Origin of the sequence: Clostridium phoceensis, assembly GCF_001244495.1 — a bacterium.
Lineage (GTDB): Bacteria > Bacillota > Clostridia > Oscillospirales > Oscillospiraceae > Lawsonibacter > Lawsonibacter asaccharolyticus.
The window spans coordinates 486,883-544,553 of sequence record NZ_LN866274.1 but is presented as its reverse complement, the minus strand read 5'-3'; the positions used below and the strand labels follow the sequence as shown (position 1 = coordinate 544,553).

General features: G+C 64.3%; 46 protein-coding genes (1 of these 46 running past the window's edge). 24 read left to right on the top strand and 22 right to left on the bottom strand.

Going from position 1 to position 57,671, the window contains the following annotated elements:
* Window positions 1–102 precede the first annotated feature (102 nt).
* The 4 genes from tadA to BN1969_RS03375 all read left to right on the top strand — a co-directional run bounded on the left by tadA (window position 103) and on the right by BN1969_RS03375 (window position 4,624).
* Complete coding sequence (gene tadA / locus BN1969_RS03390) at window positions 103–573, top strand: tRNA adenosine(34) deaminase TadA (protein WP_050623007.1); 471 nt, start codon at window positions 103–105, stop codon at window positions 571–573.
* Between the two features lie 378 nt (window positions 574–951).
* Window positions 952–2,457: a spore germination protein gene (locus BN1969_RS03385; protein WP_050623006.1), complete on the top strand. Its 1,506-nt coding sequence runs from the start codon at window positions 952–954 to the stop codon at window positions 2,455–2,457.
* Window positions 2,454–3,542: a Ger(x)C family spore germination protein gene (locus BN1969_RS03380; protein ID WP_050623005.1), complete on the top strand. Its 1,089-nt coding sequence runs from the start codon at window positions 2,454–2,456 to the stop codon at window positions 3,540–3,542. Before BN1969_RS03385 ends, BN1969_RS03380 begins: the two co-directional genes overlap by 4 nt.
* Before the next feature lie 14 nt (window positions 3,543–3,556).
* The gene (locus tag BN1969_RS03375; RefSeq protein ID WP_050623004.1) at window positions 3,557–4,624 is read left to right on the top strand and encodes a GerAB/ArcD/ProY family transporter; all 1,068 of its coding nucleotides are present in this window, start codon (window positions 3,557–3,559) and stop codon (window positions 4,622–4,624) included.
* 193 nt (window positions 4,625–4,817) lie between these two features.
* On the opposite strand, the gene BN1969_RS03370 is transcribed toward BN1969_RS03375, so the two are convergent.
* Window positions 4,818–5,483 (bottom strand): C45 family autoproteolytic acyltransferase/hydrolase, encoded by a 666-nt coding sequence (locus tag BN1969_RS03370; RefSeq protein ID WP_050623003.1) that lies wholly within the window; start codon window positions 5,481–5,483, stop codon window positions 4,818–4,820.
* Between the two features lie 282 nt (window positions 5,484–5,765).
* Between BN1969_RS03370 and BN1969_RS03365 the strand changes: the two genes are divergently transcribed.
* The 4 genes from BN1969_RS03365 (at window position 5,766) to BN1969_RS03350 (ending at window position 10,085) form a co-directional block, all read left to right on the top strand.
* Entirely contained in the window at window positions 5,766–6,578 is an 813-nt protein-coding gene (locus BN1969_RS03365) for an AAA family ATPase (protein WP_050623002.1), read from the top strand.
* Between the two features lie 4 nt (window positions 6,579–6,582).
* On the top strand, window positions 6,583–7,779 hold the full coding sequence (locus tag BN1969_RS03360; RefSeq protein WP_050623001.1) for a vWA domain-containing protein: 1,197 nt from the start codon (window positions 6,583–6,585) through the stop codon (window positions 7,777–7,779).
* A gap of 242 nt (window positions 7,780–8,021) precedes the next feature.
* The gene (locus BN1969_RS03355) at window positions 8,022–8,369 is read left to right on the top strand and encodes an Asp23/Gls24 family envelope stress response protein (RefSeq protein ID WP_050623000.1); all 348 of its coding nucleotides are present in this window, start codon (window positions 8,022–8,024) and stop codon (window positions 8,367–8,369) included.
* Window positions 8,370–8,396: 27 nt separating this feature from the next.
* Entirely contained in the window at window positions 8,397–10,085 is a 1,689-nt protein-coding gene (locus tag BN1969_RS03350; protein WP_050622999.1) for a fatty acid kinase ATP-binding subunit FakA, read from the top strand.
* Between the two features lie 89 nt (window positions 10,086–10,174).
* Here BN1969_RS03350 and BN1969_RS03345 read toward each other — a convergent pair whose 3' ends face one another.
* Entirely contained in the window at window positions 10,175–10,831 is a 657-nt protein-coding gene (locus tag BN1969_RS03345) for a flavodoxin family protein (RefSeq protein WP_050622998.1), read from the bottom strand.
* Between the two features lie 244 nt (window positions 10,832–11,075).
* On the opposite strand from BN1969_RS03345, the gene BN1969_RS03340 reads away from it, so the two are divergent.
* The 4 genes from BN1969_RS03340 (at window position 11,076) to BN1969_RS03325 (ending at window position 18,766) form a co-directional block, all read left to right on the top strand.
* On the top strand, window positions 11,076–15,875 hold the full coding sequence (locus tag BN1969_RS03340; protein WP_050622997.1) for a nicotinate-nicotinamide nucleotide adenylyltransferase: 4,800 nt from the start codon (window positions 11,076–11,078) through the stop codon (window positions 15,873–15,875).
* Window positions 15,876–15,929: 54 nt separating this feature from the next.
* Complete coding sequence (locus tag BN1969_RS03335; protein ID WP_050622996.1) at window positions 15,930–17,168, top strand: lactate dehydrogenase; 1,239 nt, start codon at window positions 15,930–15,932, stop codon at window positions 17,166–17,168.
* An 83-nt stretch (window positions 17,169–17,251) separates the two neighbouring features.
* Window positions 17,252–17,656 carry a hypothetical protein gene (locus BN1969_RS03330; RefSeq protein WP_050622995.1) on the top strand — a complete coding sequence of 135 codons (405 nt, stop codon included), beginning with the start codon at window positions 17,252–17,254 and terminating at the stop codon, window positions 17,654–17,656.
* Window positions 17,657–17,701: 45 nt separating this feature from the next.
* The gene (locus BN1969_RS03325; RefSeq protein WP_050622994.1) at window positions 17,702–18,766 is read left to right on the top strand and encodes an NAD(P)H-dependent oxidoreductase; all 1,065 of its coding nucleotides are present in this window, start codon (window positions 17,702–17,704) and stop codon (window positions 18,764–18,766) included.
* Between the two features lie 109 nt (window positions 18,767–18,875).
* Here BN1969_RS03325 and BN1969_RS03320 read toward each other — a convergent pair whose 3' ends face one another.
* Both BN1969_RS03320 and BN1969_RS03315 read right to left on the bottom strand, forming a co-directional pair.
* Entirely contained in the window at window positions 18,876–19,634 is a 759-nt protein-coding gene (locus BN1969_RS03320; protein WP_050622993.1) for a M23 family metallopeptidase, read from the bottom strand.
* Window positions 19,635–19,767: 133 nt separating this feature from the next.
* Window positions 19,768–20,214, bottom strand: coding sequence for a GNAT family N-acetyltransferase (locus BN1969_RS03315; RefSeq protein WP_050622992.1), 447 nt, complete (start codon window positions 20,212–20,214; stop codon window positions 19,768–19,770).
* A 245-nt stretch (window positions 20,215–20,459) separates the two neighbouring features.
* Here BN1969_RS03315 and BN1969_RS03310 point away from each other — a divergent pair, with 245 nt between their 5' ends.
* From BN1969_RS03310 to BN1969_RS18815, 5 genes are all read left to right on the top strand, one after another.
* Window positions 20,460–22,793, top strand: coding sequence for a SpoIIE family protein phosphatase (locus BN1969_RS03310; protein WP_050622991.1), 2,334 nt, complete (start codon window positions 20,460–20,462; stop codon window positions 22,791–22,793).
* A gap of 327 nt (window positions 22,794–23,120) precedes the next feature.
* The gene (locus BN1969_RS03305; protein ID WP_050622990.1) at window positions 23,121–23,396 is read left to right on the top strand and encodes a hypothetical protein; all 276 of its coding nucleotides are present in this window, start codon (window positions 23,121–23,123) and stop codon (window positions 23,394–23,396) included.
* A 97-nt stretch (window positions 23,397–23,493) separates the two neighbouring features.
* Window positions 23,494–25,341 carry an asparagine synthase (glutamine-hydrolyzing) gene (gene asnB, locus BN1969_RS03300; protein WP_050622989.1) on the top strand — a complete coding sequence of 616 codons (1,848 nt, stop codon included), beginning with the start codon at window positions 23,494–23,496 and terminating at the stop codon, window positions 25,339–25,341.
* Between the two features lie 212 nt (window positions 25,342–25,553).
* Entirely contained in the window at window positions 25,554–26,321 is a 768-nt protein-coding gene (locus BN1969_RS03295; RefSeq protein WP_050622988.1) for an ABC transporter ATP-binding protein, read from the top strand.
* On the top strand, window positions 26,311–28,170 hold the full coding sequence (locus tag BN1969_RS18815; RefSeq protein ID WP_050622987.1) for an FtsX-like permease family protein: 1,860 nt from the start codon (window positions 26,311–26,313) through the stop codon (window positions 28,168–28,170). Before BN1969_RS03295 ends, BN1969_RS18815 begins: the two co-directional genes overlap by 11 nt.
* Window positions 28,171–28,224: 54 nt before the next feature.
* Here the strand turns inward: BN1969_RS18815 and BN1969_RS03285 are convergent, their stop codons facing one another.
* The 18 genes from BN1969_RS03285 to BN1969_RS03200 all read right to left on the bottom strand — a co-directional run bounded on the left by BN1969_RS03285 (window position 28,225) and on the right by BN1969_RS03200 (window position 49,890).
* A complete protein-coding gene (locus BN1969_RS03285; RefSeq protein WP_050622986.1) occupies window positions 28,225–29,832 on the bottom strand; it encodes a peptide chain release factor 3 in 1,608 nt (535 codons plus the stop codon).
* Between the two features lie 42 nt (window positions 29,833–29,874).
* The gene (locus BN1969_RS03280) at window positions 29,875–31,476 is read right to left on the bottom strand and encodes an ABC-F family ATP-binding cassette domain-containing protein (RefSeq protein WP_050622985.1); all 1,602 of its coding nucleotides are present in this window, start codon (window positions 31,474–31,476) and stop codon (window positions 29,875–29,877) included.
* Window positions 31,477–31,757: 281 nt separating this feature from the next.
* Window positions 31,758–33,059: a DUF4129 domain-containing protein gene (locus BN1969_RS17795; RefSeq protein ID WP_050622984.1), complete on the bottom strand. Its 1,302-nt coding sequence runs from the start codon at window positions 33,057–33,059 to the stop codon at window positions 31,758–31,760.
* Window positions 33,056–34,276: a DUF58 domain-containing protein gene (locus BN1969_RS03270; RefSeq protein ID WP_050622983.1), complete on the bottom strand. Its 1,221-nt coding sequence runs from the start codon at window positions 34,274–34,276 to the stop codon at window positions 33,056–33,058. The genes BN1969_RS17795 and BN1969_RS03270 overlap by 4 nt, the downstream gene beginning before the upstream one ends.
* 146 nt (window positions 34,277–34,422) lie before the next feature.
* Window positions 34,423–35,382 carry an AAA family ATPase gene (locus tag BN1969_RS03265; protein WP_050622982.1) on the bottom strand — a complete coding sequence of 320 codons (960 nt, stop codon included), beginning with the start codon at window positions 35,380–35,382 and terminating at the stop codon, window positions 34,423–34,425.
* Window positions 35,383–35,711: 329 nt separating this feature from the next.
* Window positions 35,712–36,035: a hypothetical protein gene (locus BN1969_RS03260; RefSeq protein ID WP_050622981.1), complete on the bottom strand. Its 324-nt coding sequence runs from the start codon at window positions 36,033–36,035 to the stop codon at window positions 35,712–35,714.
* Window positions 36,036–36,051: 16 nt separating this feature from the next.
* Window positions 36,052–36,327 carry a beta/alpha barrel domain-containing protein gene (locus BN1969_RS18960; protein WP_336454701.1) on the bottom strand — a complete coding sequence of 92 codons (276 nt, stop codon included), beginning with the start codon at window positions 36,325–36,327 and terminating at the stop codon, window positions 36,052–36,054.
* 676 nt (window positions 36,328–37,003) lie between these two features.
* Entirely contained in the window at window positions 37,004–38,002 is a 999-nt protein-coding gene (locus tag BN1969_RS03250) for a dihydroxyacetone kinase subunit DhaK (RefSeq protein WP_050622980.1), read from the bottom strand.
* A 39-nt stretch (window positions 38,003–38,041) separates the two neighbouring features.
* The gene (locus BN1969_RS03245; RefSeq protein WP_050622979.1) at window positions 38,042–38,650 is read right to left on the bottom strand and encodes a DAK2 domain-containing protein; all 609 of its coding nucleotides are present in this window, start codon (window positions 38,648–38,650) and stop codon (window positions 38,042–38,044) included.
* A 216-nt stretch (window positions 38,651–38,866) separates the two neighbouring features.
* Window positions 38,867–39,799, bottom strand: a complete 933-nt coding sequence (locus tag BN1969_RS03240) for a sugar-binding transcriptional regulator (RefSeq protein ID WP_050622978.1) — start codon at window positions 39,797–39,799, stop codon at window positions 38,867–38,869.
* A gap of 129 nt (window positions 39,800–39,928) precedes the next feature.
* The gene (locus BN1969_RS03235) at window positions 39,929–41,293 is read right to left on the bottom strand and encodes a penicillin-binding transpeptidase domain-containing protein (protein ID WP_050622977.1); all 1,365 of its coding nucleotides are present in this window, start codon (window positions 41,291–41,293) and stop codon (window positions 39,929–39,931) included.
* Window positions 41,290–43,041, bottom strand: a complete 1,752-nt coding sequence (locus BN1969_RS03230; RefSeq protein ID WP_242850273.1) for an FtsW/RodA/SpoVE family cell cycle protein — start codon at window positions 43,039–43,041, stop codon at window positions 41,290–41,292. The genes BN1969_RS03235 and BN1969_RS03230 overlap by 4 nt, the downstream gene beginning before the upstream one ends.
* 161 nt (window positions 43,042–43,202) lie before the next feature.
* A complete protein-coding gene (locus BN1969_RS03225; RefSeq protein ID WP_082203483.1) occupies window positions 43,203–44,537 on the bottom strand; it encodes a cation:proton antiporter in 1,335 nt (444 codons plus the stop codon).
* Window positions 44,538–44,897: 360 nt separating this feature from the next.
* On the bottom strand, window positions 44,898–46,037 hold the full coding sequence (locus BN1969_RS03220) for a M20 metallopeptidase family protein (RefSeq protein ID WP_050622976.1): 1,140 nt from the start codon (window positions 46,035–46,037) through the stop codon (window positions 44,898–44,900).
* 51 nt (window positions 46,038–46,088) lie between these two features.
* Entirely contained in the window at window positions 46,089–46,913 is an 825-nt protein-coding gene (locus BN1969_RS03215) for a carbon-nitrogen family hydrolase (RefSeq protein WP_050622975.1), read from the bottom strand.
* 30 nt (window positions 46,914–46,943) lie between these two features.
* Window positions 46,944–48,245, bottom strand: coding sequence for a Na+/H+ antiporter NhaC family protein (locus tag BN1969_RS03210; RefSeq protein ID WP_050622974.1), 1,302 nt, complete (start codon window positions 48,243–48,245; stop codon window positions 46,944–46,946).
* 130 nt (window positions 48,246–48,375) lie between these two features.
* A complete protein-coding gene (locus tag BN1969_RS03205) occupies window positions 48,376–49,233 on the bottom strand; it encodes a MurR/RpiR family transcriptional regulator (protein WP_050622973.1) in 858 nt (285 codons plus the stop codon).
* 135 nt (window positions 49,234–49,368) lie between these two features.
* Entirely contained in the window at window positions 49,369–49,890 is a 522-nt protein-coding gene (locus tag BN1969_RS03200; RefSeq protein WP_050622972.1) for a hypothetical protein, read from the bottom strand.
* Window positions 49,891–50,214: 324 nt separating this feature from the next.
* On the opposite strand from BN1969_RS03200, the gene BN1969_RS03195 reads away from it, so the two are divergent.
* The 7 genes from BN1969_RS03195 to BN1969_RS03165 form a co-directional block, all read left to right on the top strand.
* Window positions 50,215–52,875, top strand: coding sequence for a translation factor GTPase family protein (locus tag BN1969_RS03195; protein ID WP_050622971.1), 2,661 nt, complete (start codon window positions 50,215–50,217; stop codon window positions 52,873–52,875).
* Between the two features lie 301 nt (window positions 52,876–53,176).
* Window positions 53,177–53,401, top strand: coding sequence for an acyl carrier protein (locus BN1969_RS03190; RefSeq protein ID WP_305147889.1), 225 nt, complete (start codon window positions 53,177–53,179; stop codon window positions 53,399–53,401).
* A gap of 3 nt (window positions 53,402–53,404) precedes the next feature.
* The gene (gene accB / locus BN1969_RS03185) at window positions 53,405–53,836 is read left to right on the top strand and encodes an acetyl-CoA carboxylase biotin carboxyl carrier protein (RefSeq protein WP_050622969.1); all 432 of its coding nucleotides are present in this window, start codon (window positions 53,405–53,407) and stop codon (window positions 53,834–53,836) included.
* A 1-nt stretch (window position 53,837) separates the two neighbouring features.
* Window positions 53,838–55,208 (top strand): acetyl-CoA carboxylase biotin carboxylase subunit, encoded by a 1,371-nt coding sequence (accC, locus tag BN1969_RS03180; RefSeq protein WP_050622968.1) that lies wholly within the window; start codon window positions 53,838–53,840, stop codon window positions 55,206–55,208.
* A gap of 116 nt (window positions 55,209–55,324) precedes the next feature.
* Window positions 55,325–56,206, top strand: coding sequence for an acetyl-CoA carboxylase, carboxyltransferase subunit beta (accD, locus tag BN1969_RS03175; protein ID WP_050622967.1), 882 nt, complete (start codon window positions 55,325–55,327; stop codon window positions 56,204–56,206).
* Window positions 56,199–57,014 (top strand): acetyl-CoA carboxylase carboxyltransferase subunit alpha, encoded by an 816-nt coding sequence (locus BN1969_RS03170; protein WP_050622966.1) that lies wholly within the window; start codon window positions 56,199–56,201, stop codon window positions 57,012–57,014. Before accD ends, BN1969_RS03170 begins: the two co-directional genes overlap by 8 nt.
* Window positions 57,011–57,671 carry the 5' portion of a beta-ketoacyl-ACP synthase III gene (locus BN1969_RS03165; protein WP_050622965.1) on the top strand. The gene runs 278 nt beyond the window's last position, so the window shows 661 of its 939 coding nt (coding positions 1–661); the start codon lies at window positions 57,011–57,013; its stop codon lies off the right edge, out of view. Before BN1969_RS03170 ends, BN1969_RS03165 begins: the two co-directional genes overlap by 4 nt.

Below are 57,671 nucleotides of genomic sequence, written 5' to 3'. Positions count from 1 at the left end.
GCCCTGCCGTTTTGCGCCGCCCCCTTGCATTGGGTGCCCAAATCCGCTACACTTATTTATCATCCTTATCATCATCCGGGAAGGGCAGAGGGGGTAGAGGGCATGGACCATGAGGCATATATGCGGCGGGCGCTGGAGCTGGCCGCTCAGGCGGCGGAGCAGGGGGATGTGCCGGTGGGGTGTGTCATCGTCCGGGACGGGGAGATCGTGGGAGAGGGACGCAACCGCCGGGAGGAGAATGGGGACGCCACCGCCCACGCGGAACTGGAGGCCATCCGGGACGCCTGCCGCCGGCTGGGGAGCTGGAGGCTGCACCGGTGCACTATGTATGTCACCCTGGAGCCCTGCCCCATGTGTGCCGGGGGGATCATCAACGCCCGGATCGGCACCGTGCGCTATGGGGCCAAGGATGACAAGGCGGGGGCCTGCGGATCGGTGCTTAACCTGTTCGAGGAGCGGTTCAACCACCGTCCCAGGCTCTATCGGGGCCCCATGGAGGCGGAGTGCGGCCGTGCCCTGCGGGCCTTTTTCGAGGACCTGCGGGAAAAAGACGGATTTTCGGAGGAGATTTAATCCTTTTGTAACATCTGCGGGTGACTTATTTAATAAAAACTGGATATTATAATACTCGCAAGGCAAGAGCATCTTTTCATTCTATCCTCCAATTCTTTTGGAAGGCCGACAGGGGACTGTCGGCCTTTCCTCTTTTTCCACGGCTGCGGGAGGGAAGGGAGAAAAAACCAGTGCGATTTAATGGTTATGTAACATTTGCCCCTTCATTTCTTAATAACTCCAGGGTATCTTGATACTTGCAAGAGACAGTTTGTTTCATTTTAATCCTCTTTTTCAGCAGAAAGTCCCGAGCGCTTTGGAGCAGGCGTTCGGGACTTTCTGTTTTTCTGCATAGATTTCCAGATCCAAGGGAGAATACAGGGGGAAAGGAGGGCGCATATGGCTGAACAGAAGCAGGACGGACCTCACCCCCGCCGGGAGCCCAGATTTCCCGGCCCCCTGACCCTGGAGGGAGTGGAGCAGATCTTTGAGGGCTGCTCCGACTTTGCAGAACGCACCGCGCTGCTGCATAACGACCCACAGAGGCAGGTGACCCTCTGCTATATCAACGGCATGGTGCGGGGGGAGCGGATCAACGACTATCTGCTGCGGCCGCTGGCCCAGGACCCGCGCCTGTCTGCGGTATCTGAGGCGGAGGCATTCCAGCTGCTGGGACAGGGGGCGCTCTATAATTTATATGTAGAGCGCCGCACCACGCTGGACCAGGCGGCGGTGGATCTGACTATGGGCTGGTGTGTCCTGTTCTTTCCCGGGCGGATGGATGCACTCTCTTTCTTCGTAGGGACAGAGGAAAAGCGGGCGGTGGGGCAGTCGGAGAACGAGCCCGCCCTGAAGGGGGCCCGGGACTCCTTTGTGGAGTCCATCCTCACCAACACCTCCCTGGTCCGCCGCCGCCTGCGGGCGCCGGAGCTGAAGGTCCGGCAGCATGTGGTCGGACGGCAGTCCCTCACCCCGGCCATGGTGGTCTATCTGGACGGGATCGCCGACCCGGACACGGTGAAGCGGGTAGAGGAGAAGCTGGACGCCATCGACATCGACGGGGTGGAGTCGGCAGGGAACCTGGAGGAGTACCTCACCGATGCGTCCCGGACCCCCTTTCCCCTGATGCCGTTCACCCAGCGGCCGGACCGGTTCTGCGCCGGGCTGCTGGAGGGGCGGGTGGGGCTGCTGTGTGACGGCCTCCCCTTCGGCTATCTGCTGCCGGGCACCATGGACCAGTTCTTCCGGACCAGCCAGGACCGGGCCTTCAACTGGATGACTGCCTCTATGCTGCTCCTGCTGCGCTATTTCTGCATGGCGGCCACCCTGCTTATCCCCGGGCTCTATATCGCTCTGGTGACCTTCCACCCGGAGGCCATCCCGGTGAAGCTGGCCCTGTCCATCGTGGCGGCCAAGCAGGAGGTCCCCTTCTCTACTGTCTTTGAGGTACTGATTATGCTGGTAGCCTTCGAGGTGCTCCAGGAGGCGGGGCTGAGGCTGCCCTCTCCTATCGGAGCTACTGTGTCCATCCTGGGCGGCCTGGTGGTGGGCAATGCCGCGGTGGAGGCCCACATCGTCTCTCCGGCGGTGCTCATCGCGGTGGCCATTGCAGGGGTGGCGGGATACACCATGCCCAGCCAGGACATGGCGGCCGCCCTGCGGCTGTGGCGCTTCCTGCTGGCCATCCTGGCCAGCCTGGGGGGACTGTTCGGCCTGGCGATGGGCTGTGCGGCCCTGATCTGCCATCTGGCCGGGCTGGAGAGCTTCGGCGTGCCCTATTTGGCGCCGTTTACGTCCGCAGCAGGACAGGAGCGGGGGAGCTCTGATCTGATCCGGCTGCCCCTGCCCTGGATGAAGTGGCGGAACGGTGCGGCGCGGTCGGCCAACCGGAGGAATCAGCGATGAAAAAAGTTTTAGCAGCGGCCCTGTGCGGCGCGGTGATGTTCCTGCTCCCAGGATGCGGCGGGGAGCGGCTTCCCTATGCCCGGGAGATGGGGGACATGGCCCTGATGCGCACCATGGGAGTGGACACGGGGGAGGGCGGAGCGGAGCAGCTCCATGTTACGGTGTCCAGCGGCCGCCGGGCCAGAGGCTTGCAGGGGGAGGCGGAGCCGCCCCTGGTCCTCTCTGCGGAGCGGGAGTCCATCAGCGGCGCCTGCCTGGCCATGCAGGGGCTGAGTGACAGCTATGTGTTTTACGGACATGTGGACCAACTGCTGCTGGGGGAGGAGCTGTCCCGCCGGGGCATCCTGGAGACCCTCCAGTACTTCAGCCAGGACCAGGAGCTGGGGATGGGGACCCAGGTCTGGATCGTCCGGGGAGGTACGGCGGCGGAGGCCATCTCCGCCGAGCAGGAGCGGGGGGTGGAGAGCCGCCTGTCCACCATCCAAACGGACAGTGAAATGGGGATGGCGGGGATGACCAGGACCGTGGGGGAGACCCTGACGTCCCTGATGGAGGACGGTTCCGCCTATCTGCCCGGGCTGGTCCCTGGGGGGGACGGCGCACTGCTGGAGGCGGGATACGGAGTGGTGAAGGACGGCATGCTGGCGGGCTGGCTCACCGGAGAGCAGGCCCGGGGCCTGGAGCTGGCGGCCGGGCAGGTCGGGGCGGACATCCTGGAGCTGGAAACCAGGGGAGGAGGCGCCGCAGTCCGGGTGACAGCGGTATCGGTGAGCTGTGTGCCGGAGTTTTCCGGCGAGAGGCTGACTGGGCTGGAGCTGGCCTGCCGACTCTCTCTGCGGGCGGAAGAGAGCTGGGGAGAACCGGAGCCGGCAGAGCTGTGTGCGGCGGCGGAGGAGCGGGAAGCGGCCCGGATCTCAGCGGCGCTGGAGCAGCTGAAGGGCTGGAACGCGGACTGCCTGGGCCTGGCCAGGCGGGCGGGCCAGACGGAGAGCGCCCGCTGGAACGCCCTCCGGGCCCAGTGGCCGGAGGTGTTTCCGGAACTGGAGATCCAGGTGACAGTACAGGCTTCGCTGCTGGCGGCCTGAGGAGGGAAAAGGGATTGAAACAGGAGAAGGTCTCGTTCCGGCAGCTGATGGCGCTGCTCTGGGCCGGGCTGCTGGGGCCGGCGGCGGAGTGGCTGCCTTCCATGGTCACAGAGCGGGCAGGGCCGGCCGGGTGGCTGGTACCCCTGCTGGCCCTGCCGGTGCTGCTGGCCGCCGGGTGGCTGGCGGGCTCCCTGAGCAGGGGAGCAGGGGGGCTGAGCCAGGGACTGATGGACAGCTTCGGACCTGGGGCAGGGAGAGCGGTGCTCACGATCTATATCATATGGATGGAACTGTTGCTGGCCCTGCGGCTGCGTCTGTCTGCCCAGAGAATGATGGCGGCGGGGGAGAGGGACGGCGCACTCTGGTTTTTCCTGCCGGTGCTGGTCCTGATGGCCCTCTGGATCAGCTGGGGGAAGGCGGGGCGGCTGGCCCGGACCGGGGAGCTGTTTTTCCTCCTGCTGGCCGCTGCCGCCGCCGCAGTGGTGGGGCTGGCCCTGTTCCAGGTAAAGGGAGAAAACCTCCTGCCCCTGTGGACAGAGCCCGCCGCGCAGACCTTGTATGCCGCCCTCCCGGTGTCAGGGGTGCTGGGATACGGACTGTATGCCGCCTTCCTATATACGCCTGAGGAGGGGGGGAGAGAGGGCGGGCGCTGGGTCCGGTGGTGTGCGGGGGGCTGTCTGGCCCTGTGCGGGACCCAGCTGGTCATCCTGGGGGTATTCGGCCCCGCACTCACGGCGGAGCTGGAAAGCCCGTTTTTTCAAATGGCCAAGAGCGTAGGGGTGGAGGGGGCGTTCCAGCGGGTGGAGAGCCTGGTGGCCGCCGTGTGGAGCTTCAGCGACTTGATCCTGCTGGCGGGGCTGCTCCAGGGCATGAAGCGGATCGTGGGGGTCCTCCTCCCCAAGGCGAGCCCCCACGCAGCCGCCGTGATGCTGCTGGCCTCCGCCGGGGTAGTGGGGCTGGCGGCTTTCCCTAACAGTGCGATTCCAGAAGCGCTGGGGAGAGGAGCTGTGCTGTGGGGGAACCTTCTGCTGGCCCTTGCTCTCCCTCTCCTGGCAGTCGTGGTGAAATGGTTTCGGCACTGAGTCAGGATGCACCTACATCTTGTAGGTTAAATGAAGGAAAAATCCGAAGATATAGTACCGTAAAAGAAAGAGGAAAAAATAAGGAAGAAAATCGAAAAAAGGTGTTGACATTTGGCGCTGGGTTTGCTATAGTAAGCAAGCGCTTTGCGAGACAGCTTTTTTGTAGAGAGGCTGGACGGCGGAAGTGCGGTTATCACAAGGGAAGCGAAGCTGAGGACTTTGAGNCGATACGCCCCGCCCGGCCGGCCAGCACCAGCGTGTGGCAGGAGGAGACGGGGAGCTGCCGGAGCAGCAACAGGGCCTGGGGAACATCCCGGCAGGATTCCAGCAGGAGCCGCAGGGTCAGACCAGCATTCAGCCCGGGGCGGGGTGGGTTGGGGGGCACCGAGGTGAGTCCCGCCGCCAGTCCGAACTGATTGACGCCGTCCTCCATCTGGAGGAAGGAGGTGGTGTTGCCCACAAAAGAATAGCCGCCGTCGGAAAAACGGTATAGGCAGTTGGCGTTGTGCTCTTCCAGCTCCGTGAGAAAGTCGCTGTTCCGGCCGAACAGGGCCCCTCTCCCCCTGCGCAGGGCAAAGCAGGAGCAGCAGGGGCCGGGCGGCATGGCGTACATGGAGAAGAGGACCCCGGCCAGTTCGTCCGGGGCACACCCCTGCCCCTGGGCCAGCCCCCGCAGCTCCTCCAGGGCGGCGGGGAACCACCGGCGGCAGAGGGGCAGGCAGGCCCGGGCAAACTCCAGCCGCGCCGGGGTGATGGGAAAGGGAACAGCGTCCAGGATAAAATGGCCGTCCCGGGCCAGACCGCCCCCCAGCTGGAAGCCGATCTGCCAGTGTGTGCCGTGCAGTTGTGTGTGAAGCATAAAAACGCTCCTTTTCTGTTCAGATCTCAGAGTAAAGAGCGCGGCGCCGCCTCTCAAAAGAACGGTAGCACAATTAAAATATTGGAGCAAGGCCGATTTATTTTTTAAATTTTTTTATTCCAGGCCGTTTTTGGAGGGCTGGCCCGGCCCCGCTCCTGCAAAAGACTTTGAAATTTTGGATTTTGGGCGGGAAGGGCTTGCATTTGCGGGGAAAAAACGATAAAATTCCAAATATCTATGTCAAATGATGAAATGGCCCCCGGGCCGGGAAAGGATACTGCTATGAGTGAGACATTTCAGGGAAGCCAGGACTATGTCGCTTCCGAGGAACTGATGCGGGCGGTGAATATCGCTATGGTGCTCCAGAAGCCCCTGCTGATCAAAGGGGAGCCGGGCACGGGAAAGACGGTGCTGGCTGAGGCCATCGCCAAATCCCTGGGCAAAGAGCTGATCATCTGGAATATCAAGTCCACCACCAAGGCCCAGGACGGTCTGTATGTCTACGACGTGGTCCAGCGGCTGTATGACAGCCAATTCGGCGGCGAGGGCGTGGACGACATCGAGAAGTATGTCAAGCTGGGCAAGCTGGGGGAGGCATTCACCGCCGACGACCAGGTGATCCTGCTCATCGACGAGATCGACAAGGCCGATCTGGAGTTCCCCAACGACCTGCTGTGGGAGCTGGACCGGATGGAGTTCCACATCCCGGAGACGGGACGCACCGTCACCGCCAAGCACCGCCCCATCGTCATTATCACCTCCAATGCGGAGAAGGAGCTGCCCGACGCCTTCCTGCGCCGCTGCGTATTCCACTACATCGAGTTCCCAGACCGGGAGCTGATGGCAGAGATCGTCAACGTGCACTTCCAAGATCTGGACCAGCATCTGCTGGACCAGGTGCTGGAGGCATTCTACCGCATCCGCAGCCTGCCCCAGATCAAGAAAAAGCCCTCCACCAGCGAGATCATCGACTGGATACAGGCCCTGATCCACGGGGGCTATGACCCCGACCGCGTCGTGGCCGAGGTGCCCTATCTGGGCGTGCTGCTGAAGAAGAACGAGGACATCGACGCCCTGCGCAAGAGCTGGCGGTGATGGTATGTTCGGTGATTTTCTCTATCTGCTGCGCCGCAGCGGCCTGAAGATCTCCCTCACCGAGTGGATGGCTCTGATGGAAGCCCTGGACAAGGGGCTGGAGGGGGCCAGCCTCACTGGCTTTTACTACCTGTGCCGGGCACTGCTGGTGAAGACGGAGGCCGACTTCGACCGCTTTGACCGGGCTTTCCTGGAGTACTTCAAGGACGTGCCCTTCGAGCAGGAGGTGTCCCAGGAGCTGCTGGACTGGCTGGACCGCCCCGATGCTCTGATGGGCCGGTATGACGAGCAGCAGGCCGAGCTCAATGAGCTGCTGTCCAACACGGAGATCGAAGAGATGTTCCGAGAGCGGATGAACGAGCAGCGGGAGCAGCACAACTGCGGCAACTACTGGGTAGGCACCCACGGCATGTCCGTCTTCGGCAACTCGGGCATGAGCCCCAACGGCATCCGGGTGGGGGGCGAGGGCCAGGGCAAGCGGGCCTTCCGGGTGGCGGGCGAGCGCCGCTTCCGGGATTTCCGGGGGGACAACACCCTGGACACCCGCCAGTTCCAGGTGGCCCTGCGCCATCTGCGGCAGTTCTCCGGCCTGGTGGACCTGCCTGCCACTGAGTTCGATGTGGACAACACCATCAAGGACACCGCCAACAACGCCGGCTCCCTGAAGGTGCGCTATAAAAAGCCCCGGCAGAACACAGTGAAGGTGCTGCTGCTCATGGACTCCGGCGGGTCCATGGAGTATTACAGCCGCCTGTGCTCCGCTCTGTTCCAGGCGGTGAGCAAGTCGGGCCATTTCAAGGACCTGAAGGTGTACTATTTCCACAACTGCGTCTACTCCCGCCTGTACACCGAGCCCACCCTCCGTCCCAGCAACACGGTGCCCACCGACTGGGTGCTGAGCAACCTGTCCAGCGAGTACAAGGTCATCCTGGTGGGGGACGCCCAGATGGCTCCCCACGAGCTGGTGACCCAGTTCCGCTACCGAACTCCGGATGGGGAGGAGCACAAGCGCTGCGGCTTGGAGTGGCTCCAGATGCTCAAGGGGAAATATCCCCATATCGTGTGGCTCAATCCCGGCGACCGGCCCACTTGGGGGGAGTACTGGACCCGGACCTATGATACCATCGGCCGGGAGTTCCCCATGTTCCCCCTGACAGTGGAGGGGCTGGAGGAGGCTATGAAGAAGCTTCTGGTGCGGTGAGCACCGGTTTTCCTGGAGCGGGCCAAGGCCGGACGCGGGGACCCCGTGCTCCGGCCTCCGTTTTTCTCTGTGCCCGGGGCGGAAGAGACCCATCTTGTACTTGTATTTTTACGGGAAATAGAATAAAATATGACCAGTATCAGTATGAAAGCCCATCCAGAGGGCGCGCCGCGGGAGAGCCCGCCTCAGGGCCCGCCGTCCGCCGCGGCCCCGGCCGCCCTGGTGAAAGGAAGGATGCAACCATGAAACTGGAAAACGATCTGGGCGAGATCCGCATCAGCAGCGATGTGTTTACTGCCATTACCGGCAGCGCCGCCACCAACTGCTATGGCGTGAAGGGCATGGCGGTCCGCTCCAAGACCGACGGCCTGGTCCATCTGCTCAAGCGGGAATCCATGGCCAAGGGAGTCAAAGTATATTACAACGAGGACGGGACCGTCTCCATCGAGCTGCACATCATCGTGGAAAACGGCGTCAATCTGGTCGCCGTCTGCCGCTCCATCATGAGCGAGGTGCGCTATGTGGTGAGCAAGACCACCGGCGTGGAAGTGAGATCCGTGGACGTCTTTGTGGACTCCATGCGGTTTTAACCATTTGTAGAAAGGAACATCGCCGATATGACACAGACCATTGACGCAGCGGCCTTTCAGCAGATGGTCATCCATGCCGCCGCCGCCATCAGTGCCCAGAAGCAGCACATCAACGACCTGAACGTATTCCCAGTCCCCGACGGGGATACCGGGACCAATATGAGCCTGACCATCAGCGCTGCCGCCGCGGAGCTGAAGAAAAAGCAGTGTGCCACCGTGGGAGAAGCGGCCCAGACAGCGGCCAGCGCCCTGCTTCGGGGGGCCCGGGGAAACTCCGGCGTCATCCTCTCCCTGCTGTTCCGCGGCATTGCAAAGTCCCTCAAGGACAGGGAGACCATCGACGGCCGGGATCTGGCCATCGCCCTGGACTTCGGCGTGGCCGCCGCCTATAAAGCGGTGATGAAGCCCGCGGAGGGCACCATCCTCACCGTGTCCCGCCTGGCTGCCGCTCAGGCCGCCGCCGCCGCCCGGGAGGAGAACGCGGCGGAGTCCGTGCTGGAGGCCGCCATTCGGGAGGGGCAGGAAGCCCTGGCCGACACCATCAACCAGAACCCGGTGCTGAAGAAGGCCGGCGTGGTGGACGCGGGGGGCAAGGGCTTCCTGGTGATCCTCCAGGGGATGCTGGACAGCCTGCGGGGAGAGCCCATGCCTCAGGTGGAGGAGGAGTACGCCCCGGCGGACAAGGCCGACTTCGTGGCCATGGCCGCTGAGGACATCACCTTCGCCTTTGACACCGTATTCATCGTGCGCAAGCACACTGAGGAGGTGGATCTGGAGCCCTTCCGCACCTATCTGAACAGCATCGGGGACAGCCTGGTCATCGGAGAGGACGACACGGCCTTCAAGGTCCACGTCCATACCAACACCCCCGGCGCCGCCCTTACCGAGTCCCAGAAGTACGGCACCCTGGAGCTGGCCAAGATCGAGAACATGCGCACCCAGGCCGATGACCTGGCGGCGGGCAAGCACGTGCAGAGCACCGACGACCTGGAGGCGGTGGAGGCCGAACTGGAGGCCGGCGCCGACGGCGGGGCGCCGGTGAAGGCCGCCCCGGAGAAGAAGTATGGCTTTGTAGCCGTCTGTGCCGGACAGGGGCTGGAGGCTGTGTTCCGTGACCTGGGGGTGGACGGAGTCATCTCCGGCGGACAGACCATGAATCCCTCCACCGAGGACATCCTGCGGGAGGTGGATAAGACTCCTGCAGAGATCGTCTATGTGCTGCCCAATAACAAGAACATCATCATGGCCGCGGAGCAGTGCGTGCGGCTGTGCGAGGACAAGAGGGTGGTGGTCCTGCCCAGCAAAACGGTGCCCCAGGGCATCTCCGCCATGCTGGCGGTGGACTTGGATGCCCAGGAGGAGGACAACACCCAGGCCATGACTGAGGCGCTTCAGAATGTCCACACCGCGGAGGTCACCTATGCCGCCCGGGACTCCGACTTTGGCGGCTTCACCATCAAACAGGGGGACTATCTGGCCCTGGAGGAGCACCAGCTGTTCGGTACGGATCAGGACCTGGACACCCTGCTCACCCGGCTGGCCCAGGCCCCGGAGCACCAGGATGCCGGCTTCATCACCATCTTCTATGGCGAGGATGTGACGGAGGAGCAGGCCCAAAAGGCCGCGGATATCTTCACGGAGGCGTGTCCCTCCGCCGAGATCAACCTGCTGCCCGGCGGACAGCCTGTGTATTATTACATGATCTCCGCCGAATAAGTGCAAAAACATCGGGAGCAGCCTTAGGCTGCTCCCGATGTTTTTTTGGATATTCCATGCAGGATGTAAAAGAAGAGGGGATGAGGAGCTCAGCCCTCCCCCTGGACATTGGGGGCGGCCTCCGGCTTGTAGAAGTTGGTCTTCACACGGACCTCCCGCTCATAGGGGACCACGCCGGCCTCGCGGGCGGCGGTCATGGAGCGGAGCAGCCAGGCCATATTGTCCCCCACCAGGCGCAGGGTCTGCATCCCCTCCAGATCTGCCCGGACCTCCTCCGGCCGGTCCCCGTGGACGCCGTTCCAATACTGGGAGGACACCACCGGCATGGAGGAGATGGTGAAGTACTTGTTGAGCTGGTCAAAGGTGTTGCCGGCCCCTCCACGGCGGCAGGTGACCACGGCGGCGGCAGGTTTGTAGAAGAACAGCCGCTTGGCGTCGTAGAACACCCGGTCCAGCAGGCACTTCAGCCCCCCCGCGATGCCGCCGAAATAGACTGGGGAGCCCACCACCAGGCCGTCGGCCTGGATGATCTTCTGGATGCACTGATTGACGCTGTCATCGTCGAAAACACAGCGGCCCTTGCCCCAGCAGGATCTGCAGTCGATACACCCTCGGATGGGCTGATTGCCGATCCAGAAGATCTCGGTCTCGATCTCATGCTTCTGGAGCTGAGCCGCCACCTCGGACAGGGCGGTGTAGGTGCAGCCCTCTTTGTGGGGGCTGCCGTTGATGAGCAGGACTTTCACACGTATCTCCTCCTTTGGGCATCTTGAGCCCTTTCCCATATGCTCCCATTGTACCGCGCCGGGCCAGGATTTGCAATGAGAATCGAAAACACGGGAGAGATCGGGCAAAAGCGGGAAAAAATGGGAGTCTCCCAGGCGAAAGATTCTTTACCGGGCGTGCTCCGCGTGATACAATAAAAAAATAACCCGGAGGCGGCCCTGAGCGCGGACAGGCCGGCCTCGGAGGAGAAGAGAGGCGGAGCCTATGCATGAGAAGCTGATCCGAGAGATCAACGGGGAGATCGCCGACGCGCTGCTGGCGCGGAAGATGCCCTTTGCCCCCAGCCGGAAGGCGGCGCTGGCCCTGCTGAAGGTGCCGGGATGGACGGAGGGGCTGGAGCAGATGCTGCCCATCCGGGGGCGGCTGGAGTGCGCCCATGTGCTGGAGCTGTGCTCCTGTGTACTGCCCCGGCTTGCCCCCCGGCCGGAGGAGGGGTGGCTGGCCTTCTGCACCCAGTACGCCCGGGAGCGGATGTACCCCGGTCAAGGCTTCGCCCCTGATCGGGAGGAGTATGAGGCGGGGGCCCTGTTTTTCCTCACCGTCCTCCAGGTGATGCTGGACCGGGAGCGGAGGGCGGTGCCCTTCGACCCCCTGAAGGACTTCCAGTTCCTCTCCTCAGAGGAAATGGGGGAATATGAGTGCGGGGAGGAGTACCGCCGCTTCCTGGCCGCCTTCCGGGAGGAGTACGTCTATGAGATGATGCGGCTGAGCGAGGAGACCACCCCCTTCCGCACCCTGGGGCACATCGCGGGGGTGCATTACATCGCCATGACCGTGGCCCGGGGCATCCGGGAGGCGGGGGAGAACGTAGACCTGGCGCTGGTGTCCGCTGCCGCCGCCGCCCACGACCTGGGCAAGTTCGGCTGCCGGCCCGGGGAGCGTGTCCCGCTCCTCCACTACTACTACACCGACCAGTGGCTGCTGGGGCGGGGGATGCCCGCCGTCAGCCACATCGCTGCCAACCACTCCACCTGGGACCTGGAGCTGGACACCCTCTCCATGGAGTCCCTGTGTCTGATCTACGCCGACTTCCGCAGCAAGCAGGGACGGGATGAGCAGGGGCGGGAGACCACCATCCTCTATCCCCTGGAGGAGTCCTTCCACATCATCCTGAGGAAGCTGGAGAATGTGGACCAGGCAAAGCGCCGCCGGTATGAGTTCGTCTACGGCAAGCTCCACGACTTCGAGGACTACATGCGCTCTCTGGGGGTGGACGTAGACCTGACCGGGCAGCCGGGGGCGCGGAAGCCCCCTAAGGACCCGGCCCTGATGCCCCCGGACGAGACGGTGGACAGTCTGATCCTGCTGTCGGTAGAGCACAACCTGAAGCTGATGCACCAGCTGAGCAGCGAGCGGAAGTTCGGCAACATCATCGAGGCCGCCCGCTCGGCCAAGAGCTGGCAGCAGCTGCGGGCCTATCTGGATGTGTTCGACGAGTACTGCACCTATCTGTCCGTGCGGCAGAAGACCCAGGCCCTGGCCTTCCTCTATGAGCTGCTGATCCACCGGGAGGGGGATATCCGGCGCCAGGCAGCCAGCCTCATCGGAAAGATCATCGCCAAATTCCACCTGGTCTACCGCAAGGAGGTGCCTGCCGACGCCCGCACTGACCCGGCGGGGGAGGTGCCCTTCACCCTGTGGGAGGAGTATCTGGACAAGCTCATCTACCCCGACCACAAGACCACCCCCCAGCAGCGGGGCCAGATCGGCTATACCCTGAAGCTGGTGGTGGACGCCCTGCTGGAGTACGGCCGGAGCGAGACCATGCCCCGCTTCATCGGGGCGCTGCTGCGCTACTATGACCGGCCGGAGGAGAAGGACGAGGATACCGCCTTCACCCTGCTGGACGCCATCCGCTATCTGCCCGCCCAGCAATATGACCAGGAGACCCGGGGCCGCCTCATCCGCTTTGCGGCCTGGTTCGCCGCCTCCGGCAACCTGCGCCTCCAGGCGGCGGCCCTCCGGTTCCTGCGGGAGGCCCAGCGCTCCCTGCCCCAGGATCACCCCCAGATGGCTCAGATCGCGGCGGCCGCCCGGTCTGCCGCCGGCGGGAGCCTGCCGCTGCTCTTCCTGCGGTATAAGGTCCTCCAGCGGGCGGGGGAGGACGTGTCCGACTATCAGGCGGCCCTGTATGAGCAGGACGTGACCAGTGAGATCTTCCTGGACAACCTGAAGAGCGCCACACACTGGATCATCAAGGTGGTGGGCATCGAGCTGCTCCAGGACCAGGTGGAGCACGGCCTGCGGGAGCACATGCTCCACATCGCCACCCACTTCTCCAACCTGGTGAAGGTGTCCGAGCGGGTGGGCGTCCGCCACGCCGCCGGCGAGGCCCTGGTCCGCCTGATCCCCCTGCTGCGCCGGGAGCAGCGCAACGAGGTGGTGGTGGAGCTGGGCAAGGGCCTGGAGATGGGCCAGTACCAGATCTCCAAGTATATCCCGGAGTATCTGGGCCGGGCTGCCCTGTTCCTCCACCCCAGCGAGCTGGACGAGCAGGTGCTGTGGCTGAAGAACCTGCTGGGCTCCCCCACCAACATCGCCGTGTCCGGGGCGCTGAATACCGTGGGGGTGCTGCTCCAGCACTACCCCGCCTACCGGGGGCGCTTCCCTGAGCCGGAGCGGGCCTATGAGGCCCGCCGCCAGGAGCTGCTGGGCCTGCTGCTCCAGGGGCTGGCCCACTACCGGGAGGAGGTGCGGCAGGAGGCCCTTCTGGTCACCGGGACCATGCTCTTCGACAGCCCGGTGCTCTCCATGGAGGAGAAGTCCCGCCTGTTCTCCCTGTGCTACCGCAAGCTCCTCTTCCTCATCCAGGCGGGCCCCCGTCAGGACCCGCTGACCTTCTTCTACCGGGCTTCCGCCCTGGCCCACATCAACCGCTTCATCGCCCTGCGGCGGTTGGACAAGGGGCCCTTCGCCTTCTCCCAGCCCCGGAAGATCGCCTTTTTCCCCGGCACCTTTGACCCCTTCACCCTGTCCCACAAGGGCATCGCCCACGCCATTCGGGAGATGGGCTTCGAGGTGTATCTGGCGGTGGACGAGTTCTCCTGGTCCAAAAAGCCCCAGCCCCACATGATCCGCCGGCAGATCGTCAACCTGTCCATCGCCGGGGACTTCCACATCCACCTGTTTCCCAACGATATCCCGGTGAACCTGTCCAACCCCAGGGACCTGCGCCGCCTGCGGGAGCTCTTCCCCGGCCAGGAGGTCTATCTGGTGGTGGGCAGCGATGTGGTGGGCCACGCCAGCGCCTATCAGGCCGCCCCTGTGGACTGGTCGGTCCACTCCATGGACCACATCATCTTCCGCAGGGCGGGCCAGCCCCCCCTGCCGGAGGGAAAGGAGCTGGGCATCACCGGAAAAGTGATCCAGCTCCAGCTGCCCCCCCACCTGGAGGACATCAGCTCTACCCGTATCCGGGAGAACGTGGACATGAACCGGGACATCTCCACCTTCATCGACCCGGTGATCCAGGACTTCATCTATCAGAACGGCCTGTACCTCCGCGACACCCAGGACAAGCCCCTGCTCAACGCCCGGGACCTGTCCTTCCAGTGGGTGGAGCGGCCGGACCCCCTGCTGGTGGCCGATGTCACTGCTGGGCACCGGGAGCGGGAGAGCCTGCGGACCGCTATCCTTCGGGACGGGGACCAGCTGCTGGTGCTGCGCCACCGTCGGGAGGGCGGGGAGCCCATGCTGGGTTGGCTCAGCTTCCGCTATCTGTCTACAGCCGACCTCTACTCCGCGTTTCAAAACGCCGATCTGGCGGACCAGGTGCGCCTGCGGGCGGGAGGTAAGACTTTGTTCATCACCGGCCTGGCCGCCGAAGAGGAGCAGGAGAAGGACTATGCCCAGCTGCTGGTCAGCGAGGTGCTCTCCCACGCCCTGGAGGCGGAGTGCGTCTACGCTGTCTTCCACCCCCACGAGGGGCTGTGCCCCCCGGAGACAGAGGAGCTCTTCCGGCGGCAGGGCTTCATCCGCCGGGATGGGGGGCCGCTGGAGGCCGATCTGCGGGCCCCGGTGGTGCTGCTCCAGAATTTGGAGACCACCATTCAGGAGCCCCTGAGCCGCAACCCCAGGGTGCTCGCCGCCATCCGGCGGGGACACCAGCGGCTCCAGACCGCCCTCACCGGCCTGTATCCAGGCAACTTGGTCCTCACCCTGTCTGCCGACGTGATCCACCACCGGCTGCTGCGGATGATCACCCAGTTCAACCAGGTGCCCCAAGAGCCCACCACCCCCCGGAAGCTGGGGAAATATATGTGCGTCCCCTTCGGTAAGCTGCTCCGGGGCAAGACTGTGCCCAACACGGTCACCAAGACCATCCACACCGACCGGGTGTACTCCCCTGACCTCAGCGAGAGCACCATCGAGGCATTTCCCAACTACGCCTCCATCCCCTGCCAGGTGCGCACCATCAAATCCTTTGACCGGCCCGTCATCCTGGTGGACGACCTGATGCACCCCGGGGTGCGCATCAAGGCCCTGGACCCCGTCCTGCGCCAGGAGGGGGTGGACATCCAGCTTGTCCTGGTGGGCATCCTCTCCGGCTACGGCCGGGACCTGATGAGTCAGCAGAAGCGGCCGGTAGACAGCGTGTACTTCCTGCCCTCTCTGCGGCAGTGGTTCGTGGAGGCCACCCTGTATCCCTTCATCGGGGGCAACACAGTGCGCCGCTCCCGGCCCCCAGTTCCCGGCCTGCTGCCGGGAATCAACCACATCCTGCCCTATGCCGTCCCTCCCTTCGCCAAAGAGTGCGGGGAGGAGGCCGTCTTCCAACTCTCCCGCTGCTGCCTGGAGTCCGCCCGGGATGTGATCGGCACCCTGGAGCGGGAGTACCGGGCACTCTACGGCCGGAATCTGACTCTGGGCCGGCTGGCTGAGGCGGTCATCCTGCCCCTGTGTCCCGACAAGGGCACCTGCCTGGGTTATGACCCCAACTTGGCCGCGTCGGTCTATCTGGAGAACGACCTGGAGCAGCTGCTGAGGACCCACCCCCGGGGCTGACCTCCGCCGACTGCTGGAAATAATCTGCGGGAAGCCATTGCGAGGTGTAATATTATGTTCTATTATTATGAAAAGGGTGGAAAGCTCCTGGCCTCTGAGCGGAGGGATCTCCCCTATCTCAAGGCGGAGCCCGCCCCGGGGACTCCGATCTGCTATCTGGTGGAGGGGGACCCGGTGCTGGGCCGGGGCTCCTTCAAGGTGAACTGTCCGGGCCAGCTGAGGGCCCCCCACGGCCTGGAGGTGCTGGACGCCTCCCGCCTGCCGGACTTTCCCCTGGACGCGCCCCTGTCCGCCGCCCTGGAGGAGGGGATGCTCACCGCCGTCAATACCGGCCGGGCGGGGTGGGAGCAGGTGTTGTCCCAGAGGGCCGGGACGGAGAAAAAGCGGGTCAATATCCTGGCCATCGGGGACGTGGGTTCCACTCTGCTCACCGGGCTGAAGCTGCTGGGCGGGGATGTGATCTCATCCATCGGCATCTGCGACCTCTCCGACCAGATCACTGCCCGGTGGGAGTTCGAGATGGGGCAGATCAGCCTGCCCTGGGACTACGGGGCATTTCCGGAAGTGGAGGTCATTTCCCTGGAAAAGCTGTTTGACTGCGATGTGTTCGTCTTTGTGGCCTCCCGGGGCATCCCGCCGGTGGGCTCCCAGGTGAAGGACGTGCGCATGGCCCAGTTCGAAAACAACGCCGCCATTGTGAAGCAGTACGCCCGCATGGCACGGGCGGCCAACTTCCAGGGGCTGTGGTGCGCGGTGTCCGACCCGGTGGACCCCCTGGCCAAGACCGCCTATCTAGAGAGCAACCGGGACGAGAACGGCGTATGGGATGGAAAGGGCCTGCGGCCAGAGCAGATCCAGGGCTTCGGCCTGGGGGTGATGAACGCCCGGGCGGCTTACTTTGCAAAGCGGGACCCCAGGCTGGCCTCCTTCCTGACGGAGGGGCGCTCCTTCGGCCCCCACGGCACGGGACTGTTCATCGCCAACTCCATCGACCACTACGACGAGGAGGTCTCCCGGGAGCTGACCCACAGGACGGTCACCGCCAATCTGGTCATGCGGGAGATCGGCTTTAAGCCCTATGTAGCCCCTGCACTGTCCTCCGGAGCCCTGTCCATCCTGCTTACCCTGCGGGGGGCGTGGCACTGCGGCTCCGTCTTCCTGGACGGGGTCTTTATGGGGGTCAAGAACCGCTATACCCCTGCCGGGGTGGAGACCGAGCTGCTGCCCCGTATCCCGGACCCCCTGTTCGGCCATATCCGAGAGGCGGCGGAGCATTTGAAGTCGGTATTATAGAGGGAAAACCGGTAAGGACGCGATTTGTTGTGCCCCTGCATCCGAATGGAATAACTTGCCCTGCATGACAAAGGAGGTGTCCCATGAGAGAAAAAATTTTGGCCCACCGCATCCGCTGGCTTATCGGTCTCTGTACATTTCTGGTGCTTTTCGGCTGTTCTGGCTTCCCCATCTATAATTTCACCACAGGGCGGCAGCTTGGCAGCTGGTATTTTGTGCTAATGCTCTGCTTTGGTTACTTTGAGATCGGACAGCTCCTGGGTGTGCTGTATAGCCGGAACAAGGTGTGGAGATCAGCTGCCCTCGCCCTCGGTATGACGCTTTTGGGGCTGGCCTGCCGGTTTTTGATGGAGTTTGGTGAGGTGTCCAATACCTACAACTTTACGCCCCCCAATGTGGCGCTCCACCTCTCTGTCGCTGCGGTGATCACCGCCCTGGGGTCCCTGTCCTTTGTGGACGGTCGGCGGCCACCCCTGGGAAAAGACTGAACTTTCCGGTCTCTCCGCACATCAACTTTTGAAGAAGGCGATCTCATGTCCATCATTTTGATCCATCCATACCCGGGCCGGCCGGAGGCGGACGTCCGCCTGTCCGGTATCCTCTCCCACGCCCTGGCGGACCGGGAGGGGAGGACCATCCGCACCGCGGAGGAGCTGGACCTGAGGCCGGGAGACCGGGTCCTGTTTGCCCTGGCCCTGGACGGGGCGGGGCAGAATTTGGAGTATTACCGCATGCTCTCCCGGCTGCGGCGGGAGCCGGACCTGCTGGAGGGATGCACCGCCGCGCTGATCGTGGATGGCCCCGGAGAGCTGTACACCAAATCCACCGCCGGAGAGCTGGCCCTAGCCGCAGATATGGCGGGATGCACCCTCATCGGGCGGCCGCTGGTGGAGGGGACGGGCTCCCTGGCCAACTTCCGCGTCCAGGCCAAAAACCTGGGCACCGACCTGATGGGGGCCTATCTGGCGGCGGCACAGGAGCTGGTCCAGCGTCTGGACACCTTCACTTTCCCCAAAAAGGAGCGGCCTGAGCTGCTGGTCCTCCACGCCTCCAGCCACCACACATCCAACACCATGGCTCTGTGGGCAGGGGTGCGGGAGCGGCTGGGGGAGGTGTGCAGTGTCCAGGAGATCGGCCTGCGCAACGGGACACTGGACGACTGCTCCGGCTGTCCCTACACCATGTGTATCCACTTCGGGGAGAAGGGGGAGTGCTTCTATGGCGGAGTCATGTCCCGGGAGGTCTATCCCGCGGTGCGCCGGGCCGACGGGGTGGTCATGCTGTGCCCCAACTACAACGACGCACTCTCCGCTAATCTCACTGCCTTCATCAACCGCCTCACCGCCCTGTTCCGCCAGACCCGCTTCTATGACAAGGCCCTGTTCGCCCTGGTGGTCTCTGGCTATTCGGGCAGCGACTTGGTGGCCCGGCAGCTGATCTCGGCCATGAACATGAACAAGTCCTTCTATCTGCCAGGACGCTTTGCCCTGCTGGAGACAGCCAATGACCCAGGGGAGGCCATGGGGCTGCCCGGGGTCCGGGATCGGTTGGACCGGTTCGCGGACCATATGCTGGAAGTCCTGGCCCGGCGGGCTTGAAGAGGGCCCTTCTCCCTCGGTGAAAGGCATGGCGGGGCGGGGGATAAGATTATTCCGCAGACAGCAAAGGGCTCCACACCCATCAAGGGCGTGGAGCTCTTTTGATCCTTCAGCGCTGGGGCAGGTAGCTCACAGGGTCCACCGCCTTGCCGTCCTGGGCCATCTCCAGATGGAGATGGGAGGGGCGGCTGCTCTCGGCGATGGCGGTCTCACCCACCACGCCCAGCACGGTGCCGGTGCTGACGGTGTCACCCTCCGAAACAGTTGGCTTGGCGCTGAGGTTGCAGTAGATGCTGGTCAGGCCGTCCCCGTGGTCCACTACCACGCAGGTGCCCATCAGGTCGTCATCGTAGACTCCCTGGACCGTGCCCGCGCTGATGGCCAGCACGTTGGTGCCCACGCTGGCGGCGATGTCCACGCCGCTGTGGGTGCGCCAGTCGCCCATGGTCTCATCATAGGCCAGCACCTCCAGGCTGAAGCCGGAGAGGATCTCCCCCTTCACCGGCCAGGTGAAGACAGCGGGAACAGGATCCTCCTCCACTGGCTGGACCGTCTCGGCCGGCTCCTCCTCCACGGTCTGGGGGAGGGAAGCCTCCTGGCTCCCGCTCTCCTCTGGCTCGGTCACAGTAGGCGTGGTGGGTGTGGTGACAGAGGGAGTGGTATGGGGGGGAGCCGCATTCTGGCTGCTGTCGGGAAGGACCACGGTGGGGCTGCCGGTGACCGGTTCCGCCTCTCCGGGGGTGCTGCTGACGGTGCGAACAAGGTAATAGCCCGAAATTCCAATGGTGGCGACACAGAGGAAAAGGACTATGTAGAAGCCCTTTCCCAGTACGAAGTCGCCCAGTTTCTGAAATACGGTTCGTTTCATGGAACCACCTCCGAAGCCTATTGTGGACAGGCCCGGGGATGGTTATACATTCCAGAGAAAAAATTTTATGGCACTTCTGCCCTCTGAGCAAAAATCGACCGCGCGATGAGCGCGGCGGGGGACTGCCCTCAGATCATGGAAGGCAGTCCAGAGAAAAGCAGACCCGGTCCTCCTGCTCTTCAAAGCCGGTTTTTTGATAAAAGTGGTAAGCGGGCGCGTTTCTTTTGGTCTGGAGCGAGATGTTCCGAAAGCCGTGCTGACAGGCATAATTTCGGATCAGCTGGATCCACAGGGACCCGAACCCTTGTCCCTGATGTTCTGAGGCAATGCACAGGTCGTCAATGCAGTATTCAATGCCATTGTACCAGTGCCGCAGACGGCCCAGAGAGATCCCAATCAGGACATCTTCCGAAAAAAGTCCCAGGGCCAAAGAATTCTGATTGCCCATCACGTCCAGAATATAGGAATGAAACACATCCTCATCCTCCCAGCGGTCACACCAGGGTTCCGCCGAAAAGGCATCCCGGATCAGTCCTTTGACGGCCTGCTCATGCGCCATCCCCAATACTTTTAACATCATTTCTGTTGACCTCCTTTTCTCTGTTTCCATAAAAAAAGCCAGACTGAAACAGCCTGACTGATGGTAGGTGCTCACCCAATAGGTCTATTGTTATAATATCATATTGCCTGGCAAAAAGCAACCGGAGGGAAAAAGGCCGCCGGAGGAAATCGTCTCCTGATTCCGACCATGTTTTTCCAAATAATGGATTATAATGTGGGGCACAACGTTCCGGACAAGCCGGAAGCTACATAGGAGGAGACGAGATGGCGGCCAGAGAGGATCTGAAAATGCGGCTGACGAGGCTGCGGGGGCAGACGGCCCGGCTGGGGCGGACAGGGCTGAGCGGCCCGGCGGTGCTGCGGACGGCAGAGGTGGGCATCCATCTAATGCTGGCGGCGGTGCTGGCAGGGGCGGAGGTGTTCGGCGGCTTCGCCCCCTTCGGCGTGGCCATGGTGGGGGCATCAGGCACCGGACTGTGCGGCGGGGCGGCCCTGCTGGGGGCGGGATTCGGCTATCTGACCCTGCTGGGCTTCTCTGATGCGCTGCGCTATCTGTCCGCTGCCATCCTGACCTTCGCGGTGGGCTTTGCATTTTACGACATGAAGCTCTTCCAGAGGCCCTGGACCATGCCCGGGGTGGCAGGCCTGATGAACGGCTGCACCGGCTTCATCTACCTGTCCCAGGGGGGCTGGCGAACAGTGGACGTGATCTACTTCCTTAGTGAGATCGCCCTGACGGTGGCCGCGGCCTGGTGCTACCGGGTGCTGCTGCTGCCTATACGGCGGGGGAGCGGGGAGGGGGTATGCTCCGCAGCCCGGCGGACCGGGGCCCTGGTCCTGGTGTGTACCACCTTGATCTCCCTCTCCAACCTGTATCTATGGAAGGATGTCTCCTTCGGCCGGACGTTGGGAGCCTGTCTGGTGCTGGCGGGGGCCTGGCAGGGCGGACTGGCGGCAGGAGCCGTACTTGGGGTGACCATCGGCTTGTCCATGGATCTGGCGGGCTCGGGCGTCCCACTCTACGCCATGGCCTGGGGGCTGGCCACTCTGGCAGCAGGGGCCTTCCGGGGCAAGAAACGGGTGTGGGCGGCGGCGGCCTTCGCGGCGGCGGACGGGGCCGCCGTCCTGTGGACCTGGGACCGGGGGCTGACCCTGGCCATCCTGTATGAGGTGTTTCTGGGTTCGGTGGCTTTTTTCATGGTGCCGGAGCGCCAGTGGAAGCGCTTGGGAGGCCTGCTGGCCCCAGCCCCGACGGCGCCCCCGGATGGCAGGGCCCAGGGCTATGTGCAGAAAAAGCTGGAGGCCACCGCCGCCGCCTTCCGTACCTTGTACGAGTCCCTGCGGGGCTCCTTCCGGGTGCCGGAGAACGACAACGATGTGGCGGCGGTCTTTGACCGGGCGGCCTGTCGGGTGTGCCGGACCTGCTCCCTCCGGTCCAGCTGCTGGGAGCGGGACTATGTGACCACCTTCAACGCCCTCAACGACGCCACGGCCCCCATGCTGGAGCGGGGGCGGGGAGTGGCCAGCGACTACCCCCGCTACTTCGCCGACCGCTGCCTCCACTTCCCCGCCTTTGTGGAGGCGGTGAACCAGGAGCTCACCGCCCTGCTCTACCGCCGGCAGTACAACAGCCGCATCCGGGAGAGCCGGGCGGCGGTGTGCCGGCAGTATGGGGAGCTGTCCGCCCTTCTGGGGACGGCGGCGGCAGAGCTGAGCCGGGAGCTGATCCCGGACCCGGCAGGCAATCAGAAGCTGAGGCGGCACCTGGCTCTGCTGGGACTGGAGATGGAGACGGCAGTGTACCGGGACGAGTACGGCCGTCTGCGGGCGGAGCTGAAGGGGGAGGGATGCCAGACTCTGGACACACCGGAGGAGTTGGCCGCCCTATCGGATCTGCTGGGTGTGCCTACCCGAGCGGAGGCGGGGGAGGAGAGCCTGACTCTGATCCAGCTGGAGCCGCTGATGGCGGTAGCGGGCGTGGCAGCCCGGAAGAAGGACGGGGAGACGGTGAGCGGGGACGCCGGGACCTACTTCAAGCGGGAGGACGGCACCCTCTATGTGCTGCTGTGCGACGGCATGGGGAGCGGGCCCGGGGCGGGCCGGGAGAGCTCCCTGGCTGTCCGCCTGCTGGAGCAGTTCCTGATGGCGGGGGTGGAGACGGGCCACGCCCTGGCCACACTGAATTCTGCCCTGGCCCTTCGGGGAGAGGAGGAGGGGGGGTTCACCACAGTGGACCTGCTTCAGGTGGACCTGTTCACAGGGGAGGGGGCGGTGTACAAGCTGGGAGCTGCCCCCACCTATGTGCGGAGAGGGAGCTCGGTGCGGCGGATCGCAGGCAGCTCCCTGCCCGCTGGGCTGGCCCCTTCGGAGCACGCGGTGCCCGACCATACCCGGCTGCGGCTGGAGGCGGGGGACTGCGTCCTTATGGTCAGCGACGGCATCGCCGGAACTGGGGACGACGCCTGGGTCCGGGAGCGGCTGGCTAAATTCGATGGGGAGAGCCCCAAGGAGCTGGCCCGGAGTCTGATCACCGACAGCCCGGAGGGAGCCACCGATGACCGCACCGCCTTGGTGGTGCGGATCGCGCGGAGAACGTAGAGGTCAAGTGCGCGGACCCTTTGCCTGGCAGCAAATGCCCCTGGCGGCCGTATGGATGCGGCCGCCAGGGGCATTTTCCTACGGGATCAAAGCCGCCCCTGGAGCACCGGGATGAGAAGGATCACGGCCAGATTGACCGCACATACCAGCGCCAGGGACAGCAGCTGCTCCTTGGATTCATCGTCCATCTCCGCCCCTCCTTCAGATCTCTTGGCAAGATCCAGTGTACGGCGGGCCGGGCCGGAATATACCCGGTAAAATTGGGCAAGAATAACTGTGTACACAGGGGGCTCACGGCAGGGGCCCCGGAAACGGAGGAGGTATCTCATGGTCAAAGGCATCACACGCCAGGTCATCCTGGTGAAATCCCCGGACCCCAAGCTCTTCGAGGAGGCCATTTTCATCGTGAAAGAAGAGGCATTGGCCAGAGAGGGGGTCAGCGCGGACCAGGTCATCCGGGAGGCCAGACAGGCGGCGGACGGCTATCTCCGCCGCAGCCGGGCATGGAACGCCCGGGGCAGGCAGCTTCCCGGACCGGCCTGGGGAGCTGCGGGGGCGGTCCTGGCCTCGCTGGCCTGGGGGCTGGGTCTGTTTCTGCTGTAACAGACCTGAGGCGCATGCATACAATGGGATGTGGACCGGGCGGCGGCGGACCCGTCTGCCCGGGCTCCCGGTCCAAGGCTGATAAAGGAGCTTACTTATGTGCGGTATCTGCGGATTTTGTGATTTTACCCGGGACAACGCGGGCCCGGTCTGGCGGGAAGCGGGAGAGCGGATGGGGGAGACCCTTGCCCACCGGGGACCGGATGGAAAGGGACTCTGGCAGGGAGCGGACTGCGTCCTGGTCCACCGACGCCTGGCGGTCATCGACCCGGAGCGGGGGCAGCAGCCTATGGCCCGGGTGCGGGACGGCGTGGAATATGTGTTGATCTACAACGGCGAGCTCTATAACACCGATGAGCTGCGCCGGGAGCTTCGGAAGCTGGGCTTCTCCTTTGAGACGGAGTCGGACACCGAGGTGCTGCTCAACGCCTGCATCGCCTGGGGGGATGGGGCGGCCCAACGGCTGGAGGGCATCTTCGCCTTTGCTTTCTGGGACGGGGGGCGGAGGCGGCTGATGTGCTGCAGGGACCGGTTCGGCGTCAAGCCATTCTTCTATGCCTGGAAGGACGGGGCACTGGTGTTTGCATCCGAGCTGAAGGCACTGTTCCAATATCCGGGCCTAGAGCCACGGCTGGGCCGGCAGGGGCTGTGCGAGGTGCTGGGCATCGGCCCCGCCCGTACAGCGGGGGCAGGTGTATTCGAGGGGATCCGGGAACTGAAGGGGGGCTGTCAGCTGACGGCCGGCCCGGAGGGCCTCCAGATCCGTCGGTACTGGGCACTGGAGAGCCGCCCCCACGAGGACGGCTACGAGGAGACGGTGGAGAAGGTGCGCCATCTCCTGGAGGGAGCGATCCGGCGGCAGCTGGTCAGCGACGTGCCCCTGTGCACCTTCCTGTCTGGCGGGCTGGACTCCTCCATCATTACCGCGGTGGCCGCCCGGGCCTATCAGGAGCAGGGGCGGGAGCCCCTGGAGACCTACTCCTTTGACTATGTGGGCAACCGGAAGCATTTCAAGGCGTCCGCTTTCCAGCCGGACGCCGACGCTCCCTGGGTAAAGAAGGCGGTCCGGGCACTGGGTACCCGACACCGGGTGCTGCGGTGCGACATCCCCTCCCTGCTCCAGCTGCTCCCTGAGGCCGTGGAGGCCAAGGACCTGCCGGGGATGGCGGATGTGGACTCCTCCCTGCTGTATTTCTGCCGGAAGGTAGCGGAGCGGCACACGGTGGCCCTTTCCGGGGAGTGCGCTGACGAGGTGTTTGGCGGCTACCCCTGGTTTGAGCGGTCGGAGCTGCTGGAGGCGGACACCTTCCCCTGGTGTCCGGACCTGGAGTTCCGAAGGGCGGTGGTGAAGCCAGAGCTGTGGGAGAGCCTCCAGGTGGAGGACTATGTCCAGGCCCGCTACCAGCAGTCCCTGGCGGAGATGCCGGCCCTGCCGGGGGAGGCCCTGTGGGAACGCCGCCGCCGGGAGGTCGGCTGGCTGTCCCTGAACTGGTTCATGTCCACCCTGCTGGACCGGAAGGACCGCATGAGTATGGCCGCCGGGCTGGAGGTGCGGGTCCCCTTCTGTGACCACCATCTGGTGGAGTATGTGTGGAACATCCCCTGGGCAATGAAGGCTATGAACGGGCAGCGCAAGCAGGTGCTGAGGGACGCGGCCGAAGGCCTGCTCCCGGAGGAGCTGCTCCGCCGGCCCAAGAGCCCCTACCCCAAGACCCACGACCCCCTGTATGAGCAGCTGGTCCGGGCCAGGCTGCTCACCATCCTGGACGACCGGGACGCCCCCATCCACAGCCTGGTGGACGAGAAAGCCCTGCGCGCAGGGCTGTTGTCCGACGCAGGGGACTATGGAAAGCCCTGGTTCGGGCAGCTGATGGCCGGGCCCCAGATGCTGGCCTACCTCATTCAGATCAACGAATGGATGTCCCGATACCACTTGACTGTCTGACCTGCGGTGACAGTGCGTTTCTCCTGTTTGTTCCTCCTGCTTTCTGGCGCGCCCCATCCGGGGCGCGCTTTTTTGTCCCTGGCTTTATGATTTCTTAAGAAAACCCTAAGAGCTCCTTTAGAGCATTTGAAGCAACTGTATGGTATCATTCATACAGTTTCAATAAACCATTTTGGGGCGGCGGAGCCGCCTGCGGCAAGGAGCGCATGAATATGGAAGAAATCTTGAAGGTCACAGACCTAAAAAAGGTCTATGGAAAGCGGGGGGCCGCTACGACGGCCCTGAACGGGGTCAGCTTTTCCCTGAGAGGCGGAGAATATGTGGGCATCATGGGGGCCTCCGGCTCGGGCAAGACCACTCTGCTCAACTGTGTCTCCACCATCGACCGGCCCACCTCCGGCTCCATCTTGGTAGATGGGAAGGAATTGTCCGACCTGAGGGGAAAGGAACTGGCCCGCTTCCGCCGGGAACGGCTGGGCTTTATCTTTCAGGACTGCAACCTGCTGGACACCCTGACGGCCTTTGAGAATATCGCCCTGGCCCTGTCCATCGTCAGGACGCCGGCGGGAGAGATCCGGGAACAGGTGGAGGAGAACGCCCGGCTGCTGGGCATCCAGGACTGTCTGGACAAATACCCCTACCAGATGTCCGGCGGGCAGCAGCAGCGCTGCGCTGCGGCCCGGGCCATCGTCACCCGACCCGCCCTGGTGCTGGCCGACGAGCCCACCGGCGCGCTGGACTCCAGATCCGCCCGGATGCTGCTGGAGCGGCTGGAGGAGCTGAACCAGATCCGGCAGACCACCATTCTGATGGTGACCCACGACGCCTTCACCGCCAGCTGCTGCCACCGGGTGATCTTCCTGCGGGACGGGCAGATCTTCCTGGAACTGAGCCGGGGCGGGATGGACCGGCGGGCGTTCTTCGCCCAGATCATCCGGGTAGTGTCCCAACTGGGAGGAGAGATGGAAGATGTTCTCTAAGCTGGCCCTGCGGAACGTCCGCCGCTCCTTTCGGGACTACGGGGTGTATCTGCTCACCCTCACCGTTGGCGTGTGTCTGTTTTATACCTTTAATTCCATTGACGGGCAGGGGGTAATGGTCTATCTGGCTCAGAGCCAAAACCCCATGGCCCAGCTGATCCAGACCATTCTGGATATTTTCTCCGTCTTTGTGGCGGTGGTGCTGGCCTGTTTGATCCTGTATGCCAACACGTTCCTCATCCTCCGACGCAAGCGGGAGCTGGGGACCTATCTGCTGCTGGGCCTGAGCCAGCGGCAGGTGTCAGGACTGCTGGTGCTGGAGACGCTGGTCATCGGCCTGATCTCTCTGGCGGCGGGGCTGCTGTTGGGCCTGGCGGCCTCCCAGGGCCTGTCTGCCCTCACTCTGTCCATGTTCTCCATCCGGGTAGACGCCTTCGCCCTGGCCTTCTCCCCTCGGGCAACGGTGCGCACAGTGGGCTATTTCGGCCTGATCTTTCTGCTCGTGATGGTGTTCAGCGGCATCCAGGTGTCCCGGGCCCGGCTTATCGACCTAATGCAGGGGGAGCGGAAAAATGAGGAGCTGCGGGAGAGGCCCCTGGGGCTGGCGGTGGTCCAGTTCGTGCTGGGGGCGGTCTGCCTGGCGGCCGCCTATGCCATCCTGCTGACCTTTGGCATGGCCATCGCTGTGGCGGTCCTGCCCATCTGTGCGGCCATGCTGTTCCTGGGCACCCTGGGCACTCTGCTGATTTTTAAGTCCCTGTCCGGCTTTGTGGTGAAGCTGGTCCAGAGCCGGCCCGGGCTCTACTTCCGGGGGCTGAACCTATTCACCCTGCGCCAGTGGCTGAGCAGGGTCCACTCCACCTACCTGTCCATGACGGTCATCTGCATCCTGCTGCTGCTGGCCGTCGGCATCACCGCCAGCTCCATCGGACTCAACTCCACCTTGGAGGCGGCGGCCGATGAAGAGGCTCCCTTTGATCTGACGGTACAGAATCAGTCCGCCGACAGCGCGGGCCTTGTGGACTTCCCGGCCGTGCTGGCGGAGGGCGGCTTTGACCTGGACCGTCTGGGAGAGCAGCTGGACGTACTGTTTTACTACAATGACCCAGCGGTCACCGGGGTGGAGGAGGTGTCGGCGGCTATCCGGCTCTCCGACTATAACGCCCTGCTGGCCCACGGCGGGCGGGGGAGCTGTCATGAGGAGGTGCCCATGGTGCCTGACGACCCAGAGCGCCGGGCGGTCACCGGCGGGCTGTCCCTGAGCTACGCAGTGGTCCCAGACGAGCTGGCTGGACAGCTGGAGGTGCGGCGGCAGGTGTGGTTTGTGGACTACGCCGGAGGGGACGAGGAGCGGACGGAGGCCGAGTTGCTCCAGCTGATCCGCCCCCTGGACCTGGACTACGCCCTCCACTTCTCCAGCCGCCTGGACGCCTATCAGAGCATCATGGGCTCCAAGATCCTGGCCCTGTTTCTGGGGCTGTATCTGGGCTTCACCTTCCTGCTGGCGGCGGCCGCGGTGCTGGCCCTCCAGCAGCTGAGCCAGGCGGCGGACAACCAGAAGCGGTACGCCATGCTCCGCCGGCTGGGGGCGGACGACGGCCTCATCGCCCGCTCGGCCTCCCAGCAGGTGGCTCTGGCCTTCCTGATGCCCCTGGGGCTGGCCCTGATCCACTCCATGGTGGGGATGAAGGCGGCCAACGACATCATTGCCACGGCGGGCGAGGTGGACTCGGTGGGGAGTAGCCTGGCCACAGCCGCTGTGCTGATCCTGGTCTACGGAGGCTACTTCCTGGCCACAGCCCTGGCCTGCCGTCGGATGGCCCGGCAGAGCTGGACCAAGCTTGAATGAAAGAACAGCGGCTCCGCGGAAGAGAGCTTCCACGGAGCCGCTGATTTGATGTTTTTAAAATTTTGCGCCGCCGAACTCTGCCAGCTGAAGGCCCTTGTTCCGGTCCTGGACCCACTGGATGGACCACTGGGAGGCGAATAGCAGCAGCTGATTGCCCTTGTAGTCCTCCACCAGCTTGGCGTCGTTGGGGAGCAGCAGGTCCTCCTCCTTCAGCGGGGGGGCGTCCTCGTCCTCCTTCACGATCCAGCGCAGGTACTCGAAGGGCAGGCCCTCCTTGTACAGCTCCACGTTGTACTCGCTGCGCAGGCGGTACTCCAGCACGTCGAACTGAAGGGTGCCCACCACGCCTACGATGACCTCCTCCATGCCGGTGTAGGGGGTCTTGAAGATCTGAATGGCGCCCTCCTGGGCGATCTGCTCCACCCCCTTGAGAAACTGCTTGCGCTTCATGGTGTCCACCGAGCGGATACGCTCAAAGTGCTCCGGGGCGAAGGTGGGGATGGGGTCGAACTGGAACTTTTTCCCTGGGGCGCACAGGGTGTCCCCGATGGAGAAGATGCCCGGGTCGAACACGCCGATGATGTCCCCGGCGTAGGCCTCCTCGATGATCTCCCGTTCTGCCGCCATCAGCTGCTGGGGGCGGGAAAGACGGATCTTCTTCCCGCCCTGGAGGTGGTAGACCTCCTTATCCGCATCAAAACGGCCGGACACCACCCGCATAAAGGCGATGCGGTCCCGGTGGGCCTTGTTCATGTTGGCCTGGATCTTGAAGACAAAGGCGGAGAAATCGTCATCAAAGGAGTCGATGATATCCTCTCCCGCCTTCCGGGGCAGGGGAGGCGTGGTCATGCGGAGAAATTCCTCCAGAAAGGGCTCCACGCCGAAGTTGGTGAGGGCGGAGCCGAAGAACACCGGGGACAGCTTCCCGTGGCGCACCCGGTCCATGTCGAAGTCGCAGGAGGCCCCGTCCAGCAGCTCGATCTCGTCGGTGAGCTGGTCCTTTTTGGCCTGGCCGATGAGCCCGGCCAGAGCCGGGTCGTCCAGCTCGATCTGGGTGGCAGTGGCGGCCCTGGCGTTGGTGTTGGAGGTGAAATGGATGATCTGGCGGTTCTGGCGGTCGTAGACGCCCTGGAACTCCTTGCCGCAGCCGATGGGCCAGTTCATGGCGTAGGTGTCGATGCCCAGCTCCTTTTCCAGCTCCTCGCACAGCTCAAAGGGGTCCCGGGCCTCCCGGTCCATCTTATTGATGAAGGTGAAGATGGGGATGTCCCGCATGGCGCACACCCTGAACAGCTTCCGGGTCTGGGCCTCCACGCCCTTGGCCGCGTCGATGACCATGACGGCGGAGTCGGCGGCCATCAGGGTGCGGTAGGTGTCCTCAGAAAAGTCCTGGTGTCCCGGGGTGTCCAGGATGTTGATGCAGAAGCCTTCATACTGGAACTGCATCACCGAGGAGGTCACCGAGATGCCGCGCTGCTTCTCGATCTCCATCCAGTCGGAGGTGGCCGCCCGGGTGTTCTTCTTGCCCTTCACCTGGCCGGCCTGGGCGATGGCCCCGCCGTAGAGCAGGAACTTCTCCGTCAGTGTGGTCTTGCCCGCATCGGGATGGGAGATGATGGCAAAGGTCCTTCTGCGCTTGATTTCAGATTCATATTGAGACATGAGCTTCACTCCTGAGTCAGTGGGATGGGGGGCAGGCGGCGCTCAGCCCTGCTGCTCCTTCTGCCGCTCCAAATACTCGTCATAGGTCAGCTTCCGGTCGATGAGCCTGCCGTCCTCAGTGAAGTCGAAGACCCGGTTGCACACCGTCTGGATGAGCTGGTGATCGTGGGAGGAGACCAGCACATTGCACTTGACCGCCTCCAGGCCGTTGTTCAGGGCGGCGATGGACTCCAGATCCAGGTGGTTGGTGGGCTGGTCCAGCATGAGCACGTTGGCCCCGGACAGCATCATCCGGGAGAGCATGCACCGCACCTTCTCACCGCCGGAGAGGACCTTCACGGGCTTATACACCTCGTCGCCGGAGAAGAGCATCCGGCCCAGGAAGCCACGGAGATACTGCTCCTGGGGATCAGGGGAGAACTGGCGCAGCCACTGTACCAGATTGTCGTCGCAGTCCTTGAAATATTCGGTGTTGTCCTTGGGGAAGTAGGAGAAGGTGGCGGTCTGCCCCCACTTCACAGTGCCCTCGTCGGGCTCCATCTCGCCGGCGAGGATCTTGAACAGGGCGGTGTGAGCGTTCTCATTGTCACCCACAAAGGCGATCTTGTCCCCGTGCTCCACAATGAAGGAGACCTTGTCCAGCACCTTCACCCCGTCGATGGTCTTGGATACATCGGTGACAAAGAGGATGTCCTTGCCCACCTCCCGGTCGGGGGAAAAGCCCACCCAGGGGTAGCGGCGGGAGGAGGCAGGCATCTCCTCCACGGTGAGCTTGTCCAGCAGCTTGCGCCGGGCAGTGGCCTGCTTGCTCTTGGACTTGTTGGCGGAGAAGCGGGAGATGAAGTCCTGGAGCTCCTTGATCTTCTCCTCGTTCTTCTTGTTCTGATTCTTGATGAGCTGCTGCACCAGCTGAGAAGACTCATACCAGAAGTCGTAGTTGCCCACATACATCTTGATCTTGTTGTAGTCGATATCCACGATGTGGGTGCAGATGGTATTGAGGAAATGGCGGTCGTGGCTGACCACGATGACGGTGCCCTCAAAGTCTAGCAGGAAGTCCTCCAGCCAGTTGATGGCGTCGATGTCCAGGTTGTTGGTGGGCTCGTCCATCATCAGAATGTCCGGATTGCCGAACAGGGCCTGGGCCAGCAGCACTTTCACCTTCAGACGGGCATCCAGGGTGGCCATGTCGCTGGTGTGATACTCCGTGCCGATGCCCAGCCCCTGGAGAATGCGGCTGGCGTCACTCTCCGCCTCCCAGCCGCCCAGTTCGGCGTACTCCTCCTCCAGCTCACAGGCCCGCATTCCGTCCTCGTCGGTCATCTCCTCCTTGGCGTAGATGGCCTCTTTCTCCCTGCCCACCTCATATAGGCGCTGGTTGCCCATGATGACGGTGTCCATGACGTTGTAGGCATCATAGGCGTTCTGGTCCTGCTTCAGTACCGACATGCGCACGTTGGGCAGGATGGACACGGTGCCGCTGGTGGATTCCAGGTCCCCGGACAGGATCTTCAAAAAGGTGGACTTGCCAGCCCCGTTGGCGCCGATGATGCCGTAGCAGTTGCCCCGGGTGAATTGCAGGTCCACGTGAGAAAACAGGGGCTGTCCGCCGTACTGCAGCCCCAGATCGGTGACGGTGATCATAGTCGTCTCGCTCCTTACACTCCATGGTAAAAACAGTTTGCGTCCGCTCAGTGCACAAAGGGCGGCACGCCCGCGGTCTGCCCGCCCCGAAACGCCGTGCGGTCCTCTGCACACTGAGGTTACTATCTTATCACAAACAGGAGGAAAAGGATAGAGTATTTTCCGGAAAATTGGGGGCATTTTTTCGTTTACAGCTGTTTTTTTGACCAACAGGACAGCGGAAAGGGAGAAAAAGCGCCCCAGGACTCTCCACTGGGAGATCTCGGGGCGCGGAGGGGGAGTCAGTGCCGTGCGGGCCTCTCCGGCGGACGGGAGGCCAGGCGCAGGGCTCGGCGGAGCTCTGAGGCTCGGGCTGGGGAGAAGGCGGGGGCTCCGCCGCCGAAGTAGAGCTGGTCCAGACAGCGGGCCAGCTCCCCCAGCTCTTGGGCACAGCCGGGCAGCTCCGCCGCCGCCCGGTCCAGGAAGGCGCGGCAGGTCTCCCCCGGCCGGCGGCCCCTGCGGCGGCGCTTCAGGCGGCGGTCCAGCCACACCAGCACGCCGGCGGGGGTATTCCGCCGGGCCAGGTAGGTGAGCTGGAAGCGGACGCGGTCCGCCAGCCGGGACCACAGCATTGCCAGGGTGTCCCGTGGGCTGCGGCGGTCCACGACGCGGCCCCTGCGGACCGGAGGGTGGGACCGGGTGCGGCTTCCGCCCCGGCGGAGGGCCCAAAGGATCGCGCCGACGCCGGCCAGCAGGACCAGGCCGGCCAGCACATAGAGGACCGCATCGCTGCTCTGGACGGCCTCGCCGGCCGGGCCGCCTGCGGCGGAGATGGGATCGGGTAGGTTTAGGGAGCCGGTCTCCGGGGCAGGGAAGAGGGAGAAGAGCCAGCGGAAGAACCGGTCCAGAAGGGCCAGCGCCCCAGAGGCCAGCTCACGCAGCCAGCCGGTGAGGGCGGTGAGGGCCTGGGCGGCGGTGCCGGTGAACAGCAGCACGCACAGGGCTGCGCCCCCGCCCAGGGCGGCCAGCAGAAGGAGAAGGAGCAGACGCCCCCGGAGGGAGCCGGCGGCCTGTCCGCCGGGACGGCTGTTGGAGGCTCTCTGTCCGGCCAGGGCTGCCAGGGCCAGCAGAGTGCCGGCGGCGGGGGCCAGGGCTGTGTCCAGGGGGAGGACACCGGCGGCGGTGCACAGGGCGGCGGCCAGCAGGACCAGGGAGGCGGTCTCGAAGGAGACCATCAGCTGCTCCGCGGGCGTGGGGCGGATCAGCAGCTCATAGCAGCGGAAGTAGGAGAAGCCCCACATGGCAAGCAGGCACAGCCAGGACAGCAGGGAGGGATAGCGCACCCCCCACAGCCAGACGACGGCCCCCTGGAGGGCCAGAGCGGCCAGCGCCAGAAGCAGGACGGAGCGCTGGGTCCGGGGGCGCCGGAGAAACAGGGCCAGCCCCCCACAGGTCAGGGAGAGGCAGACGCACCAGATGAGCAGGCCGGCCGGATCAGACCGGCCGGTCTGACGGAAGGCGAAGATGGAGAACAGGGTGTGCAGGGCAGTCACATTGGACAGCAGGCCGGCCAAATCGACAAGGCGGGAACGGCTCTGGTTCACGGGCGGCTCCCCCCTTTCCGCAGGGAGTCCAAGGAGAGGGACCGGAACCCGGCCCGGGCGGGGACCTCCCAGTCCTGGGCGCACAGCACCCACAACTGCCCTGGGTCCAGCCGCTCCATCAGGGCGGCGGGGAGGCGGCTGCCGGAGCAGGTGATCAGATAGGCGGTGCCGGACTGGGGGACCGCGTCGGCGGCGAAGCGGGAGGGGAGAAAGGCCGGCCCCTGGGGGGAGCGACTCTCCTCTGGGACCCGCTGGGCCAGGCAGCGGTAGCCCGCCAGATAGAAGAGCAGGTCGTCCCCGCCGCCCTCCCCGGAGGAGACGGTCATGGGACCGAAGAGGCGGGAGTGGGGGAGGGAGAGGGAGCAGTCCACCCCTGCGCCAGACAGGCCGGAAAGGACGGAGGCCAGTACCTCCAGGGCCCCCTCCAGCTCCCTCCAGTCCTGGGAGAGACCGCAGAAGGACTCCCCATCCAGCAGAAAGCGCAGCCCTCTGGGCTGGATGGTCTGGTACAGGTTCACCGGCGTGCCCTGCTCCCGGGCGGCCATGCGCCAGTTGATATGCTTCCAGCTGTCTCCGGGCTGGTACTCCCGGCAGCCCCGGAGCACGGTGTTGTCCTCCATCCACCCCTGACGGCCGGCGGCGCAGTCCCACTGGGGGCGGAGAAAGAGGGAGAGGTCCACCTCCACCGGCCGGGGATAGACGGCGATGGCGGGGATCTGCCCGGCGGGGAGGGGCTGTTCCCCCTGGACCAGCCCGAAGCCGTCCCCGGAGCGGGCCACCAGTCGGTGGACCCGGTACAGTCCCCGCAGCTGGGCAGTCCAGGTGCTCTCAACCTGGATGGTCTGCCAGCTCCCCACAAAGGAGAAGGACTGGCGCAGGGCGGGGACCGGGGCGCCCCCTTCCTGATCCGGGGCGGGCTGCAGATAGGACTCAAAGGCATCGTCGGGGGTGAGGCACCCCTCCTCCGGGGCGTTTTGGGACAGCTCCAGCCAGATCAGCGGCAGAGACTTCCCGTTCTCCAGATGGTAGATGAGCTGGGTCTGCTGCCCGGGAAAGAGCCGGGGGCGGGGGCACTCCACCTGGATGGAGACGCCGCGTATGGCTCTGCTCCCCCACCACCGGGCGGCCAGCCCCAGCAGGAGGAAGAACAGGCATACCCCCGCCACCCCGCCGCTGCCCAGGCGCAGGGCCAGCAGGACCCCGGCCCCGAACAGCACCANCGCCCAGCCCCAGCAGGAGGAAGAACAGGCACCCCCCCGCCCCCCCGCCGCTGCCCAGGCGCAGGGCCAGCAGGACCCCGGCCCCGAACAGCACCAGGGCAGGGGAAGAGATCAGCAGGCTGGAGCCCCGGCCGAACAGGGCCTTACGCTCCATGGAACTCATCTCCCGCCGCCGGGGGGACGGGAAGCTGGGCGGCGATCTGGTCCAGCACCCCGTCAGCGGTGACACCGGAGAGCCGGGCCTCGTTGGTGAGCAGCAGCCGGTGGGCCAGCACGGGGTGGATCAGGGCCTGGATGTCGTCCGGGGTAACGAAGGAGCGGCCCGCCATGGCGGCCCAGGCCCGGGCGGCCCGGAACAGGGCCCGGGAGGCCCGGGGGCTGGCCCCCATCCGGACCATGGGGTGGCTGCGGGTGGCCCCCACCAAGGAAACCAAGTAGCCGGCCACCTCCGGGGACACCCGGATCTGGGAGAGGGAGTCCTGGGCGGCCACCAGCTCCTCCGGGGAGGTGACAGTCTCCAGACCGTCCAGCGGGATGCTGTCTCCCAGGGAGAAGAGCATCCGCCGCTCCTCCTCAGGGGCGGGGTAGCCCATGGAGAGGCGGATGAGAAAGCGGTCCATTTGGGCGGCGGGGAGGCGGAAGGTGCTCTCCGACTCCACCGGGTTCTGGGTGGCCATCACCACAAAGGGGGTGGGGAGGGGAAGGGTCTCGCCGTCGATGGTGACCTGCCGCTCTTCCATGGCCTCCAGCAGGGCGGACTGAGTGCGGGGGACCGCCCGGTTGATCTCGTCGGCCAGCAGCAGATTGGTGAACACGGGGCCGGGCAGGCGGCGGAACTCCCCCCGGTTCCGGTCATAGATGTTCATGCCCAGGATGTCGGCGGGCAGCAGGTCGGGGACGAACTGGATGCGCTTGGATCGGCAGCCGGACACGGCGGCCAGGGTCTTGATCAGGGTGGTCTTGCCTACGCCGGGCAGGTCCTCCAGAAGCACGTGGCCCTGGGAGAGCAGTGCCATGACGATCAGGCGGATCTGCGTCTCCTTGCCGTAGATGATCTTGGCGGTCTCCGCAGTCAGGCGGTCTGCCAGCTGAGCGATGTCCATAGGGAGCTCCTCCTTGTGCCGGCTCTCGCCGGTTTTACAGATAAGCTCCATTTTACCACGATTTTTTGGGAATTCTATCCCCAATTTGTAAAGAAGTGCCCGACCCCGCCCCGAAGGGCTGGGCGGACAGTGCCCGGGCCTTCCGGAGCCGGAAGAGCGCCCGCATGGTGGTGCGCCGCTTTCTGAAATATCTGCCCTGTCAGGGGGCGGGAGCCATCCTCAGCAAGCCGGACGGGGACGGCTGGCGAAGTTCCCCGGAGGGGCAGACAGCAGAGCGGGGCGCTCCCGAAGGAGCGCCCCGCTCTTGGCGTGTGGGTGAGAGTATGGTTCTACTTGGGCTGATACAGCTCCAGGATGGCCCCGTCCTTCCACACGAAGGCCAGCTGGTCGCCCTGGTCGTTGGCCTGCATGGGGCCGCAGATGACGCTGTCCGCGTCGGCAATGTACTTCTCCAGGCTGTCCACCTTGTAGGCCACGTGGGGGCAGCGGTGAAGCACCTCGGGGAAGGGGGTGCCCTCCTCAAATTTCAGATACTCGATCTTGTAGTCGTAGTCGTCCACGTTGCTCACCCAGAACTTGGCCCCCTCGTTGTAGGTCATGCCGGGCTTTTTGTTGGTGATGGGGATACCAATGTGCATATACTCAGCGGACATGAAAGTTCCCTCCTGATCAAGCGTTTTTGATTTCCTGGTAGACCTCAAAGGCATGCTGGGCGGTGTAGCCCCCGTGGACCACCTTGCCGATGGCCTGGGCCATGCCGGCGGGGCAGTCGGACTGGAAGATGTTCCGGCCCATGTCCACCCCGCGGGCCCCCTCCGCAATGGCCCGGTAGGCCATCTCCAGGGCCTCCAGCTCAGGCAGCTTCTTGCCGCCGGCGATGACGATGGGCACCGGGCAGGCGGCGGCCACCCGCTCGAAGCCGTCGCAGTAATAGCTCTTGACCACGTTGGCCCCGTTCTCCGCCAGCACACGGGTGGCCAGCTGGAAGAACTTTTCGGTGCGCTCCATCTGTTTGCCCACCGCCACTACACCCAGAGTGGGGATACCGTACCGGGCGCCGNCGGGGGCCCCCCTTCGTTTGCCCCACCGCCACTACACCCAGAGTGGGGATACCGTACCGGGCGCCGGCATCGGCGGTGCGGCACAGCAGCTCCAGGGAGCGGGACTCGCCGGGGGCGCCGATGAAGGTCTGGACGGCCATACAGTCCGCGTTCATCCGGACCGCGTTCTCGATGTCGCAGGCGATGCCGCCGCCATTGGACATCTCATCGAAGAGGACGGTGGTGTCATAGGTCACCCGGACGCACTTGGCCACCGGGGCGGCGGGGGAAATGCAGGAGCGGAGGATGCCCTTGGTGCCCATGAGCACGTTCACATAGGGGATCAGGGGAGGGATCACCACGTCGATGCGCTCCAGCCCGGCAGTGGGGCCCATGATGTAGCCGTGGTCAAAGGCCAGCATCACCGTGTTGCCCGACTTGGGATCAAAGAGGCGGGACAGACGGTTTTTCATGCCCCAGTCGCAGTGGGCGGCCCCCTTCACATAGAAGCCCTCCTGGACCGGGGCGATGTCCAGGTGATAGTCGTGGGCGGCCTTGTTTCCGATGTTGTCAGCCATGTCTTACTCCTTGCTGTACGCAGGGGTGTGGCAGGGGGTGTTCCACAGGCGGATGAACTCGTCGTCCCACTTGGCGATGTTCATCTGGAAGCCGGCGGCCTCCTGTACGGTGAGGATCTCTCCCACCATGCTGGCCACCACTTCCACGCCCTTGGCTTTCAGGAACTCCACGGTGTCCTTGAACAGCACCAGCATCTCCATCATGGTGGTGGCGCCGCAGCCGTTGATCATCACGAAGGCCTTGTCGCCCGCCTTCAGCTCCAGCTTCTTGGACAGGGCCTCGGCCACAGTGGCCACGGTATCCTTGGAGGACATCATGGGCACCCGGACGCCGCCGCCCTCGCCATGCTGGCCGGCACCGATCTCCATCAGGTCGGTCTCACCCAGGTCGCCGAAAGACATGCCGTTCTGGGGGTGGGTGGCGTCGGTGGACTTGACGGTGACAGAGGCCATGCTGTCGGCGTACCGCTGGGCGATCTCGGCCACCTCGTCCAGGCTCTTGCCCTCCCGGGCGGCGGCGGCCGCAATGTGATACAGGGCCACCGCACCGGCCAGGCCCCGCTTGTTGTCCTCCCCGCTGGGGTCGTACTGGATCTCCTCGCCGGTGACCACCTGGCGGAAGTTCAGCCCAGCCTTCTGGGCCAGCTTGATGGCCTGCTTGCCCGCCAGCTGGTCGCCGGCGTAGTTCAGAGTGAGCAGCAGAACGCCGTGGCCCTTGTCGGCCAGCTTCATGGCGTCAAAGACCAGCTTGCCGTTGGGGGCGGCGAAGATATCGCCCACCGCCTGCACGTCCAGCATTCCCTTGCCCACAAAACCCGCCTGGGCGGGCTCGTGGCCGGAGCCGCCGTAGGTGACGATGGTCACCCGGTCTGCGTCGGCCAGGTCCTTGCTGATGACTAGATGGCCGTCCACCTCCAGAATGTCGGGGTAGGCCAGGCCAAGACCCACCAGTTCCTCGTCGGTGATGGTCTCGGGGGAGTTGATAAACTTCTTCATTTTCATATATGGAGTACCTCCCGTTCAAAATCAATGGAGATGCGCTCAGGGCCGTGCCAGCCCCTGGAAGAAATAGGCCATGGAGGCGGCCCCGGCATCCGGGGTCCCGATGGTCTGCTCGCCGTAGCTCTTGGCACGGCCGAACTTGGAGACGAACTGCTTGCTGGCCTCGGCCCCCTGGAGCGCGGCCTGGGCGGCGGCGTCGAACAGCCCGGCCTCATCGCTGCCGGAGTAGGCAGCGATGGCCTGACTGGCGGGGATCAGGGCGTCCATCATGGTCTTGTCCCCCACCTTGGCGCCGGACATGTCGCTGAGGGCCTTCAGCGCTTTGGCGAAGATGGCCTGGATGCCCGCCGTATCGATCTCATTCCCCTCGGGGGCCTCCTCCTGGAGACCATCCAGCCAGGTGTTCCACAGGGGGACGGCACTGCCGCCGTTCAGGACCATGACAGCCATGGCCGCATCGTCCAGCATGGCTTGGATGCCGCCCTCTGACTCCCCTGCTGCGGCGGAGATGGCTTTGGCGATCTTGCTCATGGTCAGGCCGTGGTCGGCGTCGCCGAACCGGGAGTCGATCTCCGTCAGCTCCTGCTCTGCGGCGGTCACTGCCGCACAGGCGTTCTGAAGCCGGGATGCAAATTCCTGCTTGGTCATATGGTGTCACCTCCCTCCTGGACAAAACTTAGGAAAGCTCCTGCTGGGCTGTGTTACTTCTGTGCGTAGATACTACTATAAAAGGTAACAAAAATCAATAGATAGATCTTTTTTTCTCTGTCATTTACGTAATGATATATTGAAATTTATGCAAAACAGACAAAAATAGAACTCCCTGTGGAGGGACGATCCTCCGCAGGGAGTTACATATGTTACTTATTGGCCCAGCAGGGACTTGACCAGCTCCGCCCGGGCTGCGATGTGGGTGAAGATCCCGGACCGCAGGGCGCCCCGCAGGGCTTTCTCACTGGTGTTGGCGGAGCAGACGCCCACGATATGAGGGCACTGCTTCAGCAGCTCCAGAGGGATCTGGATGGCGAAGTCCTGATCCGACTGGATCACCGTGCCTGCCTCGTTGAAGTAGTAGACCAGCAGCCGTCCACAGGTGTGCTGCTGCTGGAGCAGGCTGCCGTACCGGACCAGGGAGGCAAAGTCGGGGCTGGAGGGGTAGTTTCCGATGTTGACCAGGGCGGTGTCCATCTGAACCCACTGGTCCTGGATCTGGCGGTAGACCTCGGTGGAGCACAGCAGCTGCTTCTCCTCCAGGCTCTCCGGCAGGGCGGGGAGATAGAGGAAGTGGGGGGCGGCGCCCAGCTGCTGGGCCATGAGGCGGACGTTTTCGTTGGACTGGTAGTTGCGGGCAGGGATGCTGGCATTTCCCACCAGGGGGAAGATATCAGTGACGGTGCTGCTGGGCTGGGGATTTTCCTCCAGCCAGGTCACCAGCTGGCCGATCAGGTGGCCCCAGCCTACCCCCAGGCGGCGGGCGCCGATCTGCCGCAGCAGGTCCACGGCCCCCTGGGAGAGCAGCTGATTGGTGGCGTCGTCGTCCCGGCCGTCCTCCACCAGCACGCCCCCCTGGAGGGAGGTGGACAGCCGCAGCCGGTCCAGCAGGACAGCGCTCTCTTCCCCCGGTTCGTAGACGGTGATCTGCACCACGCCCAGCTCCCGGGCCTCCCCCAGCATCCGGCTCACCAGGGGACGGGACACCCCCAGTTCCCGGGCAATGTCGATCTGCTTCCAGTCCTCCAGATAGTAGCGCCGGGCCACATGGGCCAGACGGAGGAGCTTTTCCTTGCTGGGCGCCAAGCCGCTCACCTGCCTTTCTACACCGCGGCTGTTACATAAGTCAACTGTACCATATCGGCATAACAAATGCAACGGGAAGGGGGAAGAAAATCCGCCCGGCAGGGAAGGGCCTCTGCCGGACGGGGGAAATCAGGGGGACACCAGAGCGTTGAGCACCCGGGAGGCCACATCTCCGGCTGCGGAGGAGCCGCTCCCGCCGTTCTCCACCAGCACGAGAAAGGCGTAGGGGTGGTCCTCATCCCGGAGGAAGCCGGTGAACCAGGCGTGGGGGGCCTGGCCGCCCCCCACCTCCGCTGTCCCCGACTTGGCGCACAGGTCCATATTGGGAAAGCGGCTGGTCCCGTAGGCGGCGGTGACGTTGTAGGCCATCATGTCGGCCAGGGTCTCGGCGGTGTCCCGGGCGATGAGGCGGCCGGTGCGGCGGGTGAACTGGGGCAGATCGGGCAGGCCCGGCGTGTCCACCTGAAGGAGCAGGCAGGGGACGGCGGCCCTTCCACCATTGGCGATGGCCCCCATGTAGACCAGCATGGAGCAGGGGTTCACCGCGTCGTGGTACTGGCCCACGCCTGCCCAGGCCAGGTCGTTGTCCGAAATTCCGGTGAGGGAAAAGCTGCCGGCGGCAGTGGGGATGCCGTTGACAGAGTAGCGGCTGGTCAGGCCCGCCTTCCCGGCATAGCGCTCCAGGGTGGAGCCGCCCAGCTCCACCGCCAGCTGGCCGAACACCACATTGCAGGAGTTGGCCAGGGCCTCTCGGATGTCCTGCTCCCCGTGGGCGGCGGTGCAGGTGACCGTCCCGTCCCCGATCTGGGCCGAGCCCTCACAGACCCATGTGCGCTCCTCCAGGCCGGGCAGCTCCTCCAGCGCTGCCGCCAGGGTCACCGTCTTGAAGATGGAGCCGGGCGGGAAGGTGGAGGAGAGAAAGCGGTTGAGATAGACACCATCATAGCTGGGATCGGTCTCCAAGCCGGAGGGGATGTTCCGGGGATCGAAGGAGGGGGAGGACACCAGGCACAGGATCTCCCCCGTCTGGTAGTTGTAGACGGCCACCGTGCCCTTCCGGCCGTTGAGGGCCCGGTAGGCGGTCTCATTCAGGTCCGCATCGATGGTGAGGTACACCTGATTGCCCCGCTGGGCCCCGAAGGCGCCGTTGAGCAGGTCAAAGCCGGTGAGGCGGTCAGCAAAAGCGGTGAGGGCCCCGGTGCCGATGCTGCCGTAGGGGTCGCCTACCACGTGAAGGATGGACTTGCGGCGGGTCTCCCCATCGGGATAGGTGCGGCTGCCCGACTGGTCCACGTCGGAGAGCACTTCACCGTCCCGGTCCAGCAGGGTGCCGCTGATGAGCTGTCCGGCGCTGTTGTACAGGTGGCGGTTGAAGGGGGAGGAGGCCCAGTGCCCCCCGTCGGAGAAGAAGCGGAAGAGGAAGAGGGCCAGGCCGGCCAGCAGCAGGCCGGCCAGCACCAGGCAGAGCACGGCCCGGCGTTCGATCTTTTTCACGGGACAGGTACCTCCTTTCCGGCGGGAGAGCGGATGGCAAAGCTGGACTTTTCCCGGGTGTCAGAGGCCTTCAGGAAGGCCAGCAGGCCCCAGGAGGCCAGCATGGCGGAGCCGCCGTTGGAGACAAAGGGGAGGGTGACGCCGGTGAGGGGGAGCAGGTCCATGGCCCCGAAGATGTTCAGGGCGGTCTGCACCACCATGAGTGAGCCCGCGGCGCAGGCGGCGATGGTATAGAAAGCGGAGCGGCCCACCCGGCAGGCCCGGGCGGCAAAGAGGGCCAGGGTGACGATAGAGACCACCGCCAGCAGGGCGATGAGCAGGCCCCACTCCTCGCACAGCATGCCGAATACGAGGTCGGTGTCCGCCGCCGGCACGGTGTGCAGCCAGCCCTCTCCGGCCCCCACCCCCACCAGGCCGCCGGAGGCAGCGGCCGACATGGCCCGGGTCTGCTGATAGCCGGTGGTGGAGGCGAACTCCCAGGCGTGGCCCCAGGAGGCGAAGCGGCGGAAGATGTAGGGCTTGAAGTTGAGGACCAGCAGGCCGGCAAACAGGGCCCCGCCGCAGATCAGGGACAGGGTGGCGAAGTCGCCGGAGCGGAGGTAGGCGATCACCAGGAAGGTGGCGAAGAAGATGAGGGCGGTGCCGAAGTCGCTCATCAGCGCCAGACAGAGCAGACATACCCCGGTGAGCACCATGAACAGCCCCAGGTTGCGCCTGTGGAACAGCCGCTCCAGAGTGGCGGAGCCGGCAAAGATGTAGAAGATCTTGGCCACCTCAGAGGGCTGAAAGGAGAGGGGGCCCAGGATGATCCAGTTGGCCGCCCCAAAGCGGGTCTGTCCCAGCACCAAGGTGACGGACAGCAGGGCGATGGCAGCAGCAGCCATCAGCCAGCGCAGCCGCTGGGTGCGGCTGGTGTCCCGCAGCCACACCCCCAGCACCACAAGGGCGGTCAGCCCCAGCAGGATGGCGATGAACTGCTTCAGCACAGAGCCGGGGGCGGAGGAGGCGGTGACGGCCAGGGAGAGGGTGGAGAGAAAGAAGGCGATGGTCTCCATCTCGAACCCCCGGGCGCCGCAGCGGCGCAAAGCCAGATAGTAGGTCCACATGACGGTGGGGAGGCCGGGGAAGAGGAGAAACAGGCTGGGGGAGACCGACGCCCCCGCACTGACGGCCAGCTGGAGGGCAGCCAGCAGCTGGAACAAAGTCAGCCACAGCAGGGAGGGCCACATGGGCAGAGGGGCCTCCTCCTGCCGCCGGCGGGAGAGCTGTTCCCCCTCCTTCCGGGACAGGGGGAGGAAGAGCAGGTCCACGCCCCCCACGGTGAGGGTGTCCCCCACCCGGATGGGGGTGCGCTGGGAGACCTGGACGCCGTTGACCTGGGTGCCGCCCTTGGAGCCCAGGTCCGTGACCCACCAGGAACCGGACTCGTCCCGGAGAAGGGCGGCGTGCTGGCGGGAGACGGTGGAAAAATTGAGGCGGATATCTGCGGAGGAGGAGCGGCCCAGGATATTTTCCCAGTGGTCGATGGGGAGGGAGCCGCCGCCGGGCAGGCTGAGCTGTCCCCACTGCTCCGGGGTGTGGGGGACCCGCAGCAGGCCGCGGATGGCCCGCACCAGCACCAGCAGGGCGAGGATGGGGAAGAGGAAGCGGACCAGGGCGGTGTACCACCAGACGGCTTGGGCGTGCTCTGTCAGCCAGGTGCCCAGGAGTTGGGGAAAGGCCTGGGAGGCGGAGATCGATTCAGACAAGGGGACCCCTCCTTTCGGGGACGGCAGACCGGCAGGGGACTGCAAGACAAGAGATCGGTGATATTGTATCACAGGGACTGGAGAAAGCAAGCGGGAGTTAAAGGAGAAACAGCGGGCCTCCGGAACGATTCCGGAGGCCCGCTGTTGAAAATGAGATACGGTCAGCCCTGCTCAGGGGTGCGGGGAGGCTTCCCACTGCCCTTGGAGCGGCCGTCCCGGCCCTTGCCCTGGAGCTGGTTGTGCATGTCCAGCATGGTCTGGGCGGCCAAATCGAAGTCGCTGACCTCCTCGTAGTTGTCCACCAAGTCGCTCTGTACCAGGTCGCTGTAATCCTCTTCGGCCTTCTTCTTTGGGTAGACGGCGCGGAGCATGATGGGGGTGACGATGGTGGTGGCAGCCACCATGATGACCATGGGGGCCAGGAAGATGGGGTTCATCATTCCGGTGGCGATCCCCTTGTTGGTAACGATCAGGGCTACCTCGCCCCGGGATACCATGCCAACACCGATGCGCAGGGACTCGGCGTTGGTGTAGCCGAACAGTTTGGCCCCCAGGCCGCAGCCGATGACCTTGGTGACGATGGCCAGCGCGATGGCGATGACGGTGAGCAGGATGACGGTCCCATCCATGGAGGAGAGGGTGACTTTCAGGCCCACGCTGGCAAAAAAGACGGGGGAGAGGAGCATGTAGGAGAGGGTCTCACACTGGGAGTTGACATAGACAGCCCGGGTGGTGTTGGCAATCATCAGGCCGGCGAAGAAGGCGCCGATGATATCCGCCACACCGAAGACCTCCTCCGCCACATAGGCATAGAAGAAGCAGAAAGCCAGGGAGATGACGGCGAAGCGCTTCCGGTTCCAGGAGGCAGAGTTCATCCACCGCTGGATCAGCCCGTGGAGGAAGTAGCCAGCTACGCCGGTGACAACAAAGAAAGCCACGATCTTGATCATCACGATGCCAAGGCTGATGCTGCTGTCAGAGGCACTGGTGATCAGGGTCAGCAGGATCAGCCCCAGAATATCATCGATCAGGGCGGCACCCAAGATGGCGTTGCCGGAACGGGTGGACAGCTTGCCCATCTCCTTCAGGGTCTCTACACTGATGGAGACGGAGGTGGCGGTGAATACGGTGCCCACGAACATGTTCTCCAGGAAGGAACCCCCGTGGTTGAAGACCTCAGCCAGGACATAGCCGCCCGCCAGGGGGACCAGCACGCCGATCAGGGCGATGAAAAAGGCGGCTTTGCCGGATTTTTTCAGCTCCTGGATGTCGGTCTGGAGTCCGGCGCCGAACATGAGCACCACCACGCCCAGCTCGGAGAGCATAGCGAGAAAGTCACTGGGCTGGACCAGGTTGAGGATGCTGGGCCCCAGCAGCAGGCCGGCCAGCAGAGAGCCTACCACCTGGGGCATATCCACCCGTTTGGTAAGCATGGCAAAGCACTTTGTGACCAGCAGGATCAGGGCCACATCAAAAATAAAATGATATGATTCCATGGCAGATTACCTTCTTGCAGACGAAATGATGCGTAACTGTGGCGGCTGCGGCGGACGCCCTATGGGGAATTAAGAGAAGACATCAATGCCCCCAGACGTCCGGCCGCTGGGATCAAAGAAAGAGCAACCGTCTCCGTCAGCGTATGGATACTACCACAAACAAAAAAGAAAGTCCAGTGATTTGCACCGAGAAGGTGTACGATTTTAACAGAAACTGAACAACAATTTTGTTATGAACGTCAAAAGTGAGAAAATGGAAGGGAAAGAAGCAAATAAATAAATGAGAGAGGAGATCGCACTAGAAATGCCGCGCCCGGGGTCACTTCCGGGCGCGGCATAAGACAGATTTTCAGAAAAAGATCAGGCCTGGGCGAGGAAGTAGTCGGTCATCAGATCAATGGCCACGCCCAGCACCTCCTCCCGGGGAAGAAAAGCGTCGTTGTGCAAAGGGTGCTCGGCCTGGCAGCCAATGTGGAAATACAGAGAGGGGACCTGATGGCTGAAGTAGTAGAAATCCTCTCCGATCAGGCTGGGGTGGATGTCCGTGTGGACGTGTTCCTGTCCCAAGAGCCGGGCCGCATGGGTGGAAAAGCGCTGGAACAGCTCCGGTGAGTTGCGGAGGACGCCGTATCCAGCTTGGATGTCCACCTTGGCCTGCCCGCCGTACAGGGAGGCGATCTGCTGGGGGATCTCCCGAATGCGGCGGTGGAGGTAGTTTCGGCTCTCCTCACTGGTGGTCCGGACCGTTCCGTCCAGGACGGCCCGGTCACAGACCACATTGTAGCGCCCAAAGGTCTGGAAGGAGCCGATAGAGACGGAGACGGGCTCGAAGGGATTGACCTCCCGCCGGAGCTTCTGGACCAGGGCACAGTCGATCTCGGAGCCGATGACAATGGCGTCCACCCCCAGGTGGGGCTCCGCCGCATGGGCGGCAGTGCCCAGCACCTCGATGCGGAAGCGGTCGGAGGCCGCCATAATGGGGCCGGGCCGCAGCTCGATGTCCCCCACCGGCAGAGAGGGCCACATATGCAGACCGTACATCTCGTCGATGTGCTGGTCGGTGAGAAAACCGGCCTCAGTGACAGGGCGGGCGCCGCCCACCGGGTTTGCCTCCTCGGCGGGCTGAAACAGGACCAGAATGTTGCAGTTCAGCCGATCCTTCACCCGGTTCAGCTCACAGGCGATCCCAGCGGCGATGGCGGTGTGCATATCGTGGCCGCAGGCGTGCATGACTCCCTCGTGGACGGAGGAGAACGGAGCGCCGGTATGCTCGGTCAGCGGCAGGGCGTCGATATCCGCCCGCATGCACAGGGTCCTGGCCTTTCCTGCGTTGATGCGGACAAAGCCGCCGTTCAGCGCGCCGATGGGGCACAGCTCCAGTCCGTCCCGGGCCAGAAATTCCCGGATGCGGCGGGTGGTCTCCACCTCCTGGTTGCTCAGCTCCGGATGCCGGTGGATATCCCGGCGGAACTCCAGATAGCGGGAAGGATCAGCTTTCATACACAACCTTCTTCCTGAAAAAGATGCTGGGGCAGGCCCCTTTTGGGAGGCTCAGTCCACGGGGCGGAGCAGCGTGTCCCCGTAGAGAGTGGGCTGCCGGTCCCGGAACATATGGATCAGGTCCCGGACCTCCCGGGTCTTGGTGTAGTCGATGGAGCCGGTGATGATCTCCTCCTCACCGCCGCCCTCCGCGATGATGTCGCCCCAGGGGTCGATGATGATGGAGTGGCCGCAGTAGGTCCCCATAGGGCTGGGGCCCACCCGGTTGCAGGCCACCACGAACATCTGGTTCTCGATGGCGCGGGCGGTCAGAAGGGTGCGCCAGTGGTTTACCCTGGGATTGGGAAAGTCGGAGGTGACCACCAGCACATCCGCCTTTTTCAGGGCGTAGGTGCGGGCCAGTTCGCAGAAGCGGATGTCATAACAGATCATCATGCCCAGGCGGCCCAGCTCGGTGTCATAGACCTCGGTCTTGTCGCCGTTGGCGAAGGGGACATGCTCGTCCATGTCGCTGTACAGATGCATTTTGCTGTAATCACCCACGATCTCCCCCCGCCGGTCGATGAGGAAGGTGGTGTTGCGCATCTTGCCGTCGGCGTGGAGGGTGGCGATGGAGCCGCCCACCACCCAGACCTGGTACTGCCGGGCCAGCTCCCGCAGCACCGTGACAGAGGGACCGTTTTCCGGCTCCACGAAGTCCTCCATGTGGTGGAACATCTCATCAGAGAAACCGGCGGACCAGTCCTCAGGCAGGACGACCACGTCGGGACGGGGGTCCTTGGCCATAGCCTGGGCAAACAGCTCCCGGACCCGCTTGAAATTGGCCTCGGGATCGCAGAACGCGATGTTGGTCTGAAGCAGTGCAAAGTTCGTCATACAAACATCTCCAATCTGATCAAATGCCGTTCACATGGTGTACAAAATGGCGCGGATGAGAACATAGGCGAAGGTGATGACAGTGATGACCCAGCCGTTGGCCAGCATGGCCTTGATGTTCTTGGAGCGGGCCAGGCCCATCTGTCCCACCATATCAACGGTGGGGGTGACGAAGAAGGTGACCTGGCAGCCCACCAGGACCACCATGCCCCAGATAGGCATGGCGATATTGAGGGACTGTACCATGGGGAGGAACAGCTCGTGGAGGATCTGTGCCTGAGCCACGCCGGTGCCGGAGATGCCAAAGATGCCCACTGCGGCGCTGAGCATGAGGAAGGCGACCTCGCCGCCCACATCGATCAGGGGCTGCATGAGCTGGCAGACCGCATCGAAGGCGCCGGAGGCGCTGACATAGTTGAGGAAGGGCTCGAACAGGACGAACATGAAGAACATCCAGAACATTTTGGAGCCGCCCTGGATCATAGCCGTGAGGGAGGACTGGAAGGACAGGCCGCCCACCAGGCCTACCACGATAGAGGCCGTCATCATGACCAGGATGGCGTAGCTGGCGCCGGCGCCCACCACCAGGCCGTAGCCCAGCATAACGGCCATCACCAGCAGGAAGGCCAGGGTGGCGCGCTTGCAGCGGGCATCCGGGACAAAGGCGGAAGCGTCGTCCCCCGACTCATCATAGGCCTCCAGCGCCTCGGTTTTCCGCTGGGTGCGGCAGGCCATGAAGAAGGTGGAGCCCCAGACGATGACGGCCAGAGGGATGCCGGCGGTGATGAGGTACTGTCCGTAAGAGAGCCCGGTCAGGCCGGTGATGGTGACCACCGGGGGGACGAAGGGGCCTACATACAGGCCGGTGGCCCCGGCGCCGTGGAGAATGACGCCCAGGGTGGAGGGGGTGAGCCCCACGCTGGCCACAATGGGGATCAGGATGGGGGCAATGATGGCGTTGGAGCCGGCCAGGGTGCCCAGCAGGGAGACCAGCAGGGTGGAGGTGATCATGGAGATCAGAATGGCCATCTTCTTGCTTTTCAGCTTGAAGCGGTTGACTACCATGTACACCAGGTTGTGTGCCACCTTTGTCTGGGACAGGACTTCCGCCAGACCGGAGCCCAGGACGATGATGAAGCCGATGAGGGCACAGAAGGAGCCCAGGGAGGCGTAGAGCGTGTCGGCGAAGCCGGTAATGGATTCTCCGGTGAGGATCGCGCCCAGAATCACGCACAGAAGGACAGAGACGTTCATGTCCTTGCCCATCATCATCAAAACGATGTAGAGCAGCAAGGGCAGGAAGCCGAAGAGGGGATGCAGCCCAAAGATCATAGTTTCCATCTCCTTTTTTTCATTCGCGGTTTCCGTTGGGACAGGCATATTATATTCCTGCACCTTCCGGAGGCCGGCTTCTGCCGGAGGGCGCAAAAATACCGGAAGAAAAAGGAGCGGAATCAGATGGTCAGAGGTAGATGTGGTGCTCCAGGGCAATTTTGTCCTGCAGCTCCATCCGCTCCAGGGTCTGCTGGGCGTTCAGGCGGCCCAGGGAGGTGATAAAGCAGTTGCACAGGGTGATGGCTCCCACAGGGGAGAAGTTCCCGCCGTTGGGGGCGATCAGCACCTCGGTGGCTTTCAGCGCGATGGGGGAGGTGAGCGAGTCGGTCAAAGCGACGATCTTGCAGCCCGCCCGGTGGAAGTGGGATACGATGTCATAGGAGGAGCTGGTGTACCGGGCATAGGAGATGACCAGCAGGCAGTCCTCCGGACGGACATCACTGAGCGCAGTGGGCAGGTCGCTGGTGGAGGTGGTGAGCAGATGGACGTTGTCACACATCTGCTGGAGCATGAAGGCCAGATAGTAGGCCGTGGCATAGGAGGAACGCATCCCGGCGATATAGATGGTCCGGGCCTGATGCAGGATCTCCTGGGCGCGGGCAAAGGAATCCCGCAGCTGGGGGGTGTACAGGGCCTCCAGCAGGCCGATGTTGTTCTGGATGGTCCACTGAAGGGAATCCGGTCCGGCGTCCTCGGCAGGGGTCTCCCGGCGGAGCAGGGATTTCAGCTGGCCGAAGGGGGCCCACTGCTTCTGGTGCTCATAGAGCCCGCGCTGAAGGTCCGGATAGCCCTGAAAATCCAGCCTGCGGGCAAAGCGGGTGATGGTGGCCGGACTGATCCCGGTCCGCTGGCTGAGCTCATTGATGGAGAGAAAGACCACCTCGTGGAGATTTTCCAGAATAAAATCAGCCAGCCTCCGGTGGCTTTTGGAAAAAGAATTGTAGTGGGTGCGGATCTGGGTGACAACATCTTTTGTCTGTTCCATAGTACAGTTTCCCTCTTTACGATCATAAAATGGCGGACTTGGGGCGGAAAAGCACAGCCCCGACAGAACCATTATAGGAGGAAACCGCCAGAAAGGAAACTGTTTTTCAACATTTTGGCACTCAGATAGGCAATCTTATTTTTTGATGCGGATGAGCCGGCTGTTGGTGCGGCAGAAACGGGGAGCGCGGTCCTGCTTCCCCTTGAAGCGGCGCACTGCGGCGCGGTAGTCTTCCAGATCCCGGCGGAGAAAGAGCATCAGGGAGCCGGCGATCAGCACACCGGCGGACACCCCGTAGAACAGGGTGGACCAGAGGGCGGTGTGCTCCCTGTACAGAAAACAGGTGGCGGCAAACTGGACCAAAAAGACGGCCATGTTGATCTGCATGACCATCAGGGCACCCTGGATGTGTCCACGGGCTCCCAAAAAGGCGATGCCCACCAGGACGGCCCCGCCGGCCAGCGCAAAGGGGAGGGAGCTCCCTGTATAGGAGTGGGAGACCAGCCCGATCAGGCGGTCCAGCACTACGATGACCGCCCAGGAGGCCATGATGATCTGTACGGTGCGGTGCGCCCGGCGGAAGGAGGCGTCAGACTGTCTGGCGCTGCGGATCTTCTGCATCAGGGAGTCAGGGCGGAGATCAGGGTCAGGGCGCATAGGGATCCCTCCGTTTTCAGATTCAGTAACTGCATTATAACAAAATGAAAATATATTTTCAATATAGAAAAAGAAATGAAAATATAAAACCATTTTTGGAGCATCTGCTGAAAATCAGGCGCGCTTTGGCCAAACAGACCTGAAAGCGGGGAGGTCTGAGGAGGTGCGTTCAGGCACGATCCGGATGAAATGAGGGAAAGCGAAGGCCGCATCGGTTTTTGGCCTTGATTTGAGGGGCTGAATCCTCTAAAATGGGAATATACAGAACACAGCGGTCCGGCGGGGCAGTGACGCCCCGCTGTTTTTGGGACCAGAAGGGGAACCATGAGAAAGCTGGTCATTGGAATTTTAGCCCATGTGGATGCGGGGAAGACCACCTTATCCGAGGGGATGCTGTACACCTGCGGCACACTGAAGCGGCTGGGGCGGGTGGACCACCAGGACGCCTTTCTGGACACGGAGGCGCTGGAGCGGGAGCGGGGCATCACCATTTTTTCCAAGCAGGCGGTGCTGCCGCTGCCCGGTGTAGAGGTCACCCTGCTGGACACCCCGGGCCATGTGGACTTCTCCAGCGAGATGGAGCGTACCCTCCAGGTGCTGGACTGTGCCATCCTGGTCATCAGCGGGACGGACGGGGTGCAGGGGCACACCCGGACCCTGTGGCGGCTGCTGGAGCGCTATCACATCCCCACCCTCCTCTTTGTCAACAAGATGGACCTGGCGGGGGCGGACCGGGCGGTTCTGATGGCAGAGCTCCAGAGGCTGGACAGCGGCTGCGTGGACTTCGGCCAGGAGGGACCCGGGCTCCAGGAGAGCGTGGCCATGTGCGACGAGGGAACGCTGGAGCGATATCTGGAGCGGGGGCAGGTGGAGCCGGAGGAGATCCGGGCCCTGGTGGAGAGGCGCAGGCTGTTTCCCTGCTGGTTCGGCTCCGCCCTGAAGCTGGAGGGGGTGGCGGAGTTCCTGGAGGGGGTGGAGCAGTATGCCCCCCGGAAGTGCTGTCCCCCGCAGTTCGGGGCCCGGGTGTACAAGGTCGCCCGGGACGCCCAAGGGGTCCGGCTGACCTACCTGAAGATCACCGGGGGCAGCCTGCGGGTGAAAACGCCCCTGACCGGCGGGGAGGGGGAGATGCGCTGGGAAGAAAAAGCGGACCAGATCCGGATCTACTCCGGGGCCAAATACCGGGCCGTGGAGGAGGCGGAGGCGGGGACCGTCTGCGCTGTAACAGGGCTGAGCCGCACCAGGCCGGGAGAGGGGCTGGGCTTTGAGGCGGCGGGACAGCCCCCGGTGCTGGAGCCGGTGCTCACCTACCGGCTGGAGCTGCCGGAGGGGTGCGATCCCCACGCGGCTCTCCGGCAGCTGCGGGAGCTGGAGGAGGAGGACCCCCAGCTCCACATCCTGTGGGACGAGCGCCTGCGGGAGATCCATATCCAGCTCATGGGGGAGGTGCAGCTGGAGATCCTCCGCCAGGTCATCGCCCAGCGGTTCGGCATGGAGGTCTCCTTCGGCGCGGGGAGCATCGTCTACCGGGAGACCATCGCCGCGCCGGTGGAGGGAGTGGGCCACTTTGAGCCCCTGCGCCACTACGCCGAGGTCCACCTGCTGCTGGAGCCCGGGGAGCGTGGCAGCGGCCTGCGGGTAGGGACCGCCTGCTCCACCGACCAGCTGGACCTGAACTGGCAGCGGTTGATCCTCACCCACCTGCTGGAGCGTGAGCACCTGGGGGTGCTCACTGGCTCCCCCATCACAGATCTGAGGATCACACTGGTGGCCGGCCGGGCCCACGAGAAGCATACCGAGGGGGGCGACTTCCGCCAGGCCACCTACCGGGCGGTGCGGCAGGGGCTGATGCAGGCGGAGAGCATCCTGCTGGAGCCTTGGTACGACTTTCGGCTGGAGCTGCCCGCCTCCTGCCTGGGGCGGGCCCTGTCCGACATCCAGCGGATGGGGGGCGAGGCGGCGGCCCCAGAGAGCCAGGGGGAGGAGGCAGTGCTCACCGGCGGGGCCCCGGTGGAGGGGCTGCGGGACTACGGGACTCAGGTGGCCGCCTATACCAGGGGCCAGGGCCGGCTGTTCTGCACCCCTGGGGGCTACCGACCCTGCGGAGATCAGGCGGGCGTGGTATCCGCCCTGGGCTATGACCCGGAGCGGGACACGGACAACCCTGCGGACTCGGTGTTCTGTTCCCACGGCGCCGGCGTTACAGTGAAGTGGGACCAGGTGCGCGCCCACATGCATGTGGACAGCGGCCTGCGCCTGGGCGGGGAGGAGGCGCCTCCTCCAGAGACGCCTGTCCGTCCGGCGGAGCGGGGGCCGGCGGGCTCACTGGAGCAGGACAAGGAGCTGATGGCCATCTTCGAGCGCACCTACGGCAAGGTGGAGCAGAGGGCCTTCCAGCCCCAGAAGAAGCCCGCCCGCACCAGCCTGGATGGGGAGAAGTACAGCATCCGGACACAGAAGCAGGGGCCGGAGTACCTTCTGGTGGATGGATACAATGTGATCTTTGCATGGGAGGAGCTGGAGCGGCTGGCCCGCCAGGATGTGGCCGCCGCCCGGGGGGGCCTGGAGGATATCCTCTCCAACTATCAGGGCTTCCGCAGGTGCGTGGTCATCCTGGTCTTTGACGCCTACAAGGTAAAGGGGAACCCGGGCTCGGTGGAGCGGCGGAACGGGATCTACGTGGTGTACACCAAGGAGGCAGAGACAGCGGACGCCTATATCGAGAAGACCACCTATGAGATCGCCCGGGAGCACCGGGTGCGGGTGGTCACCTCCGACGGGGCGGAGCAGCTCATCATCCTGGGCCACGGGGCCCTGCGCCTTCCAGCTGCCTCCTTCCGCCGGGAGGTGGAGGAGGCGGAGGGGGAGATCTCCGCCATCCTGGCCCGGCACAACCGGGGGGAGCGTTCCCGGCCGGTGAAGGAGGCGCTGGAGCGGGCCGCGGCGAAGGAGCGGAGCGGGCCCGGGAGCGGCAGGAAGAGGTGACCGCCCCGCCAAAGCAGAAGGCGGGACCGGCCGGGCGTCCCCGGAGCAGGGGGAGGCACAACCGGGGCTGGACCGGTGTATATGATATTTGAGACCGCCCGGGAGCTGTATCCCGGGCGGTTTTTTCTGCCTTTGCAGGAAAAAGGGAGAGGAAAATGAAAATTAAAAAAGAAGAAAAGCGGGCGGAGAGGACACAATTGTGAAAACTCACAATTGACTTTTTTCCAAGGCTTGTTAGAATATCACTAAATTATTTTAATTAAATAATTTGAACTAAAATTCGACAAGGAGTGTTTTTATTATGTTTGAGAAGGTCAAAGAGGTCATTCTGGATACCCTGAGCTGTGAGCCCGAGCAGATCACCATGGAAGCCAGCCTGGTGGACGACCTGGAGGCCGATTCTCTGGACGCCGTGGAGCTGAATCTGGCGCTGAACGACGTGCTGGGCTTCTCCCTCACCGACGAGGAGCTGAAGAGCATCGTCACTGTGGGCGATATCGTCCGTCTGCTGGAGGAGCATCAGTAAGCCATGGATCTGAATGAGATCAAGGCTCTGATGGACCGGTTCGACACCTCCGCCTGTACCGTGCTGGAGCTGGAGGAGGGCAACCTGCGCCTGCGCCTGGAGAAGGGGACCGCCCCCGTTTCGGCTGCCCCGGAGATCCAGGCCACCCCGGCGGCCCCTGGAGCGGCTGCGCCCCAGCCCGCTCCGGCGGAGGAGGGGCAGACCCTGAACGCCCCCCTGGTGGGCACCTTCTACGCCGCCCCCGCCCCGGGGGAGGCCCCCTTTGTCAAAGCGGGCGACCAGGTGCGGAAGGGACAGACCGTCTGTGTGCTGGAAGCCATGAAGATGATGAGCGAGGTCCCCGCTCCGGCGGACTGCATCATTGAGGAAGTGCTGGTGAAGGACGGAGAGCTGGTGGGCTTTGACGCCCCCATGTTCCGCATCCGGGAGGTCTGAAATGTTCCGGAGGGTTTTGATCGCCAACCGGGGCGAGATCGCGGTGCGGATCATCCGGGCCTGCCGGGAGCTGGAGATCGAGACAGTGGCGGTGTACTCCGTCGCCGACCGGGACGCCCTCCATGTCCAGTTGGCCACCCGGGCGGTGTGCATCGGTCCGGCCCGGGCAGCGGAAAGCTATCTGAACCAGGCCGCCATCCTGACGGCGGCGGTAGAGACAGGCTGTGACGCTGTCCATCCCGGATACGGCTTCCTCTCTGAAAATCCGGACTTTGCCGACCTGTGCGCCAAGTGCGGGCTGAAGTTTATCGGTCCCTCCGGCGACGTGATCCGGCAGATGGGGAGCAAGGCGGCGGCCAAGGCGCTGATGCGCCGCTCCGGCGTGCCCGTGGTCCCGGGCTCCGAGGGGGCTGTGGACCTGGAGGAGGCCCGCCGGGTGGCGGACGAGGTGGGCTACCCCGTGCTGGTGAAGGCCTCTGCCGGCGGCGGAGGCCGCGGGATGCGCCGGGTGGACCGGCCGGAGGACCTGCCGGCCCTGTTCCAGGCCGCCCAGTCTGAGGCAGTGGCCTGCTTCGGCAACGGGGAGCTGTATGTGGAGAAGCTGATCCTCCACCCCCGCCACATCGAGTTTCAGATCCTGGCCGACTCTCAGGGCAATGTGATCCATCTGGGGGAGCGGGACTGCTCCATCCAGCGGAAGAATCAGAAGCTGATCGAGGAGTCCCCCTCCCGGGCCCTCACCCCCCAGCTGCGGGAGGAGATGGGCCAGGCCGCCGTCCGGGCGGCCCGGGCCGCCCATTACGAGAGCGCGGGTACCATCGAATTCGTGCTGGATGAGGACAGGCGGTTCTACTTTATTGAGATGAACACCCGCATCCAGGTGGAGCACCCGGTGACCGAGTTCGTCACGGGGCTGGACCTGATGCGGGAACAGCTGCGCATCGCGGCGGGCCTGCCCCTGAGCGTGGGGCAGGAGGAGGTCCGGCTGTCCGGCTGTGCCATGGAGTGCCGCATCAACGCGGAGGACCCCAGGGAGGGCTTTCGGCCCAGCCCGGGACGGGTGGAATTTCTTCATCTCCCCGGCGGGCCCGGGGTGCGGGTGGACACCGCCCTGTTCGGCGGCTACCAGATGCCGCCCTACTATGACTCCCTGTGCGCCAAGGTGGTGGTGTGGGCCCCCACCCGGCTGGAGGCGGTGCGCCGGATGCGCCGGGCGCTGGAGGAGCTGATGATCCAGGGGATGGTGACCACCGCAGAACTGTGCCATCTGATCCTCTATCAGCCCGACTTTGTAAAGGGGCAGTACCACACGGGATTCTTGGAAGAAAATCTGGAGACCCTGATGGCCTGGGACTGCGGGACGGAGGGGTGAGTCCCGTCCCCGCCGGATGGTGAGATAGGAACCTTTTCAGCCGGAGGACCCGGTTGAACGGCGCGGAGCGGAGGGAGAGGTCCCTCCGCTCCGGCCTGTGCGATGGAAGGAGCGCTATGGAAGAGATCTTTGCCCGCCGGAAGGCCCGGCTGATGGAGCTGCGGGCCCGGCGGAAGGGGGAGGACGGCGAGCCCAAAAGGCTGGCGGCCCGGCCTGTGTTCGATAAGTGCCCCAGCTGCGGGGCGGTGGTGCCCAAGACGGAACTGTCCCACAGCCTGTATGTCTGTACGAAGTGCGGATACCACCACACCATCGGGGCCTACCTGCGGCTGGCCATGCTGCTGGACTCCAAGAGCTTCCGGGAGCTGGACCAGGACCTGGTGGCCCCCAATGTGCTGGGTTTCCCCGGATATGAGGAGAAGCTGGAGCGCCAGCGGGATAAGACTGGCCTGATGGAGGCGGTGGTCACCGCCCGGGGCCGGGTGGAGGGCCGCAGCGTGGCCGCCGCCGCCCTGGACAGCCGCTTCTTTATGGGCAGCATGGGAGCGGCCGTGGGGGAGAAGGTGACACGCTGCGTGGAATATGCCCAGCGGAACAGGCTGCCCCTCATCATTTTCTCCGCCAGCGGCGGGGCCCGGATGCAGGAGGGGATCCTCTCCCTGATGCAGATGGCCAAGACCTCCGCCGCCATCCAGCGCTTCCGGGAGGCGGGCGGACTGTACATCTCCTTTCTGACCCACCCCACCACCGGCGGGGTTACCGCTTCCTTCGCCTCTCTGGGGGACATCACCCTGGCGGAGCCGGGGGCCCTCATCGGCTTTGCCGGCCCCCGGGTCATCGAGCAGACCATCGGACAGACTCTGCCGGAGGGGTTCCAGCGCTCGGAGTACCTAGAGGAGCACGGCTTTGTAGACCGGATCGTCCCCCGGGGCGAGATGCGGGCCACCATCTCCAAACTGCTGCGCCTGCACGAGAAAGGAGGGACGTTCCGTGGCTGAGATCCTGACCGCAGCCCAGCGGGTGGTGCTGGCCCGGCATATTGCCCGGCCCGGGACGGCGGACTTTATTGCTGCCCTGTTTACCGACTTTTTTGAGCAGAAAGGGGACCGGCAGAACCGGGAGGACCCCAGCATCCTGGGGGGCATCGCCCTCTACAAGGGGCACCCTGTGACGGTGATCGGACACCGGAAGGGCAAGACTCTGGAGGAAAATGTGGCCTACAACTTCGGTATGCCGGGGCCGGAGGGATACCGCAAGGCCCAGAGGCTGATGGACCAGGCGGAGAAATTCAAGCGCCCGGTCATCACCTTTGTGGACACGCCGGGGGCTTATCCGGGGCTGGAGGCCGAGGCCCGGGGGCAGGGCGAGGCCATCGCCTCCACCATCGCCCGGATGAGCTGCCTCACCGTCCCGGTGGTCACTGTGGTCATCGGCGAGGGGGGCAGCGGCGGCGCGCTGGCGCTGGCCGTGGCCAACCGGGTGCTGATGCTGGAGAACGCGGTGTACTCCATCCTCTCCCCCGAGGGGTTCGCCTCCATCCTGTGGAAGGACGCCGGCCGCAGCGGGGAGGCGGCGGAACTGATGCGCATGACTGCCGCCGACCTGCTGGAGCTGGGGGTGGCGGATGAGGTGATCCCCGAGCCGGAGGGCGGGGCCCACAGTGACCCCCAGGAGGTGTTTGAGGCGGTGGACCGCAGCCTGTCCGCCGCCCTGGCCCGGGTGGTCAAAGAGGGCAGCTTTGCCGCCCGCCGGCAGGAGAAATTTCGCAGAATGGGGAGCGCCGCCCCCTGGAAGGAGAATCCATGAACGGACTGAGCATTTTGGGCACTGGCCGCTGCCTGCCCGACCATATCGTGACCAACGACGACCTGGCCCGGCGGGTGGAGACCAGCAACGACTGGATCGTCAGCCGCACCGGCATCCGGGAGCGGCGCTTCGCCCAGGGGGAGACCCTGACCCAACTGGCCGTAGCCGCCGCCCGGCGGGCCATGGAGCGGGCGGGGGTCGGCCCCCAGGACATCGGTCTGTGCCTGATGGCCACTGTCACGCCGGACTGGATCACCCCCTCCCAGGCGTGCCTGCTCCACCAGGAGCTGGGCCTGCCGGAGGACTGTCCCGCTTTTGACCTGAGCGCCGGCTGCACCGGCTTCCTCTACGCCATGGAGACCGCGGCGGCCATGCTGCCCCGGATGGCCCGGCCCTGCGCTCTGCTGGTGGGCGGCGAGCTGCTCAGCCGCATTACCGATATGGATGACCGCTCCACCTGCATCCTCTTCGGAGACGGAGCGGGTGCCGCAGTGGTCAAAAGCACGGAGGGGGCCCCCTGGCACGCCCTGCTGGGCACCCGGGGCAACCGGGAGGCCCTGTGGGCGGCGGGCCCGGGCAACCACCCGGCCTACCTCCACATGAACGGCCAGGAAGTCTTTCAATTTGCCCTCAAGACTGTCCCGGAGCTGGCCCGGT

Bases quoted from the DNA above. Each gene is read 5' to 3' on its own strand.
- tadA (WP_050623007.1), top strand. From the start codon at position 103: ATGGACCATGAGGCATATATGCGGCGGGCGCTGGAGCTGGCCGCTCAG.
- BN1969_RS03385 (WP_050623006.1), top strand. From the start codon at position 952: ATGGCTGAACAGAAGCAGGACGGACCTCACCCCCGCCGGGAGCCCAGA.
- BN1969_RS03380 (WP_050623005.1), top strand. From the start codon at position 2,454: ATGAAAAAAGTTTTAGCAGCGGCCCTGTGCGGCGCGGTGATGTTCCTG.
- BN1969_RS03365 (WP_050623002.1), top strand. From the start codon at position 5,766: ATGAGTGAGACATTTCAGGGAAGCCAGGACTATGTCGCTTCCGAGGAA.
- BN1969_RS03360 (WP_050623001.1), top strand. From the start codon at position 6,583: ATGTTCGGTGATTTTCTCTATCTGCTGCGCCGCAGCGGCCTGAAGATC.
- BN1969_RS03355 (WP_050623000.1), top strand. From the start codon at position 8,022: ATGAAACTGGAAAACGATCTGGGCGAGATCCGCATCAGCAGCGATGTG.
- BN1969_RS03350 (WP_050622999.1), top strand. From the start codon at position 8,397: ATGACACAGACCATTGACGCAGCGGCCTTTCAGCAGATGGTCATCCAT.
- BN1969_RS03340 (WP_050622997.1), top strand. From the start codon at position 11,076: ATGCATGAGAAGCTGATCCGAGAGATCAACGGGGAGATCGCCGACGCG.
- BN1969_RS03335 (WP_050622996.1), top strand. From the start codon at position 15,930: ATGTTCTATTATTATGAAAAGGGTGGAAAGCTCCTGGCCTCTGAGCGG.
- BN1969_RS03330 (WP_050622995.1), top strand. From the start codon at position 17,252: ATGAGAGAAAAAATTTTGGCCCACCGCATCCGCTGGCTTATCGGTCTC.
- BN1969_RS03325 (WP_050622994.1), top strand. From the start codon at position 17,702: ATGTCCATCATTTTGATCCATCCATACCCGGGCCGGCCGGAGGCGGAC.
- BN1969_RS03320 (WP_050622993.1), bottom strand. From the start codon at position 19,634: ATGAAACGAACCGTATTTCAGAAACTGGGCGACTTCGTACTGGGAAAG.
- BN1969_RS03315 (WP_050622992.1), bottom strand. From the start codon at position 20,214: ATGATGTTAAAAGTATTGGGGATGGCGCATGAGCAGGCCGTCAAAGGA.
- BN1969_RS03310 (WP_050622991.1), top strand. From the start codon at position 20,460: ATGGCGGCCAGAGAGGATCTGAAAATGCGGCTGACGAGGCTGCGGGGG.
- BN1969_RS03305 (WP_050622990.1), top strand. From the start codon at position 23,121: ATGGTCAAAGGCATCACACGCCAGGTCATCCTGGTGAAATCCCCGGAC.
- asnB (WP_050622989.1), top strand. From the start codon at position 23,494: ATGTGCGGTATCTGCGGATTTTGTGATTTTACCCGGGACAACGCGGGC.
- BN1969_RS03295 (WP_050622988.1), top strand. From the start codon at position 25,554: ATGGAAGAAATCTTGAAGGTCACAGACCTAAAAAAGGTCTATGGAAAG.
- BN1969_RS18815 (WP_050622987.1), top strand. From the start codon at position 26,311: ATGTTCTCTAAGCTGGCCCTGCGGAACGTCCGCCGCTCCTTTCGGGAC.
- BN1969_RS03285 (WP_050622986.1), bottom strand. From the start codon at position 29,832: ATGTCTCAATATGAATCTGAAATCAAGCGCAGAAGGACCTTTGCCATC.
- BN1969_RS03280 (WP_050622985.1), bottom strand. From the start codon at position 31,476: ATGATCACCGTCACCGATCTGGGGCTGCAGTACGGCGGACAGCCCCTG.
- BN1969_RS03265 (WP_050622982.1), bottom strand. From the start codon at position 35,382: ATGGACATCGCTCAGCTGGCAGACCGCCTGACTGCGGAGACCGCCAAG.
- BN1969_RS03260 (WP_050622981.1), bottom strand. From the start codon at position 36,035: ATGTCCGCTGAGTATATGCACATTGGTATCCCCATCACCAACAAAAAG.
- BN1969_RS03250 (WP_050622980.1), bottom strand. From the start codon at position 38,002: ATGAAAATGAAGAAGTTTATCAACTCCCCCGAGACCATCACCGACGAG.
- BN1969_RS03245 (WP_050622979.1), bottom strand. From the start codon at position 38,650: ATGACCAAGCAGGAATTTGCATCCCGGCTTCAGAACGCCTGTGCGGCA.
- BN1969_RS03225 (WP_082203483.1), bottom strand. From the start codon at position 44,537: ATGGAATCATATCATTTTATTTTTGATGTGGCCCTGATCCTGCTGGTC.
- BN1969_RS03220 (WP_050622976.1), bottom strand. From the start codon at position 46,037: ATGAAAGCTGATCCTTCCCGCTATCTGGAGTTCCGCCGGGATATCCAC.
- BN1969_RS03215 (WP_050622975.1), bottom strand. From the start codon at position 46,913: ATGACGAACTTTGCACTGCTTCAGACCAACATCGCGTTCTGCGATCCC.
- BN1969_RS03210 (WP_050622974.1), bottom strand. From the start codon at position 48,245: ATGATCTTTGGGCTGCATCCCCTCTTCGGCTTCCTGCCCTTGCTGCTC.
- BN1969_RS03205 (WP_050622973.1), bottom strand. From the start codon at position 49,233: ATGGAACAGACAAAAGATGTTGTCACCCAGATCCGCACCCACTACAAT.
- BN1969_RS03200 (WP_050622972.1), bottom strand. From the start codon at position 49,890: ATGCGCCCTGACCCTGATCTCCGCCCTGACTCCCTGATGCAGAAGATC.
- BN1969_RS03195 (WP_050622971.1), top strand. From the start codon at position 50,215: ATGAGAAAGCTGGTCATTGGAATTTTAGCCCATGTGGATGCGGGGAAG.
- BN1969_RS03190 (WP_305147889.1), top strand. From the start codon at position 53,177: ATGTTTGAGAAGGTCAAAGAGGTCATTCTGGATACCCTGAGCTGTGAG.
- accB (WP_050622969.1), top strand. From the start codon at position 53,405: ATGGATCTGAATGAGATCAAGGCTCTGATGGACCGGTTCGACACCTCC.
- accC (WP_050622968.1), top strand. From the start codon at position 53,838: ATGTTCCGGAGGGTTTTGATCGCCAACCGGGGCGAGATCGCGGTGCGG.
- accD (WP_050622967.1), top strand. From the start codon at position 55,325: ATGGAAGAGATCTTTGCCCGCCGGAAGGCCCGGCTGATGGAGCTGCGG.